The 56,116-nt window shown below is 35.3% G+C and carries 66 protein-coding genes and 2 pseudogenes (1 of these 68 cut by a window edge); 18 read left to right on the top strand and 50 right to left on the bottom strand.

The window, feature by feature from the left end; genetic code table 11:
• The 7 genes from EBF12_RS01730 to fabI form a co-directional block, all read right to left on the bottom strand.
• Positions 1–331 carry the start of a J domain-containing protein gene (locus EBF12_RS01730; RefSeq protein WP_121726128.1) on the bottom strand. Its footprint begins 578 nt before the window's first position, so only the first 331 of its 909 coding nucleotides appear in the window; it begins with the start codon at positions 329–331; its stop codon lies beyond the left edge, outside the window.
• A gap of 207 nt (positions 332–538) precedes the next feature.
• A complete protein-coding gene (locus EBF12_RS01725) occupies positions 539–1,084 on the bottom strand; it encodes an isochorismatase family protein (RefSeq protein WP_121726127.1) in 546 nt (181 codons plus the stop codon).
• Between the two features lie 24 nt (positions 1,085–1,108).
• The gene (locus tag EBF12_RS01720) at positions 1,109–2,308 is read right to left on the bottom strand and encodes an acetate/propionate family kinase (RefSeq protein ID WP_121726126.1); all 1,200 of its coding nucleotides are present in this window, start codon (positions 2,306–2,308) and stop codon (positions 1,109–1,111) included.
• Positions 2,309–2,344: 36 nt separating this feature from the next.
• Positions 2,345–3,361 (bottom strand): phosphate acetyltransferase, encoded by a 1,017-nt coding sequence (gene pta / locus EBF12_RS01715; RefSeq protein ID WP_121726125.1) that lies wholly within the window; start codon positions 3,359–3,361, stop codon positions 2,345–2,347.
• Positions 3,362–3,553: 192 nt separating this feature from the next.
• Entirely contained in the window at positions 3,554–5,560 is a 2,007-nt protein-coding gene (locus EBF12_RS01710; RefSeq protein WP_121726124.1) for a methyl-accepting chemotaxis protein, read from the bottom strand.
• Between the two features lie 128 nt (positions 5,561–5,688).
• Positions 5,689–7,032, bottom strand: a complete 1,344-nt coding sequence (gene rimO, locus EBF12_RS01705) for a 30S ribosomal protein S12 methylthiotransferase RimO (protein WP_121726123.1) — start codon at positions 7,030–7,032, stop codon at positions 5,689–5,691.
• Between the two features lie 10 nt (positions 7,033–7,042).
• Positions 7,043–7,885 carry an enoyl-ACP reductase FabI gene (gene fabI / locus EBF12_RS01700; protein WP_121726122.1) on the bottom strand — a complete coding sequence of 281 codons (843 nt, stop codon included), beginning with the start codon at positions 7,883–7,885 and terminating at the stop codon, positions 7,043–7,045.
• A 154-nt stretch (positions 7,886–8,039) separates the two neighbouring features.
• Here fabI and EBF12_RS01695 point away from each other — a divergent pair, with 154 nt between their 5' ends.
• Complete coding sequence (locus EBF12_RS01695) at positions 8,040–8,762, top strand: triose-phosphate isomerase (RefSeq protein ID WP_121726121.1); 723 nt, start codon at positions 8,040–8,042, stop codon at positions 8,760–8,762.
• Between the two features lie 130 nt (positions 8,763–8,892).
• On the opposite strand, the gene EBF12_RS11015 is transcribed toward EBF12_RS01695, so the two are convergent.
• Complete coding sequence (locus EBF12_RS11015) at positions 8,893–9,036, bottom strand: hypothetical protein (RefSeq protein WP_157979030.1); 144 nt, start codon at positions 9,034–9,036, stop codon at positions 8,893–8,895.
• 70 nt (positions 9,037–9,106) lie between these two features.
• On the bottom strand, positions 9,107–9,271 hold the full coding sequence (locus EBF12_RS11230; protein WP_167444780.1) for a hypothetical protein: 165 nt from the start codon (positions 9,269–9,271) through the stop codon (positions 9,107–9,109).
• 57 nt (positions 9,272–9,328) lie between these two features.
• Here EBF12_RS11230 and EBF12_RS01690 point away from each other — a divergent pair, with 57 nt between their 5' ends.
• The gene (locus EBF12_RS01690) at positions 9,329–9,679 is read left to right on the top strand and encodes a hypothetical protein (RefSeq protein ID WP_244196303.1); all 351 of its coding nucleotides are present in this window, start codon (positions 9,329–9,331) and stop codon (positions 9,677–9,679) included.
• A 5-nt stretch (positions 9,680–9,684) separates the two neighbouring features.
• On the opposite strand, the gene EBF12_RS01685 is transcribed toward EBF12_RS01690, so the two are convergent.
• Genes EBF12_RS01685 through EBF12_RS01675 form a run of 3 tightly spaced genes read right to left on the bottom strand, consistent with a single transcriptional unit; the run spans position 9,685 to position 10,713 of the window.
• On the bottom strand, positions 9,685–10,065 hold the full coding sequence (locus EBF12_RS01685; RefSeq protein WP_121726120.1) for a VapD: 381 nt from the start codon (positions 10,063–10,065) through the stop codon (positions 9,685–9,687).
• A complete protein-coding gene (locus tag EBF12_RS01680) occupies positions 10,056–10,379 on the bottom strand; it encodes a hypothetical protein (protein WP_121726119.1) in 324 nt (107 codons plus the stop codon). Before EBF12_RS01680 ends, EBF12_RS01685 begins: the two co-directional genes overlap by 10 nt.
• Before the next feature lie 40 nt (positions 10,380–10,419).
• Positions 10,420–10,713, bottom strand: coding sequence for a hypothetical protein (locus tag EBF12_RS01675; RefSeq protein WP_121726118.1), 294 nt, complete (start codon positions 10,711–10,713; stop codon positions 10,420–10,422).
• A gap of 165 nt (positions 10,714–10,878) precedes the next feature.
• On the opposite strand from EBF12_RS01675, the gene EBF12_RS01670 reads away from it, so the two are divergent.
• Positions 10,879–11,136, top strand: coding sequence for a hypothetical protein (locus EBF12_RS01670; protein WP_121726117.1), 258 nt, complete (start codon positions 10,879–10,881; stop codon positions 11,134–11,136).
• Between the two features lie 227 nt (positions 11,137–11,363).
• On the opposite strand, the gene EBF12_RS01665 is transcribed toward EBF12_RS01670, so the two are convergent.
• The 27 genes and pseudogenes from EBF12_RS01665 to EBF12_RS01545 form a co-directional block, all read right to left on the bottom strand.
• Entirely contained in the window at positions 11,364–11,702 is a 339-nt protein-coding gene (locus tag EBF12_RS01665; RefSeq protein ID WP_121726116.1) for a hypothetical protein, read from the bottom strand.
• Positions 11,703–11,706: 4 nt separating this feature from the next.
• Positions 11,707–12,519 carry a metallophosphoesterase family protein gene (locus EBF12_RS01660; protein WP_121726115.1) on the bottom strand — a complete coding sequence of 271 codons (813 nt, stop codon included), beginning with the start codon at positions 12,517–12,519 and terminating at the stop codon, positions 11,707–11,709.
• The gene (locus EBF12_RS01655; protein WP_157979029.1) at positions 12,516–13,391 is read right to left on the bottom strand and encodes a nucleotidyl transferase AbiEii/AbiGii toxin family protein; all 876 of its coding nucleotides are present in this window, start codon (positions 13,389–13,391) and stop codon (positions 12,516–12,518) included. Before EBF12_RS01655 ends, EBF12_RS01660 begins: the two co-directional genes overlap by 4 nt.
• A gap of 1 nt (position 13,392) precedes the next feature.
• The gene (gene abiEi / locus EBF12_RS01650) at positions 13,393–13,929 is read right to left on the bottom strand and encodes a type IV toxin-antitoxin system AbiEi family antitoxin (RefSeq protein WP_157979028.1); all 537 of its coding nucleotides are present in this window, start codon (positions 13,927–13,929) and stop codon (positions 13,393–13,395) included.
• Positions 13,930–13,990: 61 nt separating this feature from the next.
• Positions 13,991–14,836, bottom strand: coding sequence for a hypothetical protein (locus tag EBF12_RS01645; RefSeq protein ID WP_121726112.1), 846 nt, complete (start codon positions 14,834–14,836; stop codon positions 13,991–13,993).
• A gap of 47 nt (positions 14,837–14,883) precedes the next feature.
• Complete coding sequence (locus tag EBF12_RS01640) at positions 14,884–15,102, bottom strand: hypothetical protein (RefSeq protein WP_121726111.1); 219 nt, start codon at positions 15,100–15,102, stop codon at positions 14,884–14,886.
• A complete protein-coding gene (locus tag EBF12_RS01635; RefSeq protein ID WP_121726110.1) occupies positions 15,099–17,345 on the bottom strand; it encodes a DNA topoisomerase 3 in 2,247 nt (748 codons plus the stop codon). The genes EBF12_RS01640 and EBF12_RS01635 overlap by 4 nt, the downstream gene beginning before the upstream one ends.
• Before the next feature lie 9 nt (positions 17,346–17,354).
• A complete protein-coding gene (locus EBF12_RS01630; protein ID WP_157979027.1) occupies positions 17,355–17,756 on the bottom strand; it encodes a hypothetical protein in 402 nt (133 codons plus the stop codon).
• A complete protein-coding gene (locus EBF12_RS01625; protein ID WP_121726108.1) occupies positions 17,753–18,094 on the bottom strand; it encodes a hypothetical protein in 342 nt (113 codons plus the stop codon). Before EBF12_RS01625 ends, EBF12_RS01630 begins: the two co-directional genes overlap by 4 nt.
• Positions 18,091–18,768 carry a hypothetical protein gene (locus EBF12_RS01620; protein WP_121726107.1) on the bottom strand — a complete coding sequence of 226 codons (678 nt, stop codon included), beginning with the start codon at positions 18,766–18,768 and terminating at the stop codon, positions 18,091–18,093. Before EBF12_RS01620 ends, EBF12_RS01625 begins: the two co-directional genes overlap by 4 nt.
• Positions 18,769–18,786: 18 nt before the next feature.
• On the bottom strand, positions 18,787–19,602 hold the full coding sequence (locus EBF12_RS01615) for a thioredoxin domain-containing protein (protein ID WP_121726106.1): 816 nt from the start codon (positions 19,600–19,602) through the stop codon (positions 18,787–18,789).
• 105 nt (positions 19,603–19,707) lie between these two features.
• Complete coding sequence (locus EBF12_RS01610) at positions 19,708–19,974, bottom strand: hypothetical protein (protein ID WP_121726105.1); 267 nt, start codon at positions 19,972–19,974, stop codon at positions 19,708–19,710.
• A 153-nt stretch (positions 19,975–20,127) separates the two neighbouring features.
• Positions 20,128–20,583: a hypothetical protein gene (locus tag EBF12_RS01605; protein ID WP_121726104.1), complete on the bottom strand. Its 456-nt coding sequence runs from the start codon at positions 20,581–20,583 to the stop codon at positions 20,128–20,130.
• The gene (locus tag EBF12_RS01600; RefSeq protein ID WP_121726103.1) at positions 20,580–21,077 is read right to left on the bottom strand and encodes a BspA family leucine-rich repeat surface protein; all 498 of its coding nucleotides are present in this window, start codon (positions 21,075–21,077) and stop codon (positions 20,580–20,582) included. The genes EBF12_RS01605 and EBF12_RS01600 overlap by 4 nt, the downstream gene beginning before the upstream one ends.
• Before the next feature lie 10 nt (positions 21,078–21,087).
• The gene (locus EBF12_RS01595; RefSeq protein ID WP_121726102.1) at positions 21,088–21,345 is read right to left on the bottom strand and encodes a hypothetical protein; all 258 of its coding nucleotides are present in this window, start codon (positions 21,343–21,345) and stop codon (positions 21,088–21,090) included.
• A 19-nt stretch (positions 21,346–21,364) separates the two neighbouring features.
• Positions 21,365–21,889 (bottom strand): hypothetical protein, encoded by a 525-nt coding sequence (locus EBF12_RS01590; RefSeq protein ID WP_121726101.1) that lies wholly within the window; start codon positions 21,887–21,889, stop codon positions 21,365–21,367.
• Positions 21,890–22,053: 164 nt separating this feature from the next.
• Complete coding sequence (locus EBF12_RS01585; RefSeq protein ID WP_121726100.1) at positions 22,054–22,602, bottom strand: hypothetical protein; 549 nt, start codon at positions 22,600–22,602, stop codon at positions 22,054–22,056.
• Between the two features lie 311 nt (positions 22,603–22,913).
• Positions 22,914–23,447 carry a nitroreductase family protein gene (locus EBF12_RS01580; RefSeq protein WP_208630932.1) on the bottom strand — a complete coding sequence of 178 codons (534 nt, stop codon included), beginning with the start codon at positions 23,445–23,447 and terminating at the stop codon, positions 22,914–22,916.
• A complete protein-coding gene (locus EBF12_RS01575; RefSeq protein ID WP_121726099.1) occupies positions 23,447–24,700 on the bottom strand; it encodes a HipA domain-containing protein in 1,254 nt (417 codons plus the stop codon). Before EBF12_RS01575 ends, EBF12_RS01580 begins: the two co-directional genes overlap by 1 nt.
• Before the next feature lies 1 nt (position 24,701).
• Positions 24,702–26,702, bottom strand: a complete 2,001-nt coding sequence (locus EBF12_RS01570) for a coiled-coil domain-containing protein (protein ID WP_121726098.1) — start codon at positions 26,700–26,702, stop codon at positions 24,702–24,704.
• Positions 26,703–26,714: 12 nt separating this feature from the next.
• Positions 26,715–27,071 carry a type II toxin-antitoxin system PemK/MazF family toxin gene (locus tag EBF12_RS01565; protein WP_244196302.1) on the bottom strand — a complete coding sequence of 119 codons (357 nt, stop codon included), beginning with the start codon at positions 27,069–27,071 and terminating at the stop codon, positions 26,715–26,717.
• Positions 27,065–27,595, bottom strand: a complete 531-nt coding sequence (locus EBF12_RS01560; protein WP_244196301.1) for a hypothetical protein — start codon at positions 27,593–27,595, stop codon at positions 27,065–27,067. The genes EBF12_RS01565 and EBF12_RS01560 overlap by 7 nt, the downstream gene beginning before the upstream one ends.
• A complete protein-coding gene (locus tag EBF12_RS11620) occupies positions 27,543–27,779 on the bottom strand; it encodes a hypothetical protein (RefSeq protein ID WP_244196300.1) in 237 nt (78 codons plus the stop codon). Before EBF12_RS11620 ends, EBF12_RS01560 begins: the two co-directional genes overlap by 53 nt.
• A 63-nt stretch (positions 27,780–27,842) precedes the next feature.
• Positions 27,843–28,553, bottom strand: a complete 711-nt coding sequence (locus EBF12_RS01555) for a hypothetical protein (protein WP_121726097.1) — start codon at positions 28,551–28,553, stop codon at positions 27,843–27,845.
• A 10-nt stretch (positions 28,554–28,563) separates the two neighbouring features.
• A complete protein-coding gene (locus EBF12_RS01550; RefSeq protein WP_121726096.1) occupies positions 28,564–29,787 on the bottom strand; it encodes a methyltransferase in 1,224 nt (407 codons plus the stop codon).
• An 82-nt stretch (positions 29,788–29,869) separates the two neighbouring features.
• The gene (locus EBF12_RS11225) at positions 29,870–30,040 is read right to left on the bottom strand and encodes a hypothetical protein (RefSeq protein ID WP_167444779.1); all 171 of its coding nucleotides are present in this window, start codon (positions 30,038–30,040) and stop codon (positions 29,870–29,872) included.
• 120 nt (positions 30,041–30,160) lie between these two features.
• Positions 30,161–30,433, bottom strand: a pseudogene (locus EBF12_RS01545) (hypothetical protein); the annotation flags it as partial.
• A 113-nt stretch (positions 30,434–30,546) separates the two neighbouring features.
• On the opposite strand from EBF12_RS01545, the gene EBF12_RS01540 reads away from it, so the two are divergent.
• Both EBF12_RS01540 and EBF12_RS01535 read left to right on the top strand, forming a co-directional pair.
• Positions 30,547–30,963, top strand: coding sequence for a Panacea domain-containing protein (locus EBF12_RS01540; protein ID WP_121726094.1), 417 nt, complete (start codon positions 30,547–30,549; stop codon positions 30,961–30,963).
• A gap of 3 nt (positions 30,964–30,966) precedes the next feature.
• Positions 30,967–31,731 carry a hypothetical protein gene (locus EBF12_RS01535; RefSeq protein ID WP_121726093.1) on the top strand — a complete coding sequence of 255 codons (765 nt, stop codon included), beginning with the start codon at positions 30,967–30,969 and terminating at the stop codon, positions 31,729–31,731.
• Here the strand turns inward: EBF12_RS01535 and EBF12_RS01530 are convergent.
• The 3 genes and pseudogenes from EBF12_RS01530 to EBF12_RS12250 all read right to left on the bottom strand — a co-directional run bounded on the left by EBF12_RS01530 (position 31,711) and on the right by EBF12_RS12250 (position 34,917).
• Entirely contained in the window at positions 31,711–32,949 is a 1,239-nt protein-coding gene (locus tag EBF12_RS01530; protein WP_121726092.1) for a restriction endonuclease subunit S, read from the bottom strand. The genes EBF12_RS01535 and EBF12_RS01530 overlap by 21 nt on opposite strands.
• Positions 32,950–32,961: 12 nt before the next feature.
• The gene (locus tag EBF12_RS01525) at positions 32,962–33,213 is read right to left on the bottom strand and encodes a hypothetical protein (RefSeq protein WP_121726091.1); all 252 of its coding nucleotides are present in this window, start codon (positions 33,211–33,213) and stop codon (positions 32,962–32,964) included.
• A gap of 185 nt (positions 33,214–33,398) precedes the next feature.
• Positions 33,399–34,917, bottom strand: a pseudogene (locus EBF12_RS12250) (type I restriction-modification system subunit M).
• Between the two features lie 219 nt (positions 34,918–35,136).
• On the opposite strand from EBF12_RS12250, the gene EBF12_RS01510 reads away from it, so the two are divergent.
• The 9 genes from EBF12_RS01510 (at position 35,137) to bioD (ending at position 43,863) form a co-directional block, all read left to right on the top strand.
• On the top strand, positions 35,137–35,652 hold the full coding sequence (locus EBF12_RS01510; RefSeq protein WP_121726090.1) for an SLAC1 family transporter: 516 nt from the start codon (positions 35,137–35,139) through the stop codon (positions 35,650–35,652).
• Positions 35,653–35,783: 131 nt separating this feature from the next.
• The gene (locus EBF12_RS01505; RefSeq protein ID WP_121726089.1) at positions 35,784–36,821 is read left to right on the top strand and encodes a radical SAM/SPASM domain-containing protein; all 1,038 of its coding nucleotides are present in this window, start codon (positions 35,784–35,786) and stop codon (positions 36,819–36,821) included.
• A gap of 64 nt (positions 36,822–36,885) precedes the next feature.
• Positions 36,886–37,203: a divalent-cation tolerance protein CutA gene (gene cutA / locus EBF12_RS01500; protein ID WP_121726088.1), complete on the top strand. Its 318-nt coding sequence runs from the start codon at positions 36,886–36,888 to the stop codon at positions 37,201–37,203.
• Between the two features lie 263 nt (positions 37,204–37,466).
• Positions 37,467–38,909, top strand: a complete 1,443-nt coding sequence (locus tag EBF12_RS01495; RefSeq protein ID WP_121726087.1) for an LLM class flavin-dependent oxidoreductase — start codon at positions 37,467–37,469, stop codon at positions 38,907–38,909.
• Complete coding sequence (locus EBF12_RS01490; RefSeq protein WP_121726086.1) at positions 38,899–39,750, top strand: cyclase family protein; 852 nt, start codon at positions 38,899–38,901, stop codon at positions 39,748–39,750. The genes EBF12_RS01495 and EBF12_RS01490 overlap by 11 nt, the downstream gene beginning before the upstream one ends.
• A 99-nt stretch (positions 39,751–39,849) precedes the next feature.
• Positions 39,850–41,106 (top strand): MFS transporter, encoded by a 1,257-nt coding sequence (locus EBF12_RS01485; RefSeq protein ID WP_167444783.1) that lies wholly within the window; start codon positions 39,850–39,852, stop codon positions 41,104–41,106.
• 10 nt (positions 41,107–41,116) lie between these two features.
• The gene (locus tag EBF12_RS01480) at positions 41,117–42,199 is read left to right on the top strand and encodes an ATP-grasp domain-containing protein (protein WP_121726084.1); all 1,083 of its coding nucleotides are present in this window, start codon (positions 41,117–41,119) and stop codon (positions 42,197–42,199) included.
• Positions 42,196–43,218: an LLM class flavin-dependent oxidoreductase gene (locus EBF12_RS01475; protein ID WP_121726083.1), complete on the top strand. Its 1,023-nt coding sequence runs from the start codon at positions 42,196–42,198 to the stop codon at positions 43,216–43,218. The genes EBF12_RS01480 and EBF12_RS01475 overlap by 4 nt, the downstream gene beginning before the upstream one ends.
• A gap of 18 nt (positions 43,219–43,236) precedes the next feature.
• Entirely contained in the window at positions 43,237–43,863 is a 627-nt protein-coding gene (bioD, locus tag EBF12_RS01470) for an ATP-dependent dethiobiotin synthetase BioD (protein WP_015453887.1), read from the top strand.
• An 8-nt stretch (positions 43,864–43,871) separates the two neighbouring features.
• Here the strand turns inward: bioD and EBF12_RS01465 are convergent, their stop codons facing one another.
• Positions 43,872–45,185 (bottom strand): adenosylmethionine--8-amino-7-oxononanoate transaminase, encoded by a 1,314-nt coding sequence (locus tag EBF12_RS01465; RefSeq protein ID WP_121726082.1) that lies wholly within the window; start codon positions 45,183–45,185, stop codon positions 43,872–43,874.
• 114 nt (positions 45,186–45,299) lie between these two features.
• Here EBF12_RS01465 and EBF12_RS01460 point away from each other — a divergent pair, with 114 nt between their 5' ends.
• Genes EBF12_RS01460 through bioC form a run of 3 tightly spaced genes read left to right on the top strand, consistent with a single transcriptional unit; the run spans position 45,300 to position 47,889 of the window.
• Positions 45,300–46,454, top strand: a complete 1,155-nt coding sequence (locus EBF12_RS01460; RefSeq protein ID WP_208630934.1) for an aminotransferase class I/II-fold pyridoxal phosphate-dependent enzyme — start codon at positions 45,300–45,302, stop codon at positions 46,452–46,454.
• Positions 46,451–47,137 (top strand): pimeloyl-ACP methyl esterase BioG family protein, encoded by a 687-nt coding sequence (locus tag EBF12_RS01455; protein ID WP_121726080.1) that lies wholly within the window; start codon positions 46,451–46,453, stop codon positions 47,135–47,137. Before EBF12_RS01460 ends, EBF12_RS01455 begins: the two co-directional genes overlap by 4 nt.
• Complete coding sequence (gene bioC / locus EBF12_RS01450) at positions 47,125–47,889, top strand: malonyl-ACP O-methyltransferase BioC (protein WP_121726079.1); 765 nt, start codon at positions 47,125–47,127, stop codon at positions 47,887–47,889. The genes EBF12_RS01455 and bioC overlap by 13 nt, the downstream gene beginning before the upstream one ends.
• Before the next feature lie 286 nt (positions 47,890–48,175).
• Here bioC and EBF12_RS01445 read toward each other — a convergent pair whose 3' ends face one another.
• The 6 genes from EBF12_RS01445 to ilvC all read right to left on the bottom strand — a co-directional run bounded on the left by EBF12_RS01445 (position 48,176) and on the right by ilvC (position 52,807).
• Complete coding sequence (locus EBF12_RS01445; RefSeq protein WP_121726078.1) at positions 48,176–49,330, bottom strand: autotransporter domain-containing protein; 1,155 nt, start codon at positions 49,328–49,330, stop codon at positions 48,176–48,178.
• Positions 49,317–49,838: a hypothetical protein gene (locus EBF12_RS01440; protein WP_121726077.1), complete on the bottom strand. Its 522-nt coding sequence runs from the start codon at positions 49,836–49,838 to the stop codon at positions 49,317–49,319. Before EBF12_RS01440 ends, EBF12_RS01445 begins: the two co-directional genes overlap by 14 nt.
• On the bottom strand, positions 49,813–50,577 hold the full coding sequence (locus tag EBF12_RS01435) for an autotransporter-associated beta strand repeat-containing protein (protein WP_244196312.1): 765 nt from the start codon (positions 50,575–50,577) through the stop codon (positions 49,813–49,815). The genes EBF12_RS01440 and EBF12_RS01435 overlap by 26 nt, the downstream gene beginning before the upstream one ends.
• Positions 50,465–50,860 carry a hypothetical protein gene (locus tag EBF12_RS11600; RefSeq protein WP_244196297.1) on the bottom strand — a complete coding sequence of 132 codons (396 nt, stop codon included), beginning with the start codon at positions 50,858–50,860 and terminating at the stop codon, positions 50,465–50,467. Before EBF12_RS11600 ends, EBF12_RS01435 begins: the two co-directional genes overlap by 113 nt.
• Positions 50,824–51,555 carry a S8 family serine peptidase gene (locus tag EBF12_RS01430; RefSeq protein ID WP_157979025.1) on the bottom strand — a complete coding sequence of 244 codons (732 nt, stop codon included), beginning with the start codon at positions 51,553–51,555 and terminating at the stop codon, positions 50,824–50,826. The genes EBF12_RS11600 and EBF12_RS01430 overlap by 37 nt, the downstream gene beginning before the upstream one ends.
• A gap of 226 nt (positions 51,556–51,781) precedes the next feature.
• Entirely contained in the window at positions 51,782–52,807 is a 1,026-nt protein-coding gene (gene ilvC, locus EBF12_RS01425; RefSeq protein ID WP_121726074.1) for a ketol-acid reductoisomerase, read from the bottom strand.
• Positions 52,808–52,927: 120 nt separating this feature from the next.
• Here ilvC and EBF12_RS01420 point away from each other — a divergent pair, with 120 nt between their 5' ends.
• Complete coding sequence (locus EBF12_RS01420) at positions 52,928–55,645, top strand: phosphoenolpyruvate carboxylase (RefSeq protein WP_121726073.1); 2,718 nt, start codon at positions 52,928–52,930, stop codon at positions 55,643–55,645.
• Positions 55,646–55,650: 5 nt separating this feature from the next.
• Here the strand turns inward: EBF12_RS01420 and EBF12_RS01415 are convergent.
• On the bottom strand, positions 55,651–56,116 hold a 466-nt coding region (locus tag EBF12_RS01415; protein ID WP_121726072.1), incomplete at its 5' end, for an ATP-grasp fold amidoligase family protein.

The following is a 56,116-nucleotide window of genomic DNA, read 5'->3' as shown; positions in this document are numbered from 1 at the left end:
GCAGTGGCTCTTCTATAGGTTGTTGTAGCTCGTGGGATTCTAGAGATTCTGGTGTGGGATTCTCACGCTCTTTATACTCGCCAAGCTCCCCTTTAGAATCTAGCAAATGATGAAGCTTTTGGTGCTTTTCATCTTGCCCAAAGGCGTGATATGCCCAATTTACAAGATAATCTTTTTTAAACCGCTCACCATCATCAAGGATAAGAATCGTGCGAGAGAGGCGGTAGCTTTTTGAGAAATATTTTTCAGCATACGCAAGGGCTTTGTGCAAAAAATCATTGTCTTCTTCAACCGTGATTTGAATATACTTTTGCAATAATGTTACATTCATCGCCCTTGTGCCTCGCTCCTTTAGAATCTACCTTCACACAAGATGTAGCCGCCAATATTTGACACCATTTGACATCTATGCAAGATTCCATAACTATCGGCAAAATAAGCAAATAAAATTCCTAAGATTGTTAAAACACTCAACCTAGCAGCGACTTTTCCCTATGCACCCAAAATGTATGGGGAAAATATACGCAGATTATAGAATTTATTTCACAAGATTTGATATTGCCTTGAAGTGTTCGTGTTTAGAATCTCCTAGCATTCTAAATAAAATCGCCTCTGTGGGTAAGACATTCACACCAATAGTGCGGAAAAACTCTAGGGCAAGATTATGATTAAGCGCATTGCGTGAGCTTGAGGCATCTGCTACAAAGAAACATTCATAGCCAAGATTTCTTGCCTCTACAATACTTTGAAGCATACAAATATGACTTTCAATGCCAAAAAAGACTAGAGTTTTACATTTGCTTTTAGCGATATGATTTTTTATATCTTCATCGCCAAAGATTCCAAAACTCGTCTTCTCTAAAATAGGTGCATTTTCAGGGAGATTTATCGCGCTATGAGTTTTGCCTAGCCCCTTAGGATACTGCTCCGTAATCAAAAGTGGTGCTTGTAATATCTGTGTAGCTTGAAGCAAGATATTCGCATTTTTTACCACACTCTCTTTATGAGCCATAAGCTCCAAAAGTCGCTCCTGTATATCCACACATACAAAAAGCATTTTCTTTGCTTTCAATACAGCACGCATATTACCCCCTTAAAAATTTTAACATTATAGTTGTGAAGCGATAGCCTTAGTATCCCGTGCAATGACAAGTTCTTCATTTGTGGGAATCACACACACTTTTACCTTAGAATCTGGTGTTGAAATAATCGCCTCTTGTCCGCATATATTATTTGCCTCCTCATCAAGCTCCACACCCAAAAACTCAAGTTGCCTAACAATCATACCGCGGATAAACTTCGCATTTTCACCCACACCCGCACAAAAACTCACCGCATCAACACCATTCATCGCCGCACAATATGCTCCTACATATTTCATCACACGATAGGCAAAGGCTAGACGAGCGAGTTTCGCCCTTTCATTACCTCCCAAATCCGCATCAAGTAAATCCCTAAAATCACTTGAAACGCCTGAGATTCCAAGCACACCAGATTTTTTATTCAGCATATTTAAAATGCTTTGTATATCTAAATCCTCTCGTTTTGAGATGTATTCCAAAATGGCAGGGTCCAAATCCCCACTGCGAGTCCCCATAATCAGCCCTTCTAGCGGAGTAAGCCCCATACTTGTATCTACGCACCTGCCATTTTTAACCGCTGAAATTGATGAGCCATTACCCAAATGACATACGATGATTTTAGAGTTGTGGTAATGTAGTCCCAAGAACTCTGCCGTCTTTTGTGATACATACTTATGACTTGTCCCGTGGAATCCATATCTTCGCACCTTGTGTTTTTCATACCACTCATAAGGCACACCATAGACATAAGCCTGTGGCGGCATAGTTTGATGAAATGCTGTGTCAAAAACAGCCACCATAGGTGTGTTTGGCATTTTTTGCCGACATACATCAATCCCCATAAGATTGGCAGGATTATGCAGTGGTGCTAAGTCTGAACATTCTTTAATATGAGTTAGAACCGTATCGTTAATCAGCACAGATTCTTTAAAAAACTCTCCACCATGCACAACACGATGTCCAACAGCGCGTATATCTTCAAGTGAGCTAATAGCACCATTTTGCTTATCAGTCAAAGCTTCTAGCACCATTTCAATAGCTTTTGTATGATTTGGCATTGGCTCTTTTTTTTCAGTCTTTTTACCTTCAGAATCTTTGTAGTTTAGCACACTGCCTTCAATACCTATTCTATCGCAGATTCCACTTGCTAAAACCTTTTCCGTATCAGCATTAAAAAGCTGAAATTTTAAAGATGAACTCCCACAATTAATCACTAAAACATTCATTTTTTCTCTCCTTAAATTTTTAAATTACTGCAAAAATTACTTAGCTTGAAGTGCGGTTAGAGCCACGACACCCACTATATCATCAGCACTGCAACCGCGTGATAGATCATTAATAGGTGCAGCCATACCCTGCGTGATAGGTCCATACGCCTCCGCACGAGCAAATCTCTGCACGAGTTTGTAGCCGATATTCCCCGCATCTAAATCAGGAAAAACAAGCACATTTGCTTTCCCCGCGACACTTGAACCCTTTGCCTTAGATTCTCCCACACTTGGCACAATCGCCGCATCAAGCTGTAACTCTCCATCAATCTTAAGTGTAGGAGCTAGACTTTTGGCTATTTTTGTAGCTTCCACCACTTTATCTACATCTGGGTGCTTGGCACTCCCATAGGTAGAATGGCTAAGCATCGCTACCATCGCTTCATTGTGCATTACAGATTCAAAACTCTTTGCACTTGAGATAGCAATATGTGCGAGTTCCTCGGCAGTTGGATTTTGACACAAACCACAATCAGAAAATACAAATGTCCCATTTACACCATAATCACAATGTGGAATATCCATAACAAAAAAGCTTGAAACGAGCTTTGAATCTGCTGCCGTGCCAACAATCTGCAATGCCGCACGCAAAACATCGGCTGTGGCGTGTATTGCCCCTGCAACCATACCATCAGCCCTGCCGCTTTTTACAAGTGCTGCACCAAAATAGAGGCTATCATTTATAAGCAGCTCTCTTGCTTGAGATTCAGTCATTCCCTTATGAGCGCGGAGCTTCACAAGCAAAGCAGTCAATTCATCAAGCAATGCACCATCTTTGGCGTTAAGAAAAGTAGCATTATTAAGAGCTTCTATAAGTGGTAGATGTGCTTGGCTTAGATTCTTAGCTTGAGTAAGAATCTCATCTTTTTGCCCAACAAGAACAATGTCTGCAAAGCCCTCGCTTAAGACCTTTACTGCCGCCTCAATTGTCCGCAAATCAGACACTTCAGGCAAAACGATTTTCTTTTTATTTGCTCGTGCTTGAGCTTTAATCGTGTCAATAAAACCCATTTTCTCCTCCCAAGATTCTAAAAATGTTGTAAAACTCAATCATAAACTAAGTGTGTTAAAAATATACATTATTGATAAAATAGCTTTTGTAAAATGTGTAAAAATGAGACATTTTTTGCGAGTTTATGCAAGATTTTTTTATCTTTTTACTAAAATGGCATATCGCCATTTCCAACTTGACACAATTTTATATTAAAACTTAAAAGTCCCTATCATCTCGTTAAGTTCTTTTGTTTGTGTGCCTAAATTCTTGGAACTTTCCTGCATTTTTTCATTAATATCTACAATCTCATCAACGCACACTGCTATTTTTGCACCATTATCTAGTATTGCACTTGTATTGGCATTGACCTTTTTTGCACCCTCCAAGCTTGAGAGAGATTTTTCCATAGCTTCTTGCACGAGATGTATCAGTGCTTCTATATTGTTATGCATAACCTTTGATTGTTCGCAGAGATGTTGCATTGATTTGGAACTATTTTCCATATCTGTGGAAATCTCATCAATAGACTGCAAGATAGATTGAATAATGCTACTTGTCTCCGTGATGGAATGCTGTGTGCGTTCAGCCAACTTTCTCACCTCATCAGCCACAACGGCAAAGCCCCGTCCGTGTTCCCCTGCTCGTGCAGCTTCAATGGCGGCATTGAGGGCTAAAAGATTTGTTTGGTCAGCAATATCGGTAATCACAACAAGCACGCCCTGAATATTTTTCGCTTCATTGGCAAGAGAGAGAATCTTATCGGCATTTTGGCTTTCTTTTATGGCATCATCACGAATCTCTTGATTAGTAGATTCTATAATTTCCCGTGTATGCCTTACATTATCCAACACAGATTCTAAAGCTTCTTTTGTCGCATTAGAAAGGGTGATGTTTTGCTCTATAATGCTGCGACTTTTTTCTCCTAAGCTTGTATTATCCGCTGAAATTTGAGCAATATGCTTTGTGTTACTATCAAGTTTGCTTGAAACATCAACAAGAGTCTGCGTAATAGAGAGATTGTTCTTAGCCTGTTTAGCAAACCCTACAAACATATCGTGAATATAACGAATAAAAGCATTCACAGAACGCGCCATTGTGGAAATCTCATCATTTGCCAAAACTTTTACTTGTTCTTTTAAATCGCGATGTTCTGTAATGTAGGAAAGTTTTGTATTGACATTATTAAGTCGCGTGAGAATGCTTCTTGATACAAGCACACACAAAATCAGTGCTAAAATAATTAAAATCCCACTCACAATAAGCCAAGTTCTTAACTCACCATAGAGATTAATAAGATGAGAATCTACAAAAGTATTAAGACGATGAGAGATAAAATCTTCAACTTCTTTGAGTGTATCAATCTTTGTTGTAATAGTGTCAAACCATTCTTTTGCCTCAACGCCAAAATCCCCGCTATGCCGCTTTGTGTGGAGTATATCTCGCATTGCTTGCACTTTGGCAAAGCTTGGATTTTTAATAGCATTAAAATAAAAATTTAAACTCTCCTGTGAAGCAAGTGAAACAAAAAGCTTCATAAATACCTCTTGCTCGGCAATAAGAGAAACAAATTTGTTATAGTTTGTATTATTTGGCACGGCATTACTTGCAAAGATTCCATTTGCCATGGCTCGCTCTAATCCTGCTCGTTCTTTTGCATATAAAAAATTCACATAAGCTACCATTGATTTTGCCAAAGTCGCATCTTGGATAAGTTTTGTAGATTCTAAAACGCTATCAAGCAAAAAGGCTATTGTTGTGGTGTAATACCCTATGACTTGTGGAGCTACATTGCTATCACCTGATATAGAATCATCAGCCATTGTGCGTATTTGTGTGATTTTAGAGACAGATTCTAAAACCTGATTAAGTTGGTCTTGATAGCTTTGTGGTAAATCTTTGCTTTGTGCGAACAAGTCGCTAAGATTTTTATGTGCCTTATCTGTGAGAAGTCGTTGTGTTTGTAGCTCGTTTGCAAACTTCTTACCTCTACTTGCGAGAAATCCAGCACTCATACCGCGTTCTTTTTGCATCTCATGAATAAAGGTGGAGAGTTGCTCGGAGATTCTAATTTGCTCTTTTAAAGTTTCAGATGATGAAATAGCATTCAAAGTTTGGGAAAATTGCACGAAAACAAAACATATAAGAGCAATGATAGGAATAGCGACAAGAGCGAAAATCTGTGTTTTGATACTTAAATGACGAAATAAGGATAGCATATAACTCCTTGATATGAGATGGGGAAACTCTATGCAAATATAATATTCTATGACTTAAACTCTAAAGAGAATCTCAGCAAAGTTAAAAAAGTTTTGTCAAAATGTGTAAGTTTTACCAAGTCCTAAAGTTATAACCGCTCTAGTGCCTTGGCAAAAAGAAAGTTTTGTTTTTTCTGCGTAATAAGAATACGATAATATCCTTCTTGTAGCGGAAGCATCTGCCCTAAGCTATCACAAATCTCACTATCATTAATGAGAATCTCCCCATCAATGTCCTTGCCCCATAGCTTTAAACGGGCTTTGTAAAAATATTCGCTCATCTCACTTTTACCCTCACAAATCGCCACAACCTCCTGTCCAAGCAGTGCTTTGTTATGAGCGGTAAATTGTGATTTGATAATGCGATTGAGTTGATTAATACGCATATTTGTTATTTTGGAACTCACACTTTGAGACATATCATAAGCAGGTGTCCCAACTTGCGGAGAATAAGCAAAAAGATTCACCCTATCAAAGTTAAAAGCCTCCACAAACTCGCACAGCTCCATAAATTCCTTTTCACATTCGCCCGGGTGTCCTATTACAAAGCTTGTGCGGATAAAGCTATGTGGAATCTTACGCATAGATTCTAGCAATTCTATGTGTTTAGCCTTGTTTGCTCCGCGTCGCATAAGCTTAAGCATTGAATCGGCAATATGTTGAATTGGCATATCAAAATAGGGCAAAAAGCAAGTGGAATTGCCTATGGTTTCTATAAGCTCAAAAGTCGTGGTGGTGGGATAGAGATACAAGATTCTGCAGCTTATAGGTAATTGCAATTTATCAATGGCTTTTATAAGCTGGATTAGCCCATCTTTTTGCCCTAAATCACGCAAATACGAGCTAGAATCTTGTGCAATAAAGCTAAAATCTCTAAAGCCTTTTGCATAGAGATTTTGCACTTCTTTGATTGTAGAATCTAGTGTGCGAGAGTGAAGTTTGCCCTTAAATGAGGGAATTGCACAAAAACTGCAAGATTGATTGCACCCCTCACTTAGTTTGACATAGGCGTGAAAATTTGATCCTATAATCACACGCTCGTGAGATTCATTGGCTAAAAACACTTCGTTGGACTGCAAGGATTTTAGCTCTTTTACCATCACATCAATCTTGTCATAATCCCCAACGCCTGTAATAACATCAATCTCTGGAATCTCCTCTTTAAGCTCTTTGGCATACCGCTCACTTAGACATCCACTCACAACAAGCACAGCACCACTTTTGCGTAACTCTAAGGCGTTAAGGATTGTTTGTATGCTCTCTTGCTTGGCAGATTCTATAAATCCACAAGTATTAACAATGATGATGTCGGCTTCCTCAAGATTGGGAGTGAGCTGATAGCTTTTTAATCTCCCAAGCATTACTTCAGAATCTACAAGATTCTTCGTGCAACCAAGAGAGATAAGATGAAGGTAATTTGTAGAAAATTGCAATGCTTACCTTTTATTTGCGGGTGTTAGCTGTGAGTATATCCCATCGTGGTGTAACTTTGCCATCAACCTCTTCTGTGGCACACATACCCATAATGTTATATCCCGCATCAACATAATGCACCTCACCTGTAACGCCACTTGCGAGATCGCTTAAAAGATACATTGCAGAATTCCCCACCTGCTCTATGCTGACATTTTCACGCAATGGTGCATTAGCCTCATTCCATTTAAGCATAATGTTAAAATCACTTATCCCACTTGCCGCAAGTGTTTTAATGGGACCAGCGGAGATGGCATTCACACGCACACCTTGTTTGCCCAAATCATAAGCAAGATAACGCACACTAGATTCTAAAGCTGCTTTTGCCACACCCATAACATTATAGTTTGTTACATACTTCACACTGCCTAGGTAAGTCAAAGTCAATATAGACGCTCCATTATTCAGTAACGGAATAAGTGTGCGAGAAAGCTCAATGAGAGAATATACAGATATTTCCATCGCGACATTAAAAGCCTCTTTGCTCGTTTGGATAAAATCTCCCTCTAACGCATCTTTTGGAGCAAAAGCCACAGAATGCACCACAAAATCAAAAGAGCCAAAATCTTTTTTGAGACTTGAAGCAAGAGAGCTAAAATGTGCTTCCTTGCCCACATCAAGCTCATATACACGCTCCTTTGCTCCTAGTTCTTCGGCAATAGGACGCACACGCTTCTCTAATGCTTCATTCAAAAATGTAAAAGCAAGCTCTGCTCCTTGCTCTCTACACGCCTTAGCTATGCCATAAGCGATAGAGCGATTATTTGCTACACCAACAATAAGCCCTTTTTTGCCCTCTAAGATTCTAGACATACTCACCCCTTTACAAATTTTACAAAATGTTTCAAAAGTGCAAATTATACTTCTTTTGCATTAATATTTTTCAGGCTTTTACAACGATAAATGAAACTTTTAGGATAAAATTTCATTTTTGTTTCTTGGCTAACAAACAATACAAAGGAGTAGTATGAAAACGATTATTGCTGGGAATTTTAAAGCAAATCTAACGAGAAAACAGGTAATGGCTTATACGCAAGGATTGGAGAAGTTTTTGGAATCTCAATGTGCAGATTCTATTCAAAACCATAAGCTGCAAGTAAATATTTTTCCCTCTCACACGGCGTTGCTTGGTAATACCTTTGCATACTTTCATATTGGCACACAAAATGGCTACTTTGCTACATCTGGAGGTTTTACAGGTGAGATTGGACTTTTGCAATTGCAAGAGTTTGGGATTAATCGTATTTTGATTGGGCATAGTGAGCGTAGGAACTTACTTGGTGAAGATAGCGAGTGCATTGCCAAAAAATTTAGATTCTATGCAGAAGCGGGATTTGAGATTTATTATTGCATAGGAGAAGATTTGCATACGCGTCAAAAGGGTGAGGGTGCATTGAAGGATTTTCTACACACACAACTTGCAAACATTGATGTAAGCTATTCAAAGCTTATTGTTGCGTATGAGCCTATTTGGGCGATTGGCACGGGTGTGAGTGCGAGTATGGAGCAGATTGAACAAACACATAGCATTTTGGCACAAATGACACAAGATCCATTGCTGTATGGCGGGAGTGTGAATGCGGATAATGCGGGGGAAATTCTAAAGATTCCAAATGTCAATGGTGTGCTTGTAGGCTCGGCAAGTTTGGAAGTGGATAGCTTTGCTAAGATTATTCAAGTTGCGTTGTAGAAAAGCTTGGTGTAGATTCTAGTTAAGAAATAACCAACCACAGAATCTAAGGCAGAGAAGTTTTAGGCAGATAAGATTAATCACCCACAAAGGCTAAACCCTTGCAAGTGATTTTAAGGCAATTGCTTAGCTATTTTTTGATAGCTTTTTCTATGCCCACAGATACGCTACAAAGTCCCACAGATTCTTTCATTTCTTTGCTTGTAGGTTTTGCTTTTTCTTTAAGTGTTTCGATGGCATCTTTTGCCTGAAGTTTTTTCTTGAGCATTACCACCAAGGAAAAGTTTTTCCTCTTGTGAAAGTCTCTTTGTCATTTCTTTAGCTACACAAGCATTAAGGTTTTCTCATTCTTTTTCATTCAATATCTTTTTGTATAGCTCATCAATGCTCGGTTTTGTGTAAGTGTAGATATTTTCTTGAGAGTTTTGCTCTAGCTCCGCTTGAGGTGTAGGACCACTTGAAAAGCACCCTGCTAACAATACTGCACCGCCGATAATAGGTAAAACCAACTTTTTTCATTTTTCTCTCCTTGTTTTTTCTTTAAAAGTCTTGAGAAAATTAAAACAATGAGTAGAGACTATCTTAAAAGGCGTGATGGAGCTAAGGGTTCAGGAGCAACAGAAGATACTTTTAGAATAGAAGAGAAAGAAGCCATAGAACATAATGAAGTAGTAAATATGAATAATGGCGAGATGATGATATTTGCTAATGGCAAACTACATAGAGCCATAGCACAAACGGAAACTTCTTTAATGGCACTTGGTAAAAAAACGACTTATCAAGGAATGAGTAGTGAGAAAATTCCATTAGTTCAATATGTTAGCAAAAGAATATTTTTTAAAAAGACTAATGAAATTGTTAAAAAACTTGGACTAAGTTATGTAACAAACACAAATGCAGAAGCAATGAGTAATTGAATTTATCATCTTTTGCGTATTTTTATAGAATCTGTATTCTTGCTTTTGTTATTTGTTAAAGTTAAATCCTGTGTAATGTTGTCTTTGAGCTGTTGTGTATAATCAATCATTACAGGCTGGTCATAACCTCGTATGCTTTTAACACAATGAGGTAGCCAAGTAAGTGTATCTCCCATTTTCAAAATCAATACACCAAGCTCATCATCACTAAATGGAGTTGTAGAATCATAAACAGAACCTTGCATACGCACAAAATTATAACTACTTAAAAAAACACCTATGTCATTATAGGCATTATGCCAATCATTTTTTGGATAATATTCCTGCAAAGCTTTGGTATCCAAGTCAAAAGCTATGGATTTGAGCTTTTTTTCACTCACGCCCATATACCAACATTTTCTTTTTTAAGCAGTTGAATCATATCCCCCACATAGTTTTCATCATTACTATCGCCTAGCCAATTCCAACTTTTAACATTCTTTGTGAACCAATCACATTTAGATAGGCAGTTAAATACTAAAATCCCTAAATGTACTTGTGCATTTTTCTCGCCTCTAAACTCATAATGATTTTTAGATACTTTTGTAAGCCCTGCTCTTTTGGTAGCCAACTCTTCTATCTTTGCATACATTTCATCTAAGTCGTAGATGTCCTCTCTTAGAATCTTTTCTTCATCTAATTCAAATCGTGTGCCAAACATAGTTAATCCTTTTGTGTTGGTAGATTTTCTCTGTTAAGTATTACAGGGTATTTGACTTCGTTTTTCTTTTTCTTGTGTTAGTTGTAATATTGTTTTCAGCACAAAACTCAGCAAATTTAGCTGAACTGACACTTACATCATAAACTTCTTTGATTATCTTAATAATCTTTGGGTTTGAAGCCCCGTTCTGAATTGCTTGTTTAATTTCTAATTTAATATTAGAAAGAAACAAAATTAACTCTTCATTCTTTTTAGGTTTTTCATTTTTCTTAATTTTTTCACGAAACTCACTTTTTTTCGCTTTAATTTCTTCAAGTGTTGGGTAAATTTTCATCTCATCTCCTTGTTAAGCAAAATCATAAGGCTAATTATACACATTTTTTTTAAAATTTAAAAGTAGAAAAGTGCAAATTTGCACTTTTTAAGCTTATTTTTATTTAATAAATTCTCTCTTTTTCTAAAATTACTGCGTTTTTAAATTTAAAAAAAAGGAAGAAAAATGAAAGTAACAAAAACAATGTTAAAAACAATTTTTTTGTTAGGGCTTTTTGTAAGTGTTGGTTTCTCAGCTAATGAATTTGGCGAAGCCCAAAATATTATTTCTCAAGCTGATACAGCTGGTAAAGGTGTATTAGGAACAGGACTTAAATGGTTTCTTGCTCTAATTTTGCCATTAGGTTGTATGGGCGGAGCAACAATTCTAGCTTATACACAACAAAAAAAAGAAAGCAGAACAGCAAGACCAAAACCCAAATAAAATTTGTTTTGTAATGGGTATCGCCGCCATTGTTGGATTTTTTGTTTATCTGTTTGTTGCAACAATCATTTCGTATGCACTGACTAGAGATACAGGTTATATTTTCAATGTTATTTCTACATTCTATAAACAAGCATTGATGTAGGAATCTAAAGTAATAGAAGATTATTTTGATATGGTTTATAGAGTTTAACTTTTGCAGATTCAATTTTCATTGCTGTTCCTTTTTAATTTGTTTTTACATTATTGCTTATGCCTTGAAGCTCATTATTTTGTTTAAATAAAAAGCTTTTTTTCAGAGCTAAGATGGATTCTGCTTCTTTAGCTCTTTTGATATTTTGTAATAATTTCTTGTTATCTTTTTCTATTTTTGTTATTTCACTTTTAATGATATTAGTAATATTTTTTATTTCATTTCCAATTTCATTATCTCCTTGAGTATATTTACTATTTGTCATTTGTTCATATACATTAAGTGTTGCAAAATCAACACAGAAAACCGCATTAGCATTACTTGCAATTATTGCAATAATAAATAATATAGTAGAAAGTTTTATTTTTATCATTTAATCACTCCTTATGTCTATTTCTCGTTTTGGCATAAAAAATCTCTTTTCTAAAATCAAATCGCTCAAAGTTTTTATGCTTATCTAACTTCAAGCAATGTAGATACAAGGCATTTGCCTCTATCTCATCGCTTGTGAAATTTACATCTCTATGCCAATGCCCAAATATCCAAAATTGCGGTTTTTGATGATTATCAATCAAAGTGTTTTTAATCTTTTCTAATTTGTATGGATTTTCATCGTGAATCTTATGGTCTATATTTATTTGCTCACTTAAAGGACTTAAAAAGCTTTGGGGACAAGTGTGGGTTACTACAAGCTCTATTTTCCCCTTGTAATTTTGTATATTGTGTAAAGCATTCTCAAGTTCAATCTCGCTAATGGCTTCTTGTTTCCACCAGCTTAGATTTTCAGCTCTCCACGCCTTATCTATGCTTAATGCTCCACCCATAGTGAAAATAGTATGCCCTGCTATATTGTAGATATTGCCCCTTTTGAGATGATAACATTTATCTTTTATGTATTCGCCTACGATAGATTCAAATTTCTCTACCTGCTTAAGAGCGTTTAAGCGATTAAAATTCTCGTGATTTCCATCTATGAATAGTAGAGTGCAAGGCAGATTCTCAATGCGTTCTTTTAAGTTTGCTTCTTTTTCTAGTATTTTCTCTTGTTTAAATACGCCCTCTTCATCACTCCACAATACACCAAAATCTCCACAGACAATAATATAATCATCTGCTTGATAACTTGGCATAAAAATCTTATCTATATCAAGGCTTCCGTGTGTGTCGCCAAAGAAATAAATGTTACTCATTTTTGAATCCTTTTATGTGATTTTTGAACTACTTGTTTATTGTTTTCTTCAAAATGCAAAACAATAGAATCAATTTCATTTTGTATAGTCTTTTTTATAGTTTCAAAAAAATTAATATTTTTTACTTGATTAAAATATTCAACATATAAGAATCTATTCATTTCGTTTAGAAAATCATTGATTAAATTTTTATTTTCCAATTCATCTTTTCTTTTTTTTAGCATTTCTAAGAAATTATTACATTTATAATCTTCTATTTTTAATTCAACTAAATCATAATTAATTTTAGTGTGATTGTTTTTTAGCCATTCAATATCCCATAAATCCCTAAATTTTAAATATGGTCTTTGAGAAAGTGCAAGAATTTTATCCGCAAAAATTTCTTCAAGAGTTTCTACTTGAACAAAAATTCTTTTATTCATTAACTCATCATAATTATTTTTTATGGGTTGAAAATGATTTGAATAGCTTGGTATATTGGCAATTTCTATATTTATTTTAGATTTTCTCTTGTCATTTGGTAAAAATACTTTAGCACTCCATCTTTGAACTACTCCATCATCTTTTTTTGGCTCAGTAATTTCTGCCTCTAAACTATACTTTTGTAAAATTTTTTCAATAAATATATCTTTAAAATATTTCATAAATTCTTTATCAAAACTTGTATTTTTATTTATAACAAAATCCAAATCTTCACTATATCTATCATTATTATAGCAGAGTCTCAAAGCTGTTCCACCTTGAAAAACTAATGTATTTTGAATTTCTTGTAGGCTAAAAAGAGATTCTAAAATTTCATAGTGCATTATTTCTTTAAATATTGTATGTCTTAGATTTGCTGGATATTTTTGCACGATTTTTTCAATAGTCATTTTATGCTCCATTATTGAGCTGCTCTTCATATAAGTCAATGCTACGATTATGTCTATAAATATCATTAATTGCTTGCTCTGTGTTTGCAATATATATGCTTCTATCGCTATCGTAATAACAATTTTTATGCAATATTTCTAATGGTGTTTTTGTATGCACAAATTCTATGATTCCATAAGGTGTTTTAAAAATTTGACTTCTATTTTTTGAAATAAAAGTAAGGCGATTTGGAATTTGTGAAATAAGCCCCTCCTCACTCAATACAGATTCTAAACTTAAATAGGTTGTTGTTTTTTGTCTCAATCTTGAAGCAATATGTTCTAAAACAAAAAGTGGTCTATGTTTTGCTCTAGGATTGGCATACAAATCTCTAGCAATTCTTTGAATAAGCCCCTTTTTAGCAAATCTTGAAAGCATAATGCGGATATTTTGTCTATTGTTTGCTTTAAAATAGCAACAAACAAAATTGGTATCAAATAACCAGCTTTCATTTTTATCTAAAAAATCTAACATTCGCAACATTTGCATTTGTGTCATTACATCTCCACATAAATTATATGTTTTTGTATATTTTATAATTATTATTATTAAATATAGCTTAATTATATTTTGCATATTCTTCATCAAATACCTCTTCTTTTGGATTTATTTCTAATTCTTCTTGTTTAAGATAATCTTTGATTCTATCTTTAAATTCTATGTAACGATAAAAAAGTGCAGAACCTTTTCGTTTAACGCAATTTAAATTCAAAATATCTAATGCACCTATAAGCTCAATTTCTATTGAACTTTTTGCTAATACTTCTAAATTTGCCACACCAATATTGAGTGATGGTGTTACTCTTTCATATAAATCCATTAAGAAAAATTCCGCACAATAATTGTTTATTTCTAATTCTTTTTGAAAATTTATTTTAAGCTCCATAGCCTTGATACATTCTTGTATTTTTCCAAAGACCGCTTTATGTAAATTGCTTTTTTCTAACTCATCTATCGTTTTAATGTGTGTAAGATTGAGATTTTTTAGTGATATGAAAAATGCAGGGACAATAAGATTATTTTTCATAAGTTTTTTAGAATCCTTATTTACCAATACTTCAACACGATTACTTTTAATATCTTTTCTAATTTGATAAAAGTCATAAATTTGTTTGGCATTTACTTCCTTAAAATATCTTTGTTGATTTGCTTTAATTCCAAGAGAAGTAAGGTTTGTTTTCTTTTTTATATAGGATATTCCATAAATAAATAATGGAATAAAAGCTAGATATAATATATTGGTTTGCAATGGCTCATCTCTAAAATAAACCAAAAAACCAACAATCAATGTGCTTGTCCCTAAAATATAAGCAATAGAGCTTAAAACATTTTCATTAACTGATAAAAATTTACTTTTTAAATAAAAAATAAATGTTGCAAAAGCAAATATTGAAAGCATAAACATAATATATTATTTCCTATTCCCATTAGTCTTGGATTGTTTTAATTCATTTAATTTTTTTCATAATTTGTCAAAACTTTATCAAATTCAGCAATTTTCTCTTGTAATTGTTGCTCTATAAAATCTAATTTTTGTATAAACATAGCTATCAAAACTTGCTCCCAATTTTGCAAATGTTTTTGTGTTATCTCATTGATGATACGCTCGTTTTCTTTTGCTCTACTTTCAATTTCCTCACTCAATGCTTTTAAGGTTTCTAAATTTTTCATCGTATGAATTTCCTTTTCTTTTTCTGTTTAGTTGTTTGTCTTTTTCTATTTTGAAAAAGACAATCACCATCTAAGTTTGGTTTTCCATCTTTTTCAAAGCAACTAAATTTACAACCATTTTTCCAATCACTGCAACCATACCAAGTATAAGGTTTGTTAGTCTTTTTTGATATAGATTCTTTTTTTATCAAGAATCCTTTTTGGCATTGAGGACATTTCACATCTGTTTGTCCTTGCACCTCATTATTAAGATTTGGTTTTCCATTAATTTCATTACAGATAAATTTACAACCATACCAAAAACTTCCTTTTTTGTTTTTTGATTCTCTTCTTATGAGCGAACCTTTTTTACATAAAGGACATTCATAAGAAGTGATATTTTGATTTTGTTCTTTGTTTTGACTTACACTCATTGTTTTCTCCTTGTCTTGCTCTATGATTTCTTTTATAAATTCCTCCACAGAATTTAAAAACTCCTTTCTACTTAGAGTTCCATTCATTATTTCTTTTTGCTTCTCAAACCAAAGTGCTGTCATATCGGGTTGTGTAAGCATAGGGCTTAAAGCTTGGATAAGTTTTATTCCTTTTTGTGTCGCAGTAATATTTTGTTTTTTATCTTTACTTACTTGTATATATTCCCTCTCTATGAGAGTTTTTATATGGTTTGAACGAGTTGCAGGTGTTCCTATTCCACCGCTTTCCCCTTTTTTATCTTTATCTTTCTCCACAAGAAGTTTTTTTATGCGTTCATCTTTGACATACTTGCTTACTTGATTTAAATCTTTTAATAATGTTGTCATTGTGTATTTCGGTCTAGGTTTTGTCTTTTCCTTACTTATAGATATATTTTCGCACAAGGCAACTTCAATATTTTTTACAGAATCCAACCAATCCACAGCATTTGATTGCTCCTGCTTAGAAAAATATTCTTTAAAACCTAAAAATAAGTCTTTTCTTACGCTTGTTTCAAAAAGATATTCATCTATCAAAAAACTAAATTTATAAGTTTGATATTCACAAGGTTTGTAAAATTGCATTAAAAATCTTTTAGCTATAAGTGTATAGATTTGCAATTCATCTTTTGATAAATTATTTAATTCTAGCTTTGTTTGTAATGGGATAATACCATAATGGGCTGATAATTTGCTATCATCAAAGGCTTTTGATTTTATTTTAGTATCTGCGTTATTTTGTCCTATATCTTCATTTTTAAAATTATATTTTAAAACTTCAATCACTTGTGGAGCTTCTTGAAAGAGATTTTCAGGCAAATATTGGCAATCACTGCGATTATAAGATATGGCTTTATGTTTTTCACGCAAGGATTGAGTAATGTTTAAAACTTTATCTGGGCTAAATCCAAATATTTTAGAGCATTCTGCTTGAAGTTCTAATAAATTGTATGGCAATGGAGGATATTCCATTTTTTTGCTAATTTCAAGATTTAATTTTGCATTTTTATTTGTGCAATTATTTTTAATATTATTTGCGATTTCTTCTTCTAATATGCGTTCATCTTTTTCAAGCTTTAATGGAGCTTGTATATTATTTCCATTAATATTAAAATTTCCACTTATTGCAAAATAATTTAGGCTTTTAAAATTTTTATTTTCTAGTTCTCTATTAACAATTAACCCTAAAATTGGAGTTTGCACTCTTCCTATGGTAATGGTATCTGATTTTCCACCATTTCTTTGGTTTAAGATTGTATAAAATCTTGTTAAGTTCATACCGACAATGTAATCTGCTTCACTTCGTGCAAATCCACTTTCACTCAATCCCTTAAAATTGCTATTTGGTTCTATTTTACCAATAGCTGTTGCTATTGCTTTTGGAGTAATATCATTGATTAGACATCTTGTAATAGGCTTATTTGTTTTGGAATATTCCAATATTTCATCTATGAGAATTTGTCCCTCCTCATCAGCGTCTCCACAATGCACTATTTCTGTTATTCTATTGTCATTAATCAATTTGATAATTGCTTTAAACTGATTTTCAGAGCTATGATTGGGTATTCTTTTAAAAGGGTAAGGAATTTTTAATGGCAAATCATTCATATTCCATTTCTTAAAAACTTCATTATAAAAATGTGGTTCAGCTAATTGCATAATGTGTCCATAAGCCCAAGTTACAATAGAATTGCCTTTTATAATGTGAGAATTATTATGTTCTGCATTGCCCTCAATCCCATTGCTAATAGCTCTTGCTAATTCAGGTTTTTCTGCTATAAAAAGTCGCATATTTTACTCCTATTTAAGTTCATTTTTTTGTTTAAGATAAAAAATTAATTCCATATCTTTTAATATTTCCTCTTTCATCAATTCATTCTCTTTTTTTAAAAAAATATTTTGATATTTAAATTCTTTATTTGTATCCTTGAGAGTATTTTTTAATTTAGCAAGTGCAGATTCTTGCTGTGAAAGCTTAGATGAAATTTGTTCGGCTATGCTGTTAAATGAATTTTTGATATACGGATAACATAAGCAAGTGGAATTTGCTATATCTTGTCCTGCTCCTGCAATATCTCCCAATCCGTTCATAATATTGCCATTATTGTTGCTCCCATCAAACAAGTCTTCAAATGTTTCGGAATAAGATTGACTTGCAAAAAGAGTTAAAGATAGAATTGTTATAAAAAAAATTTTCATCATCGCTCTCTCTCCGATTCTATATTGATAAAGTTTCCTAAAAGCTCATTCTCTTGTTTAAGTAAAAACTCTATTTTTTTAGCAATTACCAATCTTTCCGTCTCTATTGCTTTAAGTTTCTTCATTTTTTCTTCTCGCTTATTGCTTTCTTCCTTAATATTTTCAACAATAGGGCTAATGGTATCTTTCCAATAATTTCTTATATCTGTATTTTCATCTTCTATAAAATCCCTTATATTTTCGTGTTTTGTAGATGAGTTTGTATCTGAAACATACGAGCAGGGAATGGTAAAAGCATAAATATATTCCATAAATATGAAAAAAATAAATATCTTTTTCATATTTTGCCCCCTCCATTTGAGTTATTTGCATTTTCTGAGCCAAGAAGATTTTGATAAACTTCAACTATCTTGTCAAATAAATTAGCTCCATCAGGAATGAAAAGAGCGAGAGAAGCAATATTTGCCCATACAAAGTAAATAATTAAACCTGCAACATTAGCTATAAGCAACCAAACAAAAAAACTTACATAATTGAATTGCATAGAATCTTTTTTTGTTTCTATTACCGCATAAGCACAGGCTGTTAAAAATACAACTATAATACCAAGCAACATTAACCAATCAGCCGTTGTTTGCACTATATAAAGCTGTAAAAATGCTCCCTCATCTTCCGTTCCACCATTAGAACCTGCTAGTGAAAAAACGGAGCTTTTACCTCTTGCCCAAAAAATTGGAAAAATTTTTTGTTGCAAATAATTATTTTGATACATTGCTCCAAGCACATCAAGAAGCTTTACGCCCAACATAAAAAATATACACGATAAAAAATGGACTATAAATGCAACTGAAAAAACGGATATAATTGAGCCTGAACGAGCATTGTGTCCGCTATTAGCCTTAACTAATCCGTTAGCAAGTGTAAAAAAGAAAGGCAAATAAGCAAAAGCCAATGCTGAAAGTCCAAAAACAAAAGCTGTTGATATGAGCTGTGTGCTACTTGAACCTAATTCCATTGTTTATATTCTCTATTTTTATTTCACTTCAATAATATATGGAACATATTTTACGCCCAAATCTATATACTTATCATAAAGCATTTTAATATTAAAACTGCGTTGTGGAGATACAAATTCTTGATTGATATTATCTCCATAATAAAGTTTGATAATATCAAGTTTTTCTTTATCATCTTTTGCATTTTCTATATTTTCATAAATAAGACTAGCTCTATTGAAACCTGCGTCTTGATGAACACTTACAAAAACAAAATGAACTTTATGTTTAGCCAAAAACTTTTCATTAATGCTTTTTAAATGCTCTCTGCAAAAAGGACATAAAGGGTCTGTGAAAACATAAATTTCTTTATTTCCACTTCCTAGTGTTACAACATATTCAAAATCTTCTTTCAAATTTTCTAAAATTTTTTCATTTGCTTTTTCTTCTAATCTTTTTACTATTTTTTGTTTGCTTGTGTTTAGAGATTCTATACTTGCAAAATCACTAAAGAAAAAATTATCCTTAATAAATAGAATTTCTTGTTGTGATTCTCCATTAATATTAAATTCAAATATAAAAGCGTCAAACTCCAAGTCTTTATTTGCTGATATTTTCTCTAAGAATTTAACTTCTAAGTCTTTAACATTAGCAAGTTTCTTTTTGTAAAAAGCTATAATTCTTTCAATTTTTTCTTCTTCACTATAATTTACTTTATGCTCTCCAAGACTATCTAAAAAACTCAGTTTTGTTTTAACAACTTCATTGCCACCACAAGCATTAAGAATAGATACAGCCAAAGTTGCAAACGCTATTTTTTTAAACCATTGAGACTTATTTTGTATTTTCAACATTTTACTTCCTAGCAATTAGATTTTAAAATGTAAAAATAGCAGGAAGAAATATATTATATTTTAATTTTTGCTTAAAAAGTGCAAATTTGCACTTTTCTTTCAAAATTATTCTATTTGAGATTTGATATGCCAATAATTTAGAATGAGTTCATTTTTTTGTTTAATTAAGAAAATCTTACGCTTAAGCTCAACAAGTATTAATTTTCCTAAATTAACAATGTCTTCTATTTCATTGTTTTGGTCTTTTGCTATATTTTTTAAATTTTTAACTTCATTTTCCATTGAATTGACTTTTGAAGTAGAATTAGCAAAACAAATAGAAAAAGATGATAGAAAAATAAAAAGTATAGAAAATATGTTTTTATTTTTCATTTTTGTTTTCTCTTTCTTTTTTCAACTTTAATTGATTGTTATGTTCAATCAATTCTTGTGTATTGCTAAAAATGACAACATCGGGAATCTTGGATTCGTTTTCTTCTTTTTTTATTTCTTCCTTGTTGATTTCATTTTTATTTTCTATTTGTTCTACATTTTTTTATCCTCAATCATTTTTCCATCAAATGAGCTTAAAGCATTTTGTAAATTTTCTTTGTATTCTGAGTAAAATATGTGGGAAAGCTCATTTGGCTGAAATTTATCCTGTATAACTGCCACTTCATATCCTAAATTTTGCAATATAAGAGATATTGAATTAACAACATTATTTGATATTGTTTCATAGATTACACAATCTTCCGTGTAAAGTGAATTTGAAAATGGAATGGCAGGTAGTGCTTTTGATAAATAATCTTGAATTTCCATATATTTTTCAGATAAAGGAATTGAATTGTTGGCTTTAATGCGGTCATTTGTGTCTTCATAATACACTTTATTATTTGCATTGCCAATATTTATCTCCAAACTTTCTTGTTGAGAATATTCATTTGCGAAAGATATGCCAAAAAATATTAACAAACTTACGGCAACTATTGATTTTTTCATCTTTTTCTCCTTGTGTATGATTTAGTTTCTTCTTTATTTATGGCTATTTCATAAGCAGGGGATTCATTTAGCATTTCGTGTTCTTTTATGGTGGGTTTGTCAAGTTTCCAATTCTTCCAACTTAAAATATCTTGTTTAAAAGATTTTGCTCCCTTAAACATATCGCTCATATAATCTACATTTCGCACATTCCACGAATCAAGTGGTTGATTGAAACTTGTAGCACCATCAAACATAGAAGACATACTAGTTACACTTTCTACATTCCAAGAATTTAAAGGTTGATTGAAGTTTGTAGCATTATAAAACATATTCTTCATATTTTCTACATTGCTGACATTCCATTTTTCAATACCACTAAAATCTTTACGAATAGAATCTTCAAATAAATGGCTCATATCAGTGATGTGTGTAGTGTCAATATCGCCTAAATGGATAGATTCGTCCGCCACTAATTCTTTTAATTCTTCCTTTGTTTGTGGTTTATATTTCATTTCATTCTCTTTATTTTTTTCTTGAATTTTTAAGAAAATTACTAATATGTTGCAACAAAAATATTTTATATGGATTATCCATTTTTGTTTGAGAAAAAACAAATCTATAAATTATAAGTCCTGCACCTGCATACAAAATTACAAATCCATCTAATGAATCTGTAATGATATAAGCAAAAAACAATATAAATATATTTATTTTTGAAAATAGAAAAAATATTATCTTTGCTTTTAATCTATATTGTTCTTTTGATATTGCTTCATTCATTTTCTTTCTCCTTATTCTTTTATCTTTTTCTTTTGTAACCAATTTGTGCTTGAGATTTTTCTGTATTTTTCCCAACCAATTCCAATTTGTTTGTTTCATTTGATTCAACAAAAAGATTTTGCTGATTGTTTTCGTGGATATTTTTAATTTCAGTTAATTTGTTGTTTTCCCCTATACTCGCACCAAGCTCTTGCATTAATTTATATTTTTCCTCTTTCATTTCCGCTATTTCTGCTCTTAATGCTTGATTTTTCAATTTAACTTCATTTACAAGTTTTTTAAGTTCTTCAAAAAAATCTATTTTGAAAGTTCTATTATCAATGGTATCTTCTCTTTTAAATGGAAACTCAATCTGTTCTTTATCTCTTATAAAATGGAACATTGCCTGAACACTTGCTATTCTTTTTTCATCAGCAGATATTTCTTTGTTTAAAAATGGAGGTACAAATTCAGTATCTGATTTCAATGCTTTGATTCTTTCAATATCTTTAGTTAAATTATGTAAAATTGCCGTATCAGAATGGGATATTTCTAAGTTTCTCATCAAACCATTGATGTTTTCATTTTGTTCTTCAATATTAATTACTTCGTTTTTCTTTTCAGGCTCATTAGTTTCAATATTGATTTTTGAGGTATTAAATTGTTTTGATTTATTTTTTTCAATATACTCTGATACTAGATAATTATGTAATATATCTAGTTTATATATTAAGTCTTTTTTTCATTTTCATTGTAATTTTTAAATTCTTTTCTTTTTGTTTCAATCTTGTTTAAATATTCTTTTTCATCAGAAATTAAATTATTTTCTAATCCAATTTCTTTAAAATCTTCAATTTTATCAAAAAGATAATTTGCAAGAACATTTAATTCTTGCGAGTTAATTTCTTGATTGTGGAATTTACTAATAAGTTTTTTTATTTCTTCATTTTTTTGTTTTTCTCTTTCTTTTTCATTTATAAAAAATTCATTTTTAGTAAAATTTTCAAAAAATTTATCATAATCAACATTCCCTTTTTGAAAAAATTCAGCAGAAAAATATGCAATAGAAGTGGCATAATTATCTTCTTTGTTTTTATTGTGTGATTGATTAAAATATATTTTTAAAGCTTCTTGGAAGTCTTTACTATCATTTAAGTTGAATTTTGAGGATTTTTTTGCTTTTTCAATAAACATTTTAAAATGAGCTACAAACTCATTAAAAACGGGGTCTTTTTTATTTTCTGCTAATGTTTCTAAATTCTTTATTGCTTTTTCCATATTCTTTCCTTGCATTTTTAGAAAGAATATTAATTGTTTTTAAAAATCTTTGTTTTAAATATAACTTAAAAAGTGCAAAATTGCACTTTTTTGTGCCTTTATCGTCTTCTTCTCATTCTGTATTCCTTGCGTTTTTCTTTGAAGTCTTGTAGAGATTTAGCTTTATTTTGTGCGTATTGTTGCAATCTTTGCTCAAAGCTTATTTGTGTTTCTCTTTTGGCTTGTGATTGTTGAAATTTTCTTATTTGCTGTGTTTTAAGGCGTAAAGATTCTATCTTGCTTCAAATTTTTCAAGTAATTTATCAATTTCATCATCGCTGATTTGTTTTTTTTCTTATAGAGCGATGATAGGCGATTTGCTTGTCTATGTCGTTATGTTTGGGGTGTGGGGCTTTTGAGTTAATTTTAAAATAAGGGCGGAAATCTTTTTTGCTTAAAGCATTTTCCACACTGCTTTCATAGCCAAGCTCTACAAGCGTATGAGCGATAATAGATTCTGCTTCATCTGCTCTAATACCTACAAATTGAATATGTGGCGAGTTTATCTCTCTATCTTGCAGAAGTATGTGTAATAAATTATTTATATCTTTTCTATCAATGCTTAATGCCCTAGCCCACACATTAGCTGTTTGCGTATAGCCTTTTTGATTAAGGTAGGCTAGAATCTCACTTTTTATATCTTTCTCCCCTGTTTTTGTAATCTGTGGAGATTTGCGTTTAGAATCTATCTCTTGGAGTGCGGAGAGAAAATACTCTCGTGTTTTTTCATCAGTAACAGCAATAAGAGCAAATTCTAATTCTCGTAAAAAACTTCTAGAAGCTTGACTTCTCGCCCTTTGGAGCATTATCTCCGCCTTTTTACCTTGTGTGTTTGTGGTGTAGAATCTTGCTCTTGTTGCATATTACGATTTAAAGTTTTCTCTTCAATAAATTCTAAAGCCTTTTTGGCTCTTTGTTGGATACATTGTTCAGTGGATTCTAGCCATTCATTAGAGAGATTATATTGTTCGTGGCGTTTGAAAGTAAATGTTGTGAGTTTTTGTAAGTTTGTGGTGTGTCTAGATTCAACAAAAAGCTTCATTTGTAAATCAAAATTTAATTCTAAATAGCTTTGTGAATAATTTAAAGTCAAAGCAACATTATCCAAATCATCTTTGTAAAGCAAATTCATCATAGAATAGCCATTATCAAATATAGGTGCAGGTCGCAAAATCTCGCCTGTATCATTATCCACTATCATTCCAAAATTACCCAAATGCCTATCAATGTTATAAATTAAAGAATCAAATAAAAGCATATCCCCAAGTTTTACTTCATCATTATAGACTTCTCTTAATGCTTTTAAAAGATTTAATCCTTTTAGTTTTCTATCATTGTCCCTAAGCAAATAATACATAGGCACAAAGCCCTCATTTTCATTTGTAAATATAGGACAAGAGCTTACAAGTTGATTATGAAACATTTTTAAATCATAAGGCACATAATCAAATTCCATAACTTCAGCAATTTGGGACATATAATATTCAGCATAGGCTTCTTTACCACCATATTCTCTCCCATCAGTTGATTGTGTGCTACTGCCTTTGTAGAGATAAATATGCTGTTCTTCTTTATGCCAACATTTTTTAAGCATTCCATTTGTAGTAAATTCAGGCGAAGAGGTTACGCCTTTAATATGTGTATTGCCTATCCCAAAGGCAACACGCTCTAAAATTTCATTAAAAGCGTTTTGATAAAGATTATAATCTTTCCATTTATAATCTTTACTAGAGGGGACAATCCAATACGAATCATTGAGTGAAAGTCCCAAAGATACATCAATATAATCCATAAGTTGCTCTGTCTTATTCTCATTATAAGTTGCGATGAGATTTTTTACATTTTCTCTATTGTTTGGAGCTTTTCTATGTTTGATAAAAGATTCTAAAGACATAGGCAAATCATTTATATCAATATTAATGGGCAATAATACTTCATTCAAAACAGAAACATTTCGTATTTCTTTTGTAAAAAATTCAACACCCCGCTCTATTTGCTTAACAGATTCTACGCTAAATCTCATAATCTCTTTATCTTTGTTTTTCAACACATATTGCATATTAATCTCCAAGTATATCTCTACTTCTTACATTCTTTTTAGCTTTCTCTGAATCTTGTGGAGTTTGTGGAGCTTGAGTTTTATTCAACATAGAATCTAATATGTTATTGAGCTTAGATTCTAGCGTAGCATTTTTTTGCTTTAATTCCGCCATTTGCTCTTTATAGTCTTTTTCTTTTTTATCAAAGATTTCTGCTTGAGCTTCAAGCTTATACATTTTCTTCGTATGAGATTCTATCTCATCAAGTTTAGCTTTAAACTCATTTGAAATGCTTTGTAGCTCTTGTCTGCTAGATTCTAAATTGCGTTCCAACATCGCATTTTGATTTTTAAGTTCAAGATTAAGCGTATGCAGCTTATTAGCATTTTCAGCATTGCTTTTAAGGGCTTCTTTGCTCTCAGTTAGCATTGCTTTATTTTGCTCTAGCATTTGTTCCAAACTTGCATTCTTAGCTTTTAATTCTAAAGTGCTTTGTTGCAGGGCTTTGTTTTCATTGCTGAGTTCAAGGTTAAGCTTATCTAGCTCGTTAATCTCGCTCTCATACTCGCTTATAGCATTTTGCTGTTGGGCTTCAAAGGATTCTAGCTTTTCAATCATTTGGGCTTCTTTTTCTTGTAATTTTGCTTCAAAATTCTTTTGCAACTCATATTCATAGTTTTTCATTTCATTGAGCTTTGTTTGCAGTGTGCTTTTAAGTTTTGAAATAGTCTCCTCTCTTTTCTCAACTTCATCATAAGCCCCTTGTATTTCTAGCTTTAACTCCTCTTTTTCATTATTAAGCGTGATAATTTCTTGCTCTTTTTGAGAGAGGCTTAAAATATCTTTACTAAAAAGCAAACTTGCGAAATTAATTGTATCATCATTCCTATACTTTTGTTGAATATTTTTAATCGCTTCCAAAATACTTAACCCATTGTTAAGATATTCTTTTAAATCACCATAGGCACTTAAAGAATCTTTTTCTGCCTTTTCTAATCGTAGCTTAGTTTTTTCTAGCTCTTTTTGACGATAAATCTCTATGCTTTTTGCGATAATTTCTGCGATTTTATCATCGGTATTTTGTTGTGTGTTTGGGCTATTATTTAAGTTTGGCGTATCATTTTGTGCTTGGGCTTTAGGCATTTGAGCGATAGTATAAAGCCTTGTGCTTTTATCTTCTTCTAGCACTTTTTGAGCCTCTGCTTGTTTTAAAGATTCTCTACTTGCTTGGACTTCTGCTTTTAGCTCACTCTTTGCTAAATCTAGGGCTTGATGTTGCGTATCTAGTTGAGATTTTATGAGTTCCTTTTGCTCTCTTTTTTCCTCAGCATTCAAATGTCCCCAATAGATAACTTCTTGAATATTTTTAATATTTTTCTCTCCATTGCTGTATTTTACGCAAAAGGATTCTTCTATATCGTTATCATCAAGCTTACAAGCCAAATCAAACAAGAATCTCCCCATAATGAAGTTATTATCCTTTGGCAAGGCATAGTTTTCTAAGAGAGTGAGTTGTTCAGGCTTGGCATTATTCATAAAAGGCTCGTTGTTATAATAAAATGCACCTTTTTTGTGATAGATAAGTGAGCAATAATCCCCATCAATATCCATAAAATCCACCAAAGAAACACTTTTTGTTTCTAAAAACAAATCCTTAATATGCTCTTTTTGATTTTCATTCACTTCACGCAAATCAATAGTGAGCTTGTAAAATTCGTGTTCTTGTACTTCTTTAAGATTCTTAGATTTGAGAAAATTAATGGTTTTAAAATCAAGCTTGTTGCTTGTAGTATTCTCTACTATGTCATTGAGTGTTTTTACATCATTATCCATTATTTCTTTAAGCTCTGCCATAGTGGAAAAACTTTTGAAATATGATAAGCCATTTTGCTCTAAAAATTCATAATACTCACTCTCACTGCCTTTATAAAACTTCTCTAGCGTATCTAAAATGGGGCGTTTTGATAGGTTTTCAATATTAAGCTCATTGAAATCAACCTTGCGTATTGAAATATTTAGCATTACTCTCTCCTTTTAGTAATTTAAATCAAGCAATAAAGCTATTTTTGCTTTGACTTGATGGAATACGCTCTCATCGCACTTTGCAATGAACTTCATTTTCCTTGCCTTATAATCTACACTTTCAAGTTGGTCGCTTAAGATTGCTGAATCTTTATCTAAAATCTTATATTGCACTTCAAAAGGATAGCCTTTAATCTTACTTGTAAATGGCACACAAAGGCATAATCCGCTCTTTTCATTATACAACTTTGGGCTTAAGACAAGAGCGGGATAACTTATTTCCTGCTTATTTTCCTTTTGCAAAGTAGATAAAAGCCACACAATATCAGCTGTTTCAGGAACATAAGCATTTTCAATATTTTCTACCATTCCACTCCCTTACAAGAAGTGATTTTCACATTAGATAATGTAGTCGTTTTATCAAGGTATTTTGCCTGTGTTTCAAAGCTTTGTATTTTAAGCGGGTCTTTTATCTCAACCTTGCAGATTCTATGTCTATAAGAATTAAGCGTTTCTAAATGTGTAAGGGCAATATTATGTTTCGCAAAATAAGATTCTATCTCTGTAAAAAGTGTGGAATCTTGTGGACTTGTAGAATCTGTGCCAGACTGCGTAAAGTCTTCTTTTTGTAAATGAAAGCCTAAATTATCCTTGCACCATTGATAAAAGCAGTCATTATTTTTCCACGAGTGATATATCTCAAAAAGTCCCCTTTGTATATTTTTACCAAGCAAGTTAATATAAGCCTTATCATCGCTAAATAAATCAGCTTGTAAATAGGCGTGAAATTTTTCTGTAAGCAAAGCCCGATATAAAAGATCCATATCTTCATTTTCACCTTTATCTTTGCCACTGAGTTGTTCTAAGTGATATTCTTTCCCCCCTGCTTCCATTTAATTGCCTCTCCTGCCAAAGAGTAGAATCTAGCGGCAAGGGCTTTAATCGCAACGCTAAGGCTAGGGCTAAACGCAGGATAAGATATTTTGGAATCTCATTTTCAGATTCAAAGCCTAAGCCTTCTTTTATCACACGATAGATAAGATTTTCTTCAGTTTGATTCGTGTAAAAATCTGCCATATTCACTCCTAAAATAATTCACTAGAATCTTGCACACTTTTAATTTTCGCATACCCTCTGTCTTCACTTTATTTGTGTGGCATCGCCCTGTATATTCGCAAGTGGTTTTACTCCAAATTGTGCGATAAATTTTTTAATCATAATGTCTTCAACTGCTAGTGATTTTGGTGAAGCAAAGGGGACAGATTTTTCACCACGCCATTCTATTATCATTACTTCATCACTACAATCATAAAGATAAAGATTAAAGGTCTTACGAGTAGCGACTAATGATTGAAGCATTTTAATATTTGTAGTAGAGGCAGTCCGCCAATTATTGACTACACCACAATTATAAGAGCTAAGTCGTTGTTTAAAAGTAGTGCGAGATTGACCAAATTTTATAATATGCTCTTTATTTTCAATCTCACAAGTAAGGATATAGGCTACACCCAGTGCCTTGTCAAAGATTTTCTTTGCGTTATCATTAGCAAAATTGAAAGCTAGTATTTTTTCATTTTTACGGACAGAATATTTTATCTCAAGCGGTTTTGCTTGTAAATGGCAAATAAAAATGAAATCATCTTTTCCACTAAAGCTAAAACTTTTAAGCGTTGGTTGTGTTTTTATATCCTCTAAAGTAAAGGGCTTGTCATTTTTATTATTAAGTGGAAAAATTTTTGACAATGCGTTTAAATAGTCATCACCACTTTTTTGAATATATCCACCATTTATCTCATCACAAAGAGAGATAAACTGATTTAGAGTGAGTGAATCTTTTGTCTTTTTTGCCATCATTAGCCCTTTAGTAGCGTATTTTTTTATATAGTTTTTCTATATCGTGTAGTTCTTTTGAATTTAGTTCTATTTGCTTATCAAATGCTAAATGTTTTAAAACCATTATATTATTGAAATTACCATAGCGAGTAAGGTGTATCAGGACTTTAAAATGTGATTTGTTTAATATTTTCAAATACTCACTTGCTTCTTTTTTAGAATCAAAGGCAAAATAACCCACAGATTGCGTAGTATTAGCCCTAGATTCTATATAGGGGATAAAATAAGTTGATAGCGGAATGATGATAATATGTTTATCATAAATGTCTTGTTTTTTACTTGCATAGCGGGTTTTGCGTGGAGTATGAATCGTGCGGTATTTATAAATATTATCTTGCATATCGCTTAAAAATGCTTTTTGCGTGAAGTTATGCAAATCGCAACGATAGGTAAAATTATTGGGCGTTTTTGAAACTAATTTTTCAATAGCATTTAATATATTTTGCGACATATAAAGTGGCAAAAATGGTAAATCTTTTGGGATTACAACATTGTGTTGAATATCTTTTAGCAAATAATTATTGATAATCGTTGTTTTATTATCCATCACGCCCTTTTGCCATACCATAATGCTAAATGAGCTTCCTACATTTTTAAAATACTTTTTTACATCATTATCAATTACTATAAACGAGCCAAGATTTAATAGCTTTTTTAAAGTCGTATTGTTGTTATTATAGGTCATATAATTATTTGGCGTTACAAAGCACAAATAGCCCTTATCGTTAAGTTTATCAATACTAGATTCTATAAATTTATTAGAGAGTGAGCGGTTTTTATTCCCACCACCAGAATAGGGAGGATTTGCCATTATTAAATCAAATTTTCCCAACAAGCTAGATTCCATACCTAAAAAATCATAATTGCTTATATGTGTAGGATTTAGAATCTTTTTACAATGTTGCAGTCGTTTCTCATTAATCTCATTAAAATATATGTTTTCTATATCGGTTTTAAACATAGCATACGCACCAAAATTCCCATTTCCACAGCAAGGATCTAGCACTCTTATATTTTCTTGTTGCCAAAACTCATTTGGAATATAATCAAGCATTATTTTTACGCATTCCATAGGTGTGCAAATATCATCACTGCTTAACTTATGAGAATTGTCTTTATTCAACGCATTAAATATATCAAAAATGGATTCTATGTTTTGTTGTGTTATGCAATCAATTATATTTTTACTCATTACAATAGCCTTGCTGACATTTAAATAAAAGTTTTTATATTTTACTATAAATTTATTATTGCAATTTAATGCTGTGATGCAATTAATGATAACAAATAATCATCAGTGTTTCATTTAAACCCGTGCCAAGAAAAAGCAGTTTCGCACAACGAATAAAGCTTGTTTTCTCAAAGCCATTATTACCATAAAGGCAATAGAGATTCTTATCATTACTTTGCCTAAATGTAACGCTTATCTTTCCATTAATAGGCAAAAAGATTGCAAATGCTAACCTCTTCTATAAACATTCTTCCTCCTCTTTTGTGCTTTTATCATTCAGCAGTTTTTCAATCTCTTCTTTTATTTTTGCTGGTGCGCTATTTACTCCCCTTCGCCCATAAGTATTGTAAATCTCAAGACTTGTATGAAGCAAGGCTTTTACATCACTTAAAGCTAGAATATTCTTATACGCCTCAAGAGCTAAATACTCTTTTTGCTCCGCACTTAAAAAGTCATAGTTGCTTTTAGATTCAAAGTTGATACACGTGATAGAATCTAAAAATATCTCTTTTAAAATCCATTCATCTTTTTTCCTTGCGACTTTCTCTGCATTTTTGCACTCATATAAAAATAGCTTCTCTATGCTCTCTTCGTTAAATTTTGACATTGTTTATTCCTTTATTTAGCTTAATAAGCGATATTTTACTACATTTTATACCGAAACCATAAAGAAGTATGATAGAATAGACCCCAAAATCTTTACAAATAGGGTGTTGTTGTATGAAAGCATCAGATGTGGCAAAATATATTTTAAAAAATTCTAGCAAAAGATTAAGTAACTTAGAACTACAAAAAACATTGTATTTTGCTGAGATTGATTTTATTAAAGAGCATAAGAAGTCTCTTATAGACGATAATTTTGAAGCTTGGCAATTTGGTCCTGTTGTAAGAGATATTTATATGGAATATAGAGACTATGGAGCAAACTCTATTGATGTGCCAGACAATCAAGAAAAATTAGATTTAAGTGATACCGAAAAAGAGACTATTGCAAAAACCATAAAGCAATGCAATAGCAAATCTTACTGGGATCTTGTTGGAGAAACTCACAAAGAAGGTGGTGCTTGGGATAAGACTTACCAAAAAGGACAGAAAAAGATTATTGATAAAGAGCTGATTAAAAAAGAGGCGGAATAAATTATGAGTAGTAGCAATGACATATTGGACGACAAAATAAAAGATATCATTGCTAAATTGTGTGAGTCACGACAATTTGATCCAAATGAAGCAGAATGCATTATTAAAGACCTAGAAGATATTTATCAAAAGGATTATAGGCACAAATACTCACAAATCACAAAAATAATTTTAGAAAAAAGCGATAGCGAAGAAGATGGGTTTGCTATACTTGGACAAAATCTAAGAACACTTGAAGAGTCCATTCAAAAATCTAGCACTGACGATAAACTAAAAGTAAAATACAAGCTTGAGAAGTTGCTCGATCATATCAATTTAGAGATTCTGCGGCTTGGAGATTCTAGTAAAAATTTTGACAAACTTAACAGCAAGAGCAATAAACTGCAAGATAAATTCAATAACTTACAAGAGACATCTAGCAAAATCGAAGACAAGCTTAACAAGCAACAAACACTATACATAACGATTTTAGGGATTTTTGCTTCCATTGTTTTGGCTTTCGTTGGCGGTTTCACCTTTTCCACTTCAGCTCTATCCAATATTGATAAGGCGAGTATACATCGTTTAGTTTTTGTTTTATGTTTCATAGCATTATTTTTTGGCAACATTTTGTTTACTCTTTTTAGGTTTTTATCAAAATTCAATACTCATATTAGCGATGAGTCTAAAAAATGGTCTCAACAACCCATTTTATATTTTAATGTTGTTGTGGCACTAATTATGATATTGGATTGTGTTACATATTTTTTATTCAAATATTGCCTTTAATAGCACATCACGCATTGCTTGGAGATTCTGAATCTGTTGTAAATTTTGAGAAATTTTATCAGTTATCAACAGCATTTGCTTATCAAAACTTTCTAAAGTCTTAGAATCTGGTTTATAAATTTGTTTTTCTATAAAATGTGTTACCTTGATACTGGGTTGCACAGAACCTATATCAAATTCTTTAATCTCTTGTTGCATATATTTTAACCATTCATAAAGATAGAATGGCGAAATCTCTCTAGCCCTAAAACCAATCACATTTTGAGCTATACACCCCTTATTATCTAGTAGCATTGCCACTTCACCGATACTACCGACAGTTGAAAACAATACATCATATTGCTTGATATGTTCTCTAAACCATTTTTGATAAGTTTCTTTAATCACATATTTTCTTACAATATCATAATTAATCAACATAGAATCATCACTCAAAGCATTTACTTCAATTAAAGGATATGGCGTTATATCTGTTGTAAATGGAGGAGTTTTACCACGATTGTCTATAATTTTCACATAATCGCCAAGTTTGCCTAGCTCCCATTCACTGCGGTTTGGATTGTCTATAAAATAATGGCGAAAAAGGGTAAGGGCTAGAGATTCTAAAGTTTTGTTTTGTCTATGGAGTACATCTATCTTATCATCAAAGCTACTTAGAATCTCTGCTATTTTTTGTTGTATTGTAAGTGGTGGGAGTGGGATTGTGAGATTTTCAAAATCGCTTTTATTGAGTATAGGCACAGTTGTCCCATTAGCTCCATAAGTTCTTAGAATAGGATACATATCCGCCATAGAATAATAGAGAAAATTGTAGTTTATTGCACCATTTGGGATAATCGCATTTATCTGTTGATTTGTCAGTGCTTCTGCTTTATTTACTACAACTTTCCCCTTATCTGAACCGATACAAGTTACCAAAATAGAATGTATAGGCAATAAATTCTTTACAAATCTTTCCTTTCCTATCTTTGAGATTTTTCTCTCTGAATTGTGTGCATACTTGTGATAATTTTTATAATCTGTTGGGGTAATGAATAAAGTAGAATCTCCCCAGTCTTGCGGATTCCTATGTGATGGTGTTTTACCTGTAACAACCCTGCCAACTTCCCCAAGACGGACTTCCTGCCATTGTTCTTTATGGAGAGATTGTAGAAAGGGTTGTAAAGAGAGAGATTCTAGTGGTGAATCTAAGCTAGATTCTGTATGACAAGTTTCCATTATTACACTCCGTTATAAATTTTTAGATACTTCGCTACGCTCAGTATGACAAGAATAATCAGTATGGCAAGTAGCGATTTTGTCATTTTGAGTTTGCGTAGCAAACGAAAAATCTAACACAGAATCTAAAAGAGATTTTTCGCTAACGCTCGTGCAATCCGCAAGGATTTCACCCACACTTGCAAAAATGACAAGATTAGATTCTATGTTTTGAGATACTTCGCTACGCTCAGTATGACAAGTGCAAGATTCTAAAGATTTCATTACTACGCTCCATTGTAAAATTTAGATACTTCGACTCACGCCTCAGTATGACAAAATATATTCTCTTTTTTTCGTTGTCATTTTGAGCCGTAGGCGAAAAATCTCTTTTAGAATCTTTTTAGATTTCATAATTTTAGATTTTTCGCCTTTTTCAAAGGCTCAAAATGACAAGATTAGATTCTGTGTTATGAGATATTTTCATTCCCACCTATAAGCTCTAAATTTTTTAGAATCTTTTCGCTTAAAATTCTCTCTTCTTTGATTTGAGATTCTAGCTCGGCTTTTAAGCGTGTAAATTCCCTTTCAAAATCAAAGTCTTCTTCATCTTCTGCCAAGCCCACATAGCGACCGGGTGTAAGGACATAGCCTAGATTTGGCTATCTCATCTTTATCTACACTTTTACAAAAGCCTAGAATATCGCTGTAATGCCCATCTTTTTGCTCTTGTGCTTTTTGCCATTTATGATAAGTCTCTGTGATTGTAGCAATATCACTTTGAGTTAGAATCCTATTTTTACGATTGATGAGTTCGCCTAGATTTCGTGCGTCAATAAAAAGCGTGTTGTTATGGGATTTATTGCGTTTGATAAACCAAAGACACGCTGGAATCTGCGTATTTAAAAAGAGTTTTGCGGGGAGATTAACAATACATTCTATTAGATTAGATTCCATTAAGTTTTTGCGGATTTGCCCCTCTGTGCTTGTATTACTTGTAAGAGAGCCTTTAGCAAGGACAAATCCCGCCCTACCCTTTGGGGCTAGATGATGGATAAAGTGGCTTATCCACGCATAATTGGCATTTGTGCTAGGGGGTGTGCCATAGCTCCAACGCACATCATTTTCTAGAGCTTGGCTGCCCCAATCTGTGGCATTAAAAGGCGGGTTTGCGATGATGAAATCTGCCTTTAAGTCTTTGTGTGCGTCATTAAGAAAGCTTCCCTCGCTATTCCACTTGAGTGAGCTAGAATCTATTTTTCGCAAGGCAAGATTCATCTTTGCTAATCGCCAAGTGGTTTGATTACTCTCTTGCCCATAGATTGAAATATCGCTGATTTTACCCTGATGCTCTCGCACAAATCGCTCACTTTGGACAAACATTCCCCCGCTTCCACAGCAAGGGTCAAACACCCTGCCATTATAAGGCTCTAGCATAGCTACTAGCAATTCTACAACGCTTTTTGGCGTGTAGAATTGTCCGCATTTTTTGCCCTCACTCAAGGCAAACTCACCTAAAAAAATATTCAAAAATATGCCCTAAAATATCGCTTGTGTTTGCTTGATTTAACGAAATAGAATCTATTAAGTTTATCAAATCGCCCAAAGTCGCACTATCTAAATTATCTTTAGCATAGACTTTAGGTAGCACACCTTTTAACTGCGGATTGTCCTTTTCTATCAAGTCTAGGGCATAGTCTAAATCTTTGCCAATTTGTGGGCTTTTTGCCTTGCTTAAAAGAGCGCTCCATCTAGAATCTTGTGGCACAAAAAAGATATTTTTGCGATATATTCATCTTTATCTTCTGCATTTTCATTGCGTGCAAGCAACTCTTTGTGTAGAGATTCAAAACTATCGCTAATGTATTTCAAAAATACAAGTCCAAGCACGATGTGTTTATACTCTGCGGCGTCTATGTTTTTGCGAAGTTTATCAGCGGCACTAAAAAGGGCGGCTTCTAGCTTTTGTGTTTGTTTTGTCTTTGCCATTGTTATCCTTTGTGTTTTTTTGTCCTTTATATTTGTAGTGGAATAGTAGCATATCATTGTAGATTCCATAATAGCTTGTTTTGAGTGGGGTTTGAAATGTGAATTTAGTGGGTTTCAATACAGCAATAGAATCTGTCTTTTAGCCCTACTTTAAAAACTAAGATTCTATATCTTTGTCTAGCTCATACAGCCTAGATTTAAGCACAATCTCATTGCGATTTGTCTCAATTAGCCCTTCCTTTAAGTGGTGGCTTAATCGATGCACCAAAAGAATTGTTACTCTTTTTCTTCTCAATCGGTTGCTTTTTTTGGATTCTACTAAGTGCGATGATTATGCAGCGATTAATCTTTGAGCAGAGTTTAGAATCTAAGTTTATCCCCACACTTTTTATTTTTATAGCACCACCTAGCATTTTTGTGGTGGATTTTCATAGCCTTTTTGGGATTCATAATGCTTTAAGCTTTATGGGCTTTAATGTGGCGTTATTTTTCGTGCTATTGCTTTTAAGTTTAGGTAATATTTTTACTAAGCTAAACTTTGCTCCATCGTGGTGGGCTTTTACCTTTCCGCTGTGTGCTTTTGGGATAGCGAGCTTTGATTTATATATGATTGAATTTAAATGTTTTTATGGACTTTTAGGGATTTTGGGGCTTGTAATGGCATCTTTTGCAGTAGTGTTTATCTCATATAAGACTTTAAAGGCTGTTGTAAGTGGTGCGATTTTTAAAGAGTAGATAAAAATAGCTAAATGTATTGGAATTTGTAGATTCTAGCTTAATTCCTATTGACACAAGCATAATTGACTATTTGTTTTTTTTTTTTTTTGTAAATTGCGGATTTATTTTAGAATCTGCAAGGATACACTATGCTAAAACAAGCCATTAGATACGCTTACAAACACACTCCAAATCGCCTGAAAAGCAAACTCTACAACCTTATAGATACCGATTCTTTTTACACAAATAAGATTCAAAATCTTATAGATTCTATCACTATGCTAAGCACACCAATCACAGATAGAGAATTGCAAAAAAGAATCTTAAAGCGATTTTTACAAGCCGTAGAGATAGAAATTGCAAGTTTTTGTAATCGCACTTGCCATTTTTGTCCAAACTCACATATAGACAGAAAAAGTAAAAGTATAGAGCTAGATGAAGCTGTATTTTTAAAACTTATTGAGAATCTAAGAGAGATTGACTATGCAGAGTGGCTAAATTTTCATAGATTTAATGAGCCTTTGGCAAATAAAGAATTGATTTTAAAGCGTGTGAGACAGGCAAGAGAGAGACTTCCAAAGGCAAAGTTTTGTATTTTTACAAATGGCGATTACGCGCAAAAAGCATATTTTGAAGAGCTAAGGGAAGCTGGGGTAACACATATATTAATGTCATATTATCCCACAAACAAGGATTATAACAGGGATAAAGTTATAAAAGCAATGGAGAAAATGCAACAAAGGCTAGGACTAGAATCTAAGCTTATACATAACACTTTAGAAGAGTATCGTGTGCGTTTTATAATGGATGGCTTAGAGATAGAGTATCGCTCGTGGAATCCAAATGTTATGGGAGAAAGCAGGGGTGGCTCACTGGATTTTATGAAGCAAAAACGCAACATTCAATCTGGCTGTTTTCAGTCTGCAATGAGTTTTTATGTAGATTACAATGGGCTTGTGATGCCCTGCTGCCAAACACGAAGCGATGAGATAACGCACAAACCTTTTATCCTAGGGGATTGCAATAAAAATGATATGTTTGAGATATTTTTCTCACCCACAGCTACAAATCTCCGCAGTGAGCTTTTTGCCAACACTGCTACAACCTGCAATAAGAATATACAAAAGATTTGCCAAGATTGCACAGACAGACGCAGGGGATTGTTTTTTGAAATTTCAAATAGCTAATTAGGCACAACTGCTCCGCACAAATTAAGATATAATAATCTTGAGATTCTACAAAAGGAAGTTTATGCTTATTATCCATACCACAACGCCCACAAAAAACGAAGCAAAAAATCTCATTAAGATTCTTTTAGAATCTCGCCTTATTGCCTGTGGGCAATATTTTAAGATAAAAAGTCATTATGTTTGGAAAGATTCAAAAGGTAAAAGGAAGCTTTGCAAGGATAAGGAATATTTACTCATTTTAAAAACCTTGCCAGAATGTTATGAAAAAATACAATCTTTAATCTGCTCTCATCATAGCTATGAAGTCCCGGAGATAGTATCTTTTGAAGCAAAGGCAGAAAATGCGTATAATGCGTGGCTAGAGCAGAATCTTATCTAGCCATTTCAAGCTTTTTATTTCTTGTATTCAATCTCGCCTTGAGCCTTCCATATTCTCATTTATATTCTCATCTCATCACTATTTAATTTTTTTCACACTTTTTTTAATGCCAAATTTTGCTCCAACATTATTATTTTGAGTAAAAAAGTAACTCTAAATTACATATTTTTGTGATTACATATTGTATTTTTAAAAATATGTGTGTATGATAACGGCTGTTGCAACACAAGATTCTAAAACACAATCCCAAAAAGGAGACGAAAATGAGTCAAAAACAAATTTCTTTCAACGCCTTTGCGATGAACTGCATATCGCATTTAAGCCCGGGGCTTTGGCGTTACCCAAATGATAGGGCTTTGGAGTATAAGAGCATTGAGTATTGGCAGGATATAGCCAAAATCGCAGAAAAAGGGCTATTTGATGCGGTATTTATCGCTGATGTGCTGGGCGTGTATGATATTTATGGGAGCAATGATTTAGGCGCGTTGCGTAACGCCCAGCAAGTCCCTGTCAATGACCCGCTTTGTATTGCAGCAGTAGGAGCGGCGGTTACAAAGCATATCGGCTTTGGAATCACCGCTGGCATTCCTTTTGAGCATCCTTTTCCTTTCGCGCGCCGCCTTAGCACGCTTGACCATCTCACCAAAGGGCGCGTGGGCTGGAATATCGTTACAGGCTATTTGCCAAGCGCAAATAGAAATATGGGCACAACCGAACTGCCACACGATGAACGATATGATGTCGCTGATGAGTATATGGAGGTTATTTATAAGCTTTTGGAAGGCAGCTGGGAAGATGATGCGGTGATTTTAGATAAGCAAACAGGGCATTTTGCAAACCCTCATAAGATTCATCATATCGGGCATCGCGGCAAATATTTTGATGTCCCGGGCATTCATCTCTGTGAGCCAAGCATTCAGCGCACCCCTGTATTATTCCAAGCAGGCGCATCTGCGCGGGGGCGGCAGTTTGCAGCCAAGCACGCCGAGGCGATTTTCATCTCTCCGCCTAATAAAGAGCACGCAAAAGTGCTTGTAAAGCAAATCCGCGATGAACTTTTAAGGGCTGGGCGCGACCCACATAGCGCGAAAATCTATCTAGGCGCGACCATTATCACTGATAAGACAGAATCCCTTGCCCAAGCGAAATTTGAAGAGATTGCAAGCTATGGGAGTGTGGAGGGGATTTTGGTAAAATATTCGGGCTGGCTGGGCGTGGATTTAAGCCGCTATGAGCTAAATGAACCGCTTAATAATATTAAATCAAATGCGATTGTTTCACTTGTTGATGCATTGCGCGATTCTACGACAAGCGAGGGTAAAATCTGGACGCTAAAAGATTTAATCCATAATGAGCGCATTGGCTCTTTGGGGCCAAAAATTGTCGGTTCTCCCCAAAAGGTCGCAGATATATTGCAAGAATTTATTGCTTATAGCGATGCGGACGGCTTTAATCTCGCTTTTGCGACTACGCCAAATACCTTTAAAGACATTGTAGAATTTATCGTCCCAGAGCTACAAAAACGCGGGGCGTATAAGGAAGCGTATGTGGAGGGGAGTTTGCGCCATAAGCTTTTTGGCAAGGGTGATAGGCTAGATTTTAATCATATCGGCTCGCAATACCGCGTAGGAGGGGCAAAAAGCACGATTAATGATTTTGCTAGCACGGGGAGAAATCCAAGCAAGGAGGTGGAATATGAGATTTAATTTAACGCACTTAAAGCGCGTAATTGCACAAGGGCTTTTATTTGTGGCTATATCTTTTGGGCTTTTAAGTGCAAGTTTTGCTAAAGACAATCAAGATTCTAGAATCTTAGAGGCTTTAAGCATATTGCAACAGGGGAGATTTGTGGATTTAACGCATAGTGTGCATAGTGAGATTCCGCGATTTTCTGCCCTGCCAAAGCTAGAGGATAAAAAGATTTTTAGCGTGGCAAATGATGGATTTTTCGTCTATCAAACAAGCTTCCCAACGCAGTATGGCACGCATATTGACGCGCCTGTACATTTTGTGGATAATAAGCGAAGTTTGGAGCAAATTGAGCTAAAAGAGCTGATTTTGCCCCTTGTTGTGATTCATAAGCAAAAAGAAGTTACCAAAAACCCTGATTTTATCCTCTCAAAGCAGGATATTTTAGATTTTGAGGCTAAATATGGCGCGATTAGCGAGAATAGCTTTGTGGCTTTTGCGAGTGGCTGGAGTAAGCGATGGGGCAAAAAGGATTTTAGTAATGTCGATTCTAAGGGCATTGCGCATACTCCGGGTTGGAGCATAGAAGCATTAGATTATGTGCTAAATGTCCGCAAAGCCACAGCCATAGGACACGAGACCCTAGATACCGATGCAGCAAGCGATGTGCGTAAAAATGGCTTTTTGGAAAGCGAAAAATTCGTCCTAAGCCAAGATAAATATCAAATTGAGCTTTTGACAAATTTAGAATCTCTGCCGCCCAAGGGCGCGATTATTATTATTGGCGTGCCAAAGTTTCAGGGCTATCCGGGATTTCCTGTAAGGGCGTATGCGATTGCGCCAAAAGAGAAAAATTAAAGGAGAAATGATGAAAATTAGGCGAGATTTTAAGCGCAAAAAATTGCGCATTTCGTGGATATTTGGGGCTATAAAGGATTTAGTATGAGTGCGGAGAGTATCGCTAAAAGCGCGAAAAATAAAACCATATCATCAGTGATTGCCGCTAGTAGCGGGAATCTAGTTGAGTGGTTTGATTTTTATATTTATGCGTTTGCGGCAACTTATTTTGCGAGTAGATTTTCTGATGCTAGCTCCCCAATCGTGCAGCAAATCGCCGTCTTTGGGGTATTTGCCGCGGGGTTTTTAATGCTCCCTGTGGGTAGTGTCATCTTTGGTTCAATCGCGGACAAAATCGGGCGCAAAAGCGCGATGATAGTATCCATCGTCTTTATGGCGTTTGGCTCGTATTTAATCGCATTTTTGCCCGATAAGCACACCATTGGCGATGCGGCGATTATCTTATTACTGCTTGCTAGGCTCATTCAAGGCGTTGCAGTAGGCGGAGAGTATGGAATCGCCGCGGCATATCTAAGCGAAGTCGCCCCCAAAGGCAAAAGAGGATTCTACTCAAGTTTTCAATACTGCACGCTTATTGGCGGGCAGCTTTTGGCGGTGGCGAGCATTAGCGGGCTATTTATATTTTTTAGCCACGATGAAATGGTGGATTTTGGCTGGAGGATTTTATTTTTTGTAGGCGGGACACTCGCGCTTTTAAGTCTGCTTGTGAGGACTTTTATGCACGATAATTCCGCAGAGGAGCTAAAAAAGCATAGCGATAGAGGCAGTTTTAAGGCATTGCTAAAATCCTATAAATCTGTGCTCTTAGTGCTAGGGATTACGGCTGGTTGCTCGCCTGCTTGGTATATTACAACCGTGTATAGCAAGGTGTTTATGATAAATAATGGCATTGACCCAATCATTGCGAATAATATCATTTTAGGCGCGTTAGCGATTTTATTTGTGGTAACGCCATTTTTTGGCGCATTATCCGATAAAATCGGGTTAAAGACCTCGCTACTAATTTATTGTGTATTCGCGCTTGTGTCGTTTTATCCGCTGTTTTTATTAATGGAAAGGACAAGTAGCCCTCTAGCGTTGTTTGGCATTGTGGGATTTATGTGTTTTATGCTAGGATTTTATGCGGCTGTGGCGGGGATTTTTAAGACGACATTATTCCCCGTGCAAGTTCGCGCTTTAGGCACGGGCTTAAGCTATACCATTGGCGCGGCGTTGTTTGGGGGGAGCGCGACTTATGTTGCATTGCAATTTAAAGATAAAAACCTTGAGTATGGCTTTTTTATTTATTTTGCGGTGTTAATGGTAATTGCGCTAGTTTGTGTGATTCTAATCCCTAAAAAGCGCGAACTAGACTAAAGGAGGTTTAATGAAATTAAATGATTTGCAAAAAGGCATTTACATAATCCACGAGAATCCCGAGTGGATACCGCCTTTTAAGGAGGCGTTTGATAGGGCTGGGGTTGGCTTTAGCGAAATCCTTCTCACACAAGGGGGGATCACTCTAGATTCTATCCCACCAAAGGGAGTGTTTTGGAGTAGGCTTAGTGCCTCAAGTCATACGCGTGATAATGCCTTTTCTAAGGAATATGGTCGTGCGTTGTTAGGGTGGCTAGAAAGCTATGGGTGTTGCGTGATAAACGGCAGCTCCGTGCTAGAGCTTGAAGTCAGCAAGGTTAAACAAGCCCTGCTTTTAGAATCCTTTTTTAAAGCAGAGGGATATGGCTTTAAAACACCAAAAACACTTGCGGTATTTGGGAAAACTGATTTAATCAATGCGGCAACAAGCTTTGCTAAAAAGCTAGGCAACAAGCCCTTTATCACAAAGCATAATCAAGGCGGTAAAGGCTTGGGGGTGCGACTTTTTGAAAATATTGAAGAGTTTAGAGACTATGTGGAATCTAGCGAATTTGAGCTGCCCATTGATGGCATTACGCTATTGCAAGAGTATGTAGAATCTAGGGAAGCGTTTATCACGCGATGTGAGTTTATAGGCGGGAAGTTTCACTATGCGGTGCGTGTGGATACAAGCAATGGGGCTTTTGAGCTATGTCCCGCTGATGCGTGTCAAATAGATGTGCTAGATTCTAATGGAGCAGATTCTAAAGTGCATTCTAGCAAGATAGCAAAATCTGCAAAGCGTCCAACACTAGCTGGAGCGGCGTGTGAAGTGGGAGCAGGAGATAAGTTTAGCTTGCGGAAAGAGATAGATTCTAAAAGCCCCATTGTGCGGTGTTTAGAGCAGTTTTTAGCATTGCATAATATCGCTGTGGCGGGGATTGAGTTTATTGAGAGTGTGAGTGGGGATATTGTGGTCTATGATATAAACACAAACACAAACTACAACTCTACACTAGAATCTAAGATTAGAGAAAGTGGTGGCGAGGCGGCAGCCGATAGGTTAGTTAGCTTTTTAAGTGAGCAATTTAAGGCAATAAAGGAGCGAAAATGAAATTTGGATATTGGAGTCCGGTGTTTGGAAGTTGGCTTAGAAATGTAGATGATGATGGCACAGAATGTTCTTGGGAGTATATCCGCGATTTAGCACTCAAGGCTGAATCTTTGGGCTATACACTTACCCTTGTGCCTGAACTCTATCTCAATGACATTAAAGGCGAGAAAGCACCTGCCCTTGATGCGTGGGCTATCGCTAATGGCTTGGCAGCAGTTACCAAAAAGATTGAGATTCTAGCTGCTTTGCGTCCGCAGTATCATCAAGTCGCACTCACAGCAAAGCAGATTGCTACCATTTCACAAATATGTGGTGGGCGATTTTCTATCAATATGGTCTCAGCGTGGTGGGAAGAGGAGGCTAGGCAGTATGGCATAAACTTTGATGCACACGATGATAGATATACGCTGACACAGGAATACACCGATGTTTTACGCGGATTTTGGAAGCAAAGTCCATTTCATCACAAGGGCAAGTATTTTAGCTTTGAAAATTCCTATAATGAGCCTAAACCGCCCAAGATTCCGTTTGTATATGCAGGGGGGGAGAGTGAAATAGGCAGGAATGCTATCACACAGTTTGCAGATGTTTATCTCCTGCACGGAGGCACACTTGAAGAGGTGCAAACAAAAATTGCAGATATGAAAGAGCGGAAGAAAAGGGCAGGATTAGAGCCATTTAAGGGCTTTGGTATGGCGGTGTATATGATTGTCCGCGATAGTGAAGAAGAAGCGCAAAAAGAACTACAAAGGATTACTACCATCAAAAATTACGCTGATTATGAAAACTCGTATAAGGATTTTACAGGCAACTCGCAGCTTGATGTAGAGATAAGCAAGCAAGAATATAGCGTGTCTAATCGTGGTTTGCGCCCTAACTTAATTGGCACACCAGAAAGCGTGGCACAAAAGATTAGAGCCTATAAAGAAGCAGGGCTAGATTTGCTTATCATTCAGTGTGCTAATATGCAAGAGGAGCTAGAATATATCGCTAAAAAGGTTATGCCATTGGTAAAATAGAACCTTTAAGGAGTTTTGATGATTTGGTTGCGTCAGCTTTATATCGTAGGAATTCATACAGATGTAGGTAAAACACACTTCAGTGCGGCTTTTTGTAAGGCATTTTCATACACTTATTTTAAACTTCTTCAAGCAGGAAGCCCAACGGATGAGCAACGCGTGAAAGAACTCTCTCCACATACGCAGATTTTGCCATCTGCACTTACTCTTCGCACTGCTGCTTCTCCTCACATTGGATATAAATATGAGAATCTAACATACAATGGCTTGCATTTAAAGATTCCGCAATCCGATAGACTTCTCATTGAGCTTGCTGGAGGGCTTTTCACACCACTTGATAATACACATACTTTTTTTGATTATATCCTTGCTAATCCTCGCCCTATTATTGTTGTGGGAAGATATTATCTTGGTTGCATTAATCATATCTTACTTACATTACACGCTCTGCAAAATATGCCTATTCTTGCACTCGTTATGCTCAAAGATTCTAAGGATATTTATCGTGATGAGATCGACGAGTTTGTGTGCTCTTACACAAAAATTCCACTTGTGCATATAGAATCTTACACAACCCAAAACTTAGATTCTATTGCAAATAGACTTGCACATAAACTTAGACCTTATATTCAAGAGCTGTTGTAGTTTCTCTATCAAAATTCATTTTCTAAAATATTATCAAGCACACCACATACATATTCAGCAAGTTCAAGACTTATTATATAAGGTGGCATAAAATAAATCGTATTTCCTAAAGGACGCAACAACACACCCTTTTCAAGTGCTTGTTCATACACATACAATCCCGCCCTTGCAAGCCTACACCCAATCAAATCAAATGCAAACACCATTCCACACACACGCACATTGCTTACCTTTTTATGCTTTGAAAGCATAGACCATTGCTTGGCTATGGCAGCACTTAAAGAACGATTGGAGAGTAGCGTATTGTCTTGCTCAAAAATATTGAGCACAGCATTTGCAGCAGCTATGGCAAGAGCATTACCCGTATAGCTATGGGAATGCAAAAAGCCTTTTTGTTCTTCATAAGGTGCATAGAATCCTTGATAAATACTATCACTTGTAACCACAACAGACAAGGGAAGATATCCACCTGTAATGCCTTTAGAAAGACAAAGAAAATCAGGCACGACATCACATTGTTCTAGGGCAAACATACTGCCTGTGCGACCAAATCCCACAGCAATTTCATCAAAAATAATATGAATATTATACTTTTGTGCCAACACACACGCCTCCTGCACATAAGCAGAAGGATACATATTCATACCTCCTGCGCACTGCAACAAAGGCTCAAGAATAAACGCACAAATGCGATGAGCGTGCTTTTTTAGAATCTGCTCCAATGCTTCAATCTCTCTGTGATAATCTCCATTTATTGTATTATCATTAGGATTCCACATACCCGATGGCACAGGCGTGTTTAAAGCTTCAAGTAAAAGAGGTTTATAAGCGCTTTTATAAAGCCCCACATCACCTACACTTAAAGCCCCTAAGGTTTCGCCGTGATAGGCATTTGCTAAGGATAAAAACGCATTTTTTTCTTTATTACCTGCGTTATAATGACTATGAAAACTCATTTTTAATGCCACTTCAACCGCACTTGAACCATTATCAGCATAAAAACATTTTTGCAAACTTTGTGGGAGCAAGGCACATAATCGCTTAGAATAAGTAATAATACCCTCGTGCGAGAATCCAGCCAAAATAATATGTTCCAGTTGCTCTAATTGCTGCACAATCGCAGTGTTAATAATAGGATTGCAATGCCCAAAAAGATTAACCCACCAACTACTGATACCATCAATAAATGACTTCCCATCAAAATCATACAAATACACACCTTTTGCTGATTGAATAGGGATAAGCGGTAATGTTTCGTGATCTTTCATTTGTGTGCAAGGATGCCAAATATGTGCCAAATCTAAAGCTTTTAAATCTAACATAGCTCCGCCTTATACAAAAATTTGGATATAATTTTACTCCACAATATCTAATTCTCCAATAAGGAATGCTATATGCCCAACAAACTTTCGTTTAACCACGCTTCATCATTTGATGTGGGCTTAGATACACAATTAAAATCACTCAAAGATACACATAATTTCCGCACAATTACAGATTATCAACATAATGACATTTTTATCACTCCTTATGTCTCACACGCCTATCATTTACCACATAAACCCCTCATTAATTTTGCAAGCAATGACTACTTAGCTCTCTCATTAGATGCTACACTTGTCCAAGAATTTCTTAGCACACTTTGTGCCCAAGATATAGTTTTTTCTAGTGCATCTTCGCGTTCTTTAAGTGGAGGATTCCCTATTTATGACACTTTGGAATCTCATCTTAGCCAACTCTACGCACCCAAAAAAGCCTTGCTTTTTAACAGCGGTTATCACTGTAATCTTTCCTGTATTCAGGCATTAGGCACTCTTACACGCACGCTTTTTTTGCTTGATAGATTCTCTCACGCGAGTGTATTTGATGCGGTGCGTAACGCTCACTTTAAGCGCTTTAAACATAATGATATAGCTGCACTTGCAACGCTTGTTGAATCTTATCATCGTCATTATGAACGCGTGATTATTGTAACTGAAGGACTTTTTAGTATGGAGGGAGATTTTTGTAAAATTAACGACACAATACAACTCAAAAAAACTTACCCTAATGTATTTTTATATATTGATGAAGCCCATAGCGTGGGTGTATGTGGCAAAGATGGACTTGGGATAGCCTATGAATACATTGAGGAAATTGATTTCCTTGTGCTTACTTTTGGCAAAGCTTTGGCTTCTGTGGGGGCTTGTATGCTTTGTAATACAGCTCAAAGAGACTTTTTTGTCAATACTTCACGAGGGTTGATATACTCCACTGCCCTGCCACCAATTAATGTTGCGTGGAGTAGCTTTATATGGAGCAAAATACCTACCTTAAACCATAAGCGTGAAAAATTACAGCTTTTGAGTCATCATCTGTGTTTATCCTTGAAAGAAAAGGGCTACACAATAAGGGGTGAAGCACATATTATTTCGCTTATGTGTGGAGACAATCACTCCGCAATTAAGCTCTCTAAAAAGTTGCGTGAGCGTGGATTCTTTGCTCCTGCCATCAAAGAACCTACGATTCCTAAAGGAACAGCAAGAATCCGATTCTCTCTCAATGCCAATTTAGAATTAGAACACATATTTCAACTTGCAGAGGCACTATGAAATATAAATGGCTTCATAAAACCACAAAAGATTCTTTCACAAAAGACTTAGTAATATGTATGGGTGGTTTTGGAAGTGAGCCTAGCCATTTTCAACATCTTTGTGCTTATGAATGTGATGTTATTATGTTTTATGATTATAGAGATATAAATATGCTTAAATCCTATGATACACACGAAATTTTGTATCTCTTCCACAATCATTTTAGGCATATTTATCTTATCGCTTTTTCACTTGGCGTATGTGTGGCAAATGTTATTTTTGCACCGATATGGGGACGATTCACACGCACATTTGCTATTAATGGCACACCTCTAGGCATTGATAAAACTTATGGCATTCCTCCTACACTCTTTAGATATACAATCAAGCATTTTGATGCACAGCAATTTCGCACAGGATTATTAGGACATAGGCTAGAATCTCATTTTACCTTGCGTGAAAATCAAGCCTTACGCAATGAACTTGAAGTGCTTTATGAGTTTTCTCAATCAATACCATCACATCAACTACAAAAGTGGGAATATGCACTCATATCACATAATGATGAGATTTTCCCACCAGAGTCAAATAAACAATATTGGCTTTCTCAAGCTCTTCAAAACACGCGGATTCTATGGAGCAATGAGCCACACTTTGTTTTCTTTGGATTTAGCTCATGGGAAGAATTATGCCAACTATAAAAAAACCAAGAGCCGCTTCCAACGATTTTAATCTTATCTCCTTTTACAAAGCCCGATGCACCTATAATCAAAATAGCCCAATACAACACGCTATGAGATTTCATCTTCTAGACTTGCTTAAAAAGCACACAAATCGCAAATATTTTGTTTCTATCTTTGAATTTGGTGCAGGAATGGGTGAGCTTACGACACTTGTATGCAAATCATTTGATTTTCAACGCTACATAACAAATGATTTTTACCCTTACGATATGGGTGCAGTGCTACACGATGAAAGAATTTCACACTTTGCTTTTGATATGACACAACTTTGCACTCATTCTCTTGCAACAGAGCAATTTGAACTTATCATCTCTAATGCTTGCCTACAATGGCTTGATTGCATCTCTACACTCACTACTTTAAAATCTATGATTGCTCGCGGTGGGATATTGGCATTAAGTAGCTTTGGGCAAGACAATATGCACGAAATACGCAACATTACAGGTGTAGGATTACAATATGAAAGCTTAGATACAATACACACATTACTAGCACAAGATTTTAAAATCCTTGCTTTAGAATCTACCCATCATCATTTGCATTTTGATAATGCCCTTGAGGTTTTTAGACATCTAAAATTAAGTGGTGTTAATGCTTTTGGCACAAGTAAGCCTTTTGCTCTCACAAAGACTATGCTCAAAGACTATTCCAAAAAATTTAATAATACACTCACTTATGAGCCTCTTTATATCCTTGCTCTCAAGCGTTAAGAAATAGCACATAAACGAAACACTATTGCCTTAGCAATAACCCTATAAAGTAAAAACCAAAATGTTTGAAAAAGAGATTAAAAAATGGGCTTAAGATTCTTAATGCTTACTAGCCTAGCGATAAAGTATGTCAAAAGACTTTAAAAGTTCATTCCCACACTTGCATTGATATTCAAAAGCGTATAAGCCCGCTCACTTCGCTGCTTAAGCCAAAGCGTCCAAAATAGTCTTTATATTACATTTGGGCATTTACTCCGCCATAAAAGCTATGGGTATCTAGCATTGCTTATTGAGTAAAAGATGAGTTGGCAAAATCACTGAAAGATGATTTTGCTTCCACAGAATCTGTAAATCTTACATTATAAAAACCAAATCCAGAAAAACTAAAATGCAAAGATTCTAAAGACAAAGTGTAGCCTATATGTAAGCCCAGAGATGTGCCAAAGGTATTATACATACTTGCAGAATTAGCACAAGCAAACACTTCTCCGCTCTCTTTATATGCACCCTGCATAACACCACTATAAGAGGGTAGCATCATAGGCTTGAAAACAACCTTGCTTACTTGAAAATCCTTGCTTATCCCACCTTGAATATATAAAATCGTTGTGTTGTAATTTTGCCCTCCAATGATAGTTTTATTTGTCGTATCCAGTCCCATACCCACACTTGCTGTGCCAAGGATTGAACAATGTTTGAAGTCATAGTTTCCACTCCCACCCAGTGTGAAAGTGTGGCTATTGCGTTGCGTATAGGTATCATTAGCACCGACATAAGCATAATCCAAAAATCCCCCTAAAAGCAAGGAATTGCTTAGGCGATTTTTATAATGAAAACTCGTGCCTGTGCTTGAAGCTTTGTAGCTTTTGTGAGAAAATAAGGTATAGTTTACATTCATTATCATTTGTTGTTTTGCATTTTGGGTTAAAGAGAGTATGTCGGCTAGAATCTTGCTACTTAGGGCGTTATCCACACTTGCAACTTTCACGGATCGTTTATAAGCCCTTAAAGCATTATAGCTTGGCATATCCTGCATAGGAGTAAAAGCAAAAGAGAGTGAGCTGAAACCTAGTGATTGTTGTGAATTAAAAGTATCCTGTACAGAATTGAGCTGGGCATTTTCAGCAAGGCTATCAATACTTGCTTGATATGAAGAGCTATTGGCATTTGTGATAGCCTCAAAGTAGTCTTGGTAGTCTTTTGAAAGGTTGGGATCTTGGAAAATATCTTTAATCACATCTCCCATAGTAGAATCCCCACTGCCACTTGGGCTAAACGCATCATTTTTAAGCGTCGTGCTATCATAAATAAAATCTAGGACATTGTTGCTCTTTGGCAAAATAGTGTCAAATTTATCAGTATAATTTTTAAGTGAGCCTAAATCAAGCTGTATGGTTTTACCCGCCGTAAGTAAGCTTCCCTCTCCACTATATAGGGACAAACTCTAGCGTGTCGCCTTGTATGTCATAGCTATTTGCTTCTAACTTGGAGTTGAGACTCCCGCTAAAGGCAATTTGCAGCTTTGCATTAGAATCTTGTGTGTAAGAGCCATTGATTGTAAGGGTATTTTGCGAAAGGTTAGTGATGGGCATAGCACCAAATCCCGCCATAACGATACCGCTTTCATTTTTGACTTGAGGGTTGGTGCTTATTTCACTGCCTCTTTCGATTATCCCTGATCCTACGAGAATCCCACCATTTTGCAAGGTTATAGAGCTTGTGGCAAGTTTGGCATTGCTCGTGTTGCTACCACTCTCTACTTTGCCTAGCTGAATAATACCGCTATCCTTAGCTGTGATACCACCTATAATCGTGCCTAAATCTAGAATCTGCACTATGCCACCAGATTCTGCTGTGGCGTTTTTCCCTACTTTCGCAGTGCCACTTAGCTGTGCTAATCCACCATTTTTGGCTGTGAGATTATTACTGACTTCGCCTTTGAGAGGCATTTGATTTGCTAAGTTTGCTATTTTGAGCTACTTCTAATACGCCTTGCAAAACGCGTATCGCTCCATGATAGGTGTTATCCTTGCCACTTAGCGTAAGTTTGCCTTGTCCTGTTTTTATTAAACCTGCTTTTTTAATATCTTTTAGCTCTTCTTTAGGCGAGTTCCACGCACCCTCTATATACCATTTATCCTCCCATAATCGCTGATATATGTTGTTGCTAAACTCGCCACTTAGCCCCCCCTTTGTATCAATGGTATAAAAGGCTTGATTCTCTCCCTCAAAATGCTCTACACTATTTTTATTTATACAATTGACATCAAGCCGTGCCAAGCCTTTTAGAGCCTTTTGCACATCTAAAATCCCCTGCTCAAAGACTTCTTCTTTGCTAAGTTTGATAATCGCTTCAGCATCATCGTGAGATTGATCTGTTTTGCTAAGATTATTGAACATGTTAGCAATCTCGCTTTCAGTATAGCCTAGCTTTTTCAAATCCGCTTTTACCTGCTCTCTATCTATCTTGCCATTTTTCATAGGTGGTTCATTATCAATATAAATGATATTATAGGAAGTGTATTTACCGCTTGGTGTTGGCATAGCTTTAATGGTAAGTTTTGGAGCGGTGTAGTTATTGTTTGCTGTGGTGAGTAGCACATCGGCAAGTCGCGATCCGCCTAAAAAGCCAAATTTCTGCTGCACGAGCATTGCCGTGCCGCTTACCATAGGCGTAGCTTGTGATATCCCACTCATCGCACAAAAATTCATCGGTGCTAGTCCCATTCTTATCCTGACAATAAGAAGTAGGGCTTTGCCCTGTGCCAAAATTCGCATTCGCAGAATCTATTTGACTCCCCGGAGCAGTGATTGCATAAAGTGCCGCACCTTTAAAAGCATTGCTAAAACTTGCCAATCCATTACACTCTGCTTGATTGTTGCTTGAGCATTTCCCACTTAATATAGTCATATGCTTTGTTTTTTCATCAATGGTTATCCCTGTGCGTCTAAAGCCCCCACCACAAGCCACGCGCGGACGGCTTCATCATAGCTTGGGGCCACCGCTGTGGCAGCAGGGGTCATCTTGCCCTCATTCCCAGCTGCCATAACATTTAAAATGTCTTTTTCTTTAGATAAACGGATAAGGTGCAAGGTATCGTGTGGGGCTCTTCTGCCTGTGGAAGTTGCTTCTTGGTTAATTCTCCATTCTAAAAGCGTGTTGAAATAATAATCCGCACTAATTGTCTCGCTATTTTTATCAATGACAGCATAGCCAGAATCTGTATAGTAGCGATTATTGAGCGGATACCAAGTAGCCACCCAGCTATTATTAATAATTTTGACATTCCAATTCTTTACATCTTCATACAAATTGCCTGTGTAGCTTAGGCTTGGATTTTGTTTGCCAAGTCCATAATACTTGCCATTATACGCAATGCCGTGTGGATCTCTATCACCTTTCATCGCACCAATGGCGATACCAGCCACATGTGTGCCGTGCTGTTCTAATATGCTAGAGCTACCATTGACTAGATCCACATCTTTACCGGCTAGACTTGGGTGAGTTGTGCTAAAGGCAGAATCTATGACGCCAAGATTCACGCCACTGCCATCTATGCCCGGATTTTCCTTATAGGCTTCATCAAGGTTAATGAGCTTCCACGATTTTTTAAGGATATACATTATATCACTAGCACTTAGCCCAAATGGCATAAAGCTACACAAAAGGCTAATATATGCTTTTTTATTGATAAACCTCTAATTTTTTGCGAGATTCTAATCAAAAAAAAACGCCTTATCTACCAACACAACAAATCAGAAAGGCACTTAAAGGCTACTAAAATCAACATATAGAAAGCATTTAGCAAAAAGTATAAAATAATTTAGCCCATTTGTGCGTATGCAGATTCGCAATCTTTATGAGCGTGTTCCACAATACGCACATAAAGGGCTAGTTCTTCTCCTTATCCACAAGTTTATTTGCGCCAATCCAAGGCATCATCGCCCTTAGCCTACCGCCGACTTTTTCAATCTTGTGAGCGTTTAGATTCTTTCTCTCCGCATTCATTCTAGCATACCCAGCCTTTCGCTCTAAGATAAAGTCTTTAGCAAAGCGACCTTCTTGTATATCTGCTAGAATCTCTTTCATCGCCTTTTTAGATTCTGCGTTTATCACTCTAGGACCACTTACCATATCGCCGTATTCTGCGGTATTTGAGATAGAGTATCGCATATTTGCTAGCCCCCCTTCATAGATCAAATCCACAATCAATTTTAGCTCGTGCAAACACTCAAAATACGCCATCTCTTCAGGGTATCCCGCTTCTACGAGCGTTTCAAACCCCGCTTTTACAAGGCTAGTTACCCCACCGCAAAGCACAGCTTGTTCGCCAAAGAGATCTGTTTCTGTCTCGTCTTTAAAAGTTGTTTCTATAATGCCACTTCTGCCACCGCCAATCGCACTTGCATAGCTTAGGGCAATCGCTTTTGCATCACCCCTGCTAGTATCTTGTTCTACTGCGATTAAATCTGGAATCCCACCACCTTTTACAAACTCGCTTCTAACCGTGTGTCCGGGAGCTTTGGGTGCTACCATTATCACGCCTACACCTTTTGGAGCTTGAATCTGCCCGAAATGGATATTAAAGCCGTGTCCAAAGGCGATGATTTTATCTTCACTTAAATTTGGCTTAATATCCTTAGCAAACACATCAGCTTGCAGCTCATCAGGGATTAGAATCATAATCACATCAGCTTCTTTTGTCGCAGCTCCCACTTCTAGCACCTTAAAGCCCTTTGCTTCAGCCTTAGCCCAGCTAGAGCCGCCATTATACAGCCCGATGATGACTTCTACGCCTGAATCTCGCAAGTTTTCCGCGTGTGCGTGCCCCTGACTCCCAAAGCCAATCACGGCCACCTTTTTGCTTTGAATAAGTCCTAAATCGCAATCTTTATCGTAATATACTTGTAATGCCATAATCAATCCTTTCGTGGTAAGCCACTTTTAAAGTTTAAGACTCAATTGTAGTTAAAACAAACTTAGTTATAATTAATCTCGCAGTAAGTAAGCAAAGCCAAAACTCACAAGGGGGTAAATATGCAACACTCTAGCACGACACATACCATATCACAAGATTCCACAACAGCTCATCACGCACATTCTGCCACATTACAATCTAGCCAAATGGACTTTGTATCAAGTATGATTTTACAGCTCCTTGAAAGTGTAGATAAAGAGCTAAAAGACGCATTTATCACTATCAAGCACAGCCTTGAAAATGCCGATTCTGCCACACTCACACAGACGCTTTCTCACATTTCTAGCCAAGATAAAACACTATCCATTATCAATGCTTTTACGCTTTATCATATGCTTTTAAATATCATTGAAGAGCTAAACTTAAGCGATTCTGCCACGCTTAATGCCCTGCCCCAAACTTTGCTAGATTTAAAAAATGAGGGCTATGATAAGCAAGATATTCTAAAGGTTTTACAAAATATCGCCTTTTATCCCGTTTTCACCGCTCACCCCACTGAATCTCGCCGCCGCACATTCCTTGAAGCCCATCACAAAATGAGCAAAAACATTAGAGATATTTTTACTCATAATGATTCTCAAGCACGATTTGAGCTTCTCTATCGCTTAAATCTATTATGGCACACACATTTGGTAAGAAGCGAAAAAATGGAGATTCTTTTTGAGCTTGATAACCTACTTTATATTATTGAAAGCTCCATTGTAGAATCTGCCACGCAAGTGCTTAGTGATATTCAAACCCTTATAGGCACAAGCTTGAAGCACTCTCCTATTATTCTAGGCAGCTGGGTAGGGGGCGATAGAGACGGGAATCCTTATGTCAGCAATGAGATTATGACAAAGGTGATGAAAACCGCCCATAGAGCGATTATAGAGATGTATATCAAAAAATGTGAAAAACTTATCCGTGAGTTATCGCTTTCAAGTGATTTAAAAGAGCCTAGTGCCGAGCTTTTGCAGTCATTACAATTAGAAAAAGAGCAGCTCCCAAGCACAGAATCCACACTCTATGCCAAGGAGCCTTTCCGTGCGAAGCTCTACCTTATCAAAAAGAAGCTCCAAAACCGCCTTATCGCCATTAACACCACAGATTCTGTGGACTTTACTTATAGCAACTCTAAAGAGCTTTTAAGCGATATTGATATGCTGATACGCTCTTTAGATTCTCTTTCAGCAAGTGGTTTGATGGAGTTTTATAATCTTGTGCTTTTGGGTGGGTTTCATCTTTTAAGGCTTGATTTTAGAGAGCATCGCGATGTGATTTTGAGTGCTACGAGTGAGATTTTTTGCCTGATTGGACTATGTGATAGCGATTTTAAGGATATGAGTGAGCAGAAAAAATGCGAGATTCTAAACCTTGCTTTGAGTGCCAAAAAGCTTGATTTAAACACGATATTAGAAGAGCTTTCAGATTCTACAAGGCGGTTTGTGGGAGCGTTTCTAAGAATCGCGTGGGCAAAAAAGCATATTTCGGAATCTATCCTGCAAAGCTTTATTATTTCTATGAGCAGTGAGCCTAGCGATTTGCTATGCGTGCTGTGGTTTGCCAAACAAAGTGGCTTGTGGAAGCCGGGCAAGAAAAAAGAATCTAAAAAAGGCAGAGCAAAAATCTCCATTGCTCCGCTTTTTGAAACTATTGACGACTTGCAGCACGCCAAACACACTATCAAAACACTCTATGCTAACGCCCATTATCAGCAATATTTACTTGATAATGACAATACACAAGAAATTATGGTGGGCTATTCGGATTCAAGTAAAGATGGAGGAATCTTTGCAAGCAACTACAATCTCTACCACGCCATTGCAGATTTAATCAAACTCCAAAATGAGCTGCCACTTACCATCGCCTTTTTCCACGGACGCGGTGGGAGTGTGAGCCGCGGGGGTGGGAGTCTTGAAGAAGCCCTGCTATCTGCTGTGCCTCAAAGTGTATGCGGTGTGCTTAAAACAACCGAGCAAGGCGAGATGATAAGTGCAAAATACCTGAATAAAAACATCGCTAAGAAAAATCTTTCAAGCACAATAAGTGCTTTGCTGAAAAAAAGCGTCAATGATAAATTTTGCATAAATGGAGCGTGTGAGATAGATTCACAAATGATGAGTTTGCTAGAGCCCATCTCACAAGCTTCCTGTGTAGCGTATCGTAAGCTTGTGTATGAAGACAAGGGCTTTATGACATATTTCAAACACGCCACACCTATTGAGTTTATACAGAATCTAAACTTAGGCTCTCGCCCTAGTAAAAGAAAAGACACGCAAAGTGTTGAGGATTTGCGTGCTATTCCTTGGGTATTTGCTTGGACGCAAAATCGCTCCATTCTCCCAGCGTGGTATGGGCTAGGCAGTGCATTAGCTAGTGGCAATAAAAATGCACTCAAAGACTGCTATGCCAACTCGCTGTTTTTCAAAACCACGATTGATAATATCTCTCAAGCTTTTTTGAAAGTAGATGTAGAGATTGCTAGGCTTTATAATGAGTTTGTGCCGGATAAAACCATAAGAGATAGAATCTGGGAGCTTATCTACACGCAATATCAACTTACACTAGAACATTTGCTCTATCTTAGAGGGGAGAATGCCTTGCTTGATTCTGAAAGTGAGACTAGGGAATCTATTTTACTACGCAAACCTTATTTAAGTGTGCTTAATCTCACACAAATTGAACTTATCAAAAAATATCAAACTTGTCATTATCCACAAGCACAAGAGCGATTAATGGAGCAGATTCACGCCACTATCGTAGGCATAGCTCAAGGCTTACGCAACACAGGGTGAAAGGATTAGTTCCATAAATCGCCAAGTTTTTTATCCCATTCACTTGGGGTAAATCTTCCCGTGCCACCTTCTGGGATAAAAGTAAGTTCCCCAACCACAATTCTACCTTGGATATTATACAAATCAACTCTTAGATAAGGCGACATTATTAACATACGGGCAATCTCAAGCATAATGTTAAGGTGTTCGGGCTTATTTGGAATGATATTTGGAAGCTGATAAAGATATTTTATCGGCATAACATTCCAATTCTCATCAAAAATACTTCTCGTATGCTCTACAAATCTATCAGTATCCACTTGTATATATTGTGTTTTACCAAAGCAGTGGATTTTATAATCACTTGGCACTTTAGCTTCCCCATCTGCGTTGGTCTCTAACAACATCTCCTCCACAAAGATTCTAGGCTCTATATCTTTATAATGCCATTCTCTATAAAGTGTGTAGAAGTTTGTGTTTAAATGTGTTGTG

Source organism: Helicobacter labetoulli (genome assembly GCF_003670275.1).
Lineage (GTDB): Bacteria > Campylobacterota > Campylobacteria > Campylobacterales > Helicobacteraceae > Helicobacter_C > Helicobacter_C labetoulli.
The sequence above is the reverse complement of the archived record's forward strand: the minus strand, read 5'-3'. Positions and strand labels throughout refer to the sequence as shown.

Excerpts from the sequence above, each read along its gene's own strand:
- EBF12_RS01725 (WP_121726127.1), bottom strand. The coding sequence starts at position 1,084 with ATGCGTGCTGTATTGAAAGCAAAGAAAATGCTTTTTGTATGTGTGGAT.
- EBF12_RS01720 (WP_121726126.1), bottom strand. The coding sequence starts at position 2,308 with ATGAATGTTTTAGTGATTAATTGTGGGAGTTCATCTTTAAAATTTCAG.
- pta (WP_121726125.1), bottom strand. The coding sequence starts at position 3,361 with ATGGGTTTTATTGACACGATTAAAGCTCAAGCACGAGCAAATAAAAAG.
- EBF12_RS01710 (WP_121726124.1), bottom strand. The coding sequence starts at position 5,560 with ATGCTATCCTTATTTCGTCATTTAAGTATCAAAACACAGATTTTCGCT.
- fabI (WP_121726122.1), bottom strand. The coding sequence starts at position 7,885 with ATGTCTAGAATCTTAGAGGGCAAAAAAGGGCTTATTGTTGGTGTAGCA.
- EBF12_RS01695 (WP_121726121.1), top strand. The coding sequence starts at position 8,040 with ATGAAAACGATTATTGCTGGGAATTTTAAAGCAAATCTAACGAGAAAA.
- EBF12_RS01690 (WP_244196303.1), top strand. The coding sequence starts at position 9,329 with ATGAGTAGAGACTATCTTAAAAGGCGTGATGGAGCTAAGGGTTCAGGA.
- EBF12_RS01685 (WP_121726120.1), bottom strand. The coding sequence starts at position 10,065 with ATGGGCGTGAGTGAAAAAAAGCTCAAATCCATAGCTTTTGACTTGGAT.
- EBF12_RS01680 (WP_121726119.1), bottom strand. The coding sequence starts at position 10,379 with ATGTTTGGCACACGATTTGAATTAGATGAAGAAAAGATTCTAAGAGAG.
- EBF12_RS01675 (WP_121726118.1), bottom strand. The coding sequence starts at position 10,713 with ATGAAAATTTACCCAACACTTGAAGAAATTAAAGCGAAAAAAAGTGAG.
- EBF12_RS01670 (WP_121726117.1), top strand. The coding sequence starts at position 10,879 with ATGAAAGTAACAAAAACAATGTTAAAAACAATTTTTTTGTTAGGGCTT.
- EBF12_RS01665 (WP_121726116.1), bottom strand. The coding sequence starts at position 11,702 with ATGATAAAAATAAAACTTTCTACTATATTATTTATTATTGCAATAATT.
- EBF12_RS01660 (WP_121726115.1), bottom strand. The coding sequence starts at position 12,519 with ATGAGTAACATTTATTTCTTTGGCGACACACACGGAAGCCTTGATATA.
- EBF12_RS01655 (WP_157979029.1), bottom strand. The coding sequence starts at position 13,391 with ATGACTATTGAAAAAATCGTGCAAAAATATCCAGCAAATCTAAGACAT.
- abiEi (WP_157979028.1), bottom strand. The coding sequence starts at position 13,929 with ATGACACAAATGCAAATGTTGCGAATGTTAGATTTTTTAGATAAAAAT.
- EBF12_RS01645 (WP_121726112.1), bottom strand. The coding sequence starts at position 14,836 with ATGTTTATGCTTTCAATATTTGCTTTTGCAACATTTATTTTTTATTTA.
- EBF12_RS01640 (WP_121726111.1), bottom strand. The coding sequence starts at position 15,102 with ATGAAAAATTTAGAAACCTTAAAAGCATTGAGTGAGGAAATTGAAAGT.
- EBF12_RS01635 (WP_121726110.1), bottom strand. The coding sequence starts at position 17,345 with ATGCGACTTTTTATAGCAGAAAAACCTGAATTAGCAAGAGCTATTAGC.
- EBF12_RS01630 (WP_157979027.1), bottom strand. The coding sequence starts at position 17,756 with ATGATGAAAATTTTTTTTATAACAATTCTATCTTTAACTCTTTTTGCA.
- EBF12_RS01625 (WP_121726108.1), bottom strand. The coding sequence starts at position 18,094 with ATGAAAAAGATATTTATTTTTTTCATATTTATGGAATATATTTATGCT.
- EBF12_RS01620 (WP_121726107.1), bottom strand. The coding sequence starts at position 18,768 with ATGGAATTAGGTTCAAGTAGCACACAGCTCATATCAACAGCTTTTGTT.
- EBF12_RS01615 (WP_121726106.1), bottom strand. The coding sequence starts at position 19,602 with ATGTTGAAAATACAAAATAAGTCTCAATGGTTTAAAAAAATAGCGTTT.
- EBF12_RS01610 (WP_121726105.1), bottom strand. The coding sequence starts at position 19,974 with ATGAAAAATAAAAACATATTTTCTATACTTTTTATTTTTCTATCATCT.
- EBF12_RS01605 (WP_121726104.1), bottom strand. The coding sequence starts at position 20,583 with ATGAAAAAATCAATAGTTGCCGTAAGTTTGTTAATATTTTTTGGCATA.
- EBF12_RS01600 (WP_121726103.1), bottom strand. The coding sequence starts at position 21,077 with ATGAAATATAAACCACAAACAAAGGAAGAATTAAAAGAATTAGTGGCG.
- EBF12_RS01595 (WP_121726102.1), bottom strand. The coding sequence starts at position 21,345 with ATGAATGAAGCAATATCAAAAGAACAATATAGATTAAAAGCAAAGATA.
- EBF12_RS01590 (WP_121726101.1), bottom strand. The coding sequence starts at position 21,889 with ATGAGAAACTTAGAAATATCCCATTCTGATACGGCAATTTTACATAAT.
- EBF12_RS01585 (WP_121726100.1), bottom strand. The coding sequence starts at position 22,602 with ATGGAAAAAGCAATAAAGAATTTAGAAACATTAGCAGAAAATAAAAAA.
- EBF12_RS01580 (WP_208630932.1), bottom strand. The coding sequence starts at position 23,447 with ATGCTCCAAAGGGCGAGAAGTCAAGCTTCTAGAAGTTTTTTACGAGAA.
- EBF12_RS01575 (WP_121726099.1), bottom strand. The coding sequence starts at position 24,700 with ATGCAATATGTGTTGAAAAACAAAGATAAAGAGATTATGAGATTTAGC.
- EBF12_RS01570 (WP_121726098.1), bottom strand. The coding sequence starts at position 26,702 with ATGCTAAATATTTCAATACGCAAGGTTGATTTCAATGAGCTTAATATT.
- EBF12_RS01565 (WP_244196302.1), bottom strand. The coding sequence starts at position 27,071 with ATGGTAGAAAATATTGAAAATGCTTATGTTCCTGAAACAGCTGATATT.
- EBF12_RS01560 (WP_244196301.1), bottom strand. The coding sequence starts at position 27,595 with ATGGAAGCAGGGGGGAAAGAATATCACTTAGAACAACTCAGTGGCAAA.
- EBF12_RS11620 (WP_244196300.1), bottom strand. The coding sequence starts at position 27,779 with ATGGCAGATTTTTACACGAATCAAACTGAAGAAAATCTTATCTATCGT.
- EBF12_RS01555 (WP_121726097.1), bottom strand. The coding sequence starts at position 28,553 with ATGGCAAAAAAGACAAAAGATTCACTCACTCTAAATCAGTTTATCTCT.
- EBF12_RS01550 (WP_121726096.1), bottom strand. The coding sequence starts at position 29,787 with ATGAGTAAAAATATAATTGATTGCATAACACAACAAAACATAGAATCC.
- EBF12_RS01540 (WP_121726094.1), top strand. The coding sequence starts at position 30,547 with ATGAAAGCATCAGATGTGGCAAAATATATTTTAAAAAATTCTAGCAAA.
- EBF12_RS01535 (WP_121726093.1), top strand. The coding sequence starts at position 30,967 with ATGAGTAGTAGCAATGACATATTGGACGACAAAATAAAAGATATCATT.
- EBF12_RS01530 (WP_121726092.1), bottom strand. The coding sequence starts at position 32,949 with ATGGAAACTTGTCATACAGAATCTAGCTTAGATTCACCACTAGAATCT.
- EBF12_RS01525 (WP_121726091.1), bottom strand. The coding sequence starts at position 33,213 with ATGAAATCTTTAGAATCTTGCACTTGTCATACTGAGCGTAGCGAAGTA.
- EBF12_RS01505 (WP_121726089.1), top strand. The coding sequence starts at position 35,784 with ATGCTAAAACAAGCCATTAGATACGCTTACAAACACACTCCAAATCGC.
- cutA (WP_121726088.1), top strand. The coding sequence starts at position 36,886 with ATGCTTATTATCCATACCACAACGCCCACAAAAAACGAAGCAAAAAAT.
- EBF12_RS01495 (WP_121726087.1), top strand. The coding sequence starts at position 37,467 with ATGAGTCAAAAACAAATTTCTTTCAACGCCTTTGCGATGAACTGCATA.
- EBF12_RS01490 (WP_121726086.1), top strand. The coding sequence starts at position 38,899 with ATGAGATTTAATTTAACGCACTTAAAGCGCGTAATTGCACAAGGGCTT.
- EBF12_RS01480 (WP_121726084.1), top strand. The coding sequence starts at position 41,117 with ATGAAATTAAATGATTTGCAAAAAGGCATTTACATAATCCACGAGAAT.
- EBF12_RS01475 (WP_121726083.1), top strand. The coding sequence starts at position 42,196 with ATGAAATTTGGATATTGGAGTCCGGTGTTTGGAAGTTGGCTTAGAAAT.
- bioD (WP_015453887.1), top strand. The coding sequence starts at position 43,237 with ATGATTTGGTTGCGTCAGCTTTATATCGTAGGAATTCATACAGATGTA.
- EBF12_RS01465 (WP_121726082.1), bottom strand. The coding sequence starts at position 45,185 with ATGTTAGATTTAAAAGCTTTAGATTTGGCACATATTTGGCATCCTTGC.
- EBF12_RS01455 (WP_121726080.1), top strand. The coding sequence starts at position 46,451 with ATGAAATATAAATGGCTTCATAAAACCACAAAAGATTCTTTCACAAAA.
- bioC (WP_121726079.1), top strand. The coding sequence starts at position 47,125 with ATGCCAACTATAAAAAAACCAAGAGCCGCTTCCAACGATTTTAATCTT.
- EBF12_RS01440 (WP_121726077.1), bottom strand. The coding sequence starts at position 49,838 with ATGCCTCTCAAAGGCGAAGTCAGTAATAATCTCACAGCCAAAAATGGT.
- ilvC (WP_121726074.1), bottom strand. The coding sequence starts at position 52,807 with ATGGCATTACAAGTATATTACGATAAAGATTGCGATTTAGGACTTATT.
- EBF12_RS01420 (WP_121726073.1), top strand. The coding sequence starts at position 52,928 with ATGCAACACTCTAGCACGACACATACCATATCACAAGATTCCACAACA.